Source organism: Macrococcus capreoli (assembly GCF_025628935.1).
In the GTDB taxonomy this organism is placed as follows: Bacteria; Bacillota; Bacilli; order Staphylococcales; family Staphylococcaceae; genus Macrococcoides; species Macrococcoides capreoli.
In genome coordinates, this window is record NZ_JAOTIS010000013.1 from 1 (window position 1) to 57,671 (window position 57,671).

The window sequence follows — 57,671 nt, forward strand, 5'->3', positions numbered from 1 at the left end:
AAATTTATGGAGCGGGTGATCGGAATCGAACCGACAACATCAGCTTGGAAGGCTGAGGTTTTACCACTAAACTACACCCGCATTATTTTATTTAGTATGTGTTAAAAGCATTAAGTGCGACCGAGAGGATTTGAACCTCCACTGGATTGCTCCAACTAGGCCCTCAACCTAGCGCGTCTGCCGTTCCGCCACGATCGCGCGTTGGCATTTTTCACTCGTCATCTCTTTTAACGACAAGATTAAGTATATAACTTTTAGATTAAGAAGTCAACACTTTTTTAAAAGTTTTTTTAATTCCTTAAATCTTTTATTAAGTTTGTAAAATCATTAAAAGTGACCCCTACGGGATTCGAACCCGTGTTACCGCCGTGAAAGGGCGGTGTCTTAACCGCTTGACCAAGGGGCCGTGTTTCAACAACGAAATTAATCTTATAACGATTTGAACATAAAGTCAACACTTTTTCCTAAAAAAATTTACAAAATGTAAATATTCATTAAAAACGCTAAAATCGTATATATAAATGACACGAAAAAACACAAAAGAAAACAGTGCAGCCTAGGCTACACTGTCATTTACCATACTTTCGTAATCGCTATTTCTCCTAAACATTTCGAACATTTGTATTTCAACGTATTCACACGTCGCTTTCTCAAAAAAGTTTGACTGCACTTTTTACATGTATACGTATATTTATAGCCTTGTATTGAAGGTATCATCTCACAAAAACGTGGTGCGCCGACTTTTTCAGATAATAATTTAAAGTCTTTATCTCGATGTTGATAGCCTTTTCCTTCTATATGAAGATGATAGTGCACGAGTTCGTGTTTAATGATATCAACAATCGCTTCGATTCCGAACGTCTCATACTGTTTCGGATTAATTTCAATGTCGTGACTATTTAATAAGTATCTACCACCGGTCGTGCGCAATCGATGATTGAAACGTGCTTCATGTATAAAAGGTTTATCAAAGTACTCTATAGAAATGCTTTCGACCAATCGTTGTAAATCACTATTTTGCATTCGGATCTTTCATCGTCAATGCGACTTTCCCTTTATCTTCAAAAATATCTTCAATCCATACATCTACTATATCCCCTACTGAAACGACATCAGTTGGATGCTTCACAAATTTATTCGATAATTTAGAAACGTGCACAAGCCCGTCCTGTTTCACACCGATATCAACAAATGCACCAAAGTCTACTACATTACGCACTGTACCCGATAACTTCATGCCTTTTCTTAAATCTTCTATAGAAAGGACATCCGACTTCAATAATGGTGTTTCGAAGTCTTCACGTGGATCGCGTCCTGGTGCAATAAGTGCTGCAATAATGTCTTCAAGTGTCGGAATACCAATCGACAGTTCTTCAGAAACTGTTTCTAGTTTCAATGCGTTTAACTTGGCTTTCAATTCATCTGTCCCTAAATCATCAATCGTTAAACCAATCGATTTGATTAAAGCATACGTTGCATCATAACTTTCCGGGTGAATGCCAGTATTATCTAATGGTTCTGTTCCATCTGGTATTCTCATAAATCCTATACTTTGTTCAAATGTTTTCTTACCAAGTCTAGGAATCTTCGCAATTTCTTTATGATGTTTAATCGGGCCATTTTCCTCGCGATGTTTAATAATGTTCTCAGCAACTGTAGACGAAAGCCCCGACACGTATTGTAATAATGGTGCCGATGCAGTATTCACGTTTACACCAATTTTATTTACAGCTGTTTCTACAACGAATGCTAAGGCTTCGTTTAAAGCTTTCTGGTTAACGTCATGCTGGTATTGACCTACACCGATAGATTTCGGATCAATCTTCACAAGTTCTGATAACGGATCTTGCACGCGTCGTCCGATTGAAACGGCACTTCTTTCTTCGACCTGGAAGTCCGGGAACTCTTTACGCGCTAACTCACTTGCTGAGTAAACTGATGCACCGGCTTCATTAACGATAATATATTTCACATCTAACTGATTTTCTTTAATCAGTTCTGCAACAAACTGTTCTGACTCACGACTTGCTGTACCGTTACCGATAGCAATCAATTCGATACCGTTACGCTTGATTAAATCGAGCATCTTCTTCTTCGCTTCGGCCATCTTACTTACTGGTGGATGCGGATAGATTACAGATTTCTCAACAAATGTCCCGAATTTATTAATTACGGCTAACTTACAACCCGTACGATACGCAGGGTCTAACCCAAGAATCATTTTCCCTTTAAGCGGCGCTTGCAATAATAAATTCTCTAAGTTCACAGCAAAAATATCAATTGCTTGCGCTTCAGCTTTTTCCGTTAACTCATTACGAATTTCACGTTCAATAGAAGGTAAGATTAAACGTTTCAATGCTTCTTCAATCGCTAAATCAATATATTGATTTGATTCAACTTCTTTCTTAACGACTTGCTTGCGAATATAAGATTTGATGCGCGTATCATCTACATCGACACTTACTTTAAGAACACCTTCTTTTTCACCACGATTGATGGCAAGTGTTCTATGGGGTACAATCTTTTTCACTTTCTCTGAATAATCATAGTACATTTCAAAGACGCCTTTTTCGTCTTCCGCTTTCTTCTTCTTAGTAGTTACGACTAAACCATTTGCTTCGACAAACTGTAATATGTATTCACGATATTTCGGTTCATCAGAAATTATCTCAGCGATGATATCGATTGCACCACTAATCGCCGCTTCCACATTCTCCACTTCTTCACCGACAAATTGCGCCGCTTCAGCAACAATATCTTTCCCTTCAAATGATAAAATCATCTGTGCTAACGGCTCAAGTCCTTTACGTTTCGCTTCTGTCGCACGCGTCTTTTTCTTTTGTTTAAATGGACGGTACAAGTCTTCAACCCGTTGCAGTTTCACTTGCTCCATAATTTCTTTACGCAATGCTTCTGTTAATAAGCCTTGTGCTTCAATAGTACGAATGACGTCGTCTTTACGCTTTTGTAAAGTTTCCATATAACGATATTCTGTTTCGATATCTTTAATTTCAACTTCATCCAGACCACCTGTTACCTCTTTACGGTAACGTGCGATAAACGGTACTGTATTTTTCTCTTCTAACAGATTGAGCACCGCTTCAATTTGTTGTTTCTTAAATGGTAATTTTTCAATAATTAGTTCGATAATATGTTTTTGCATAGCTGCCTCCTTAAGATACGTATATTTTACCATAACAAAAAAACCGCTGAAAACAATTGCTTGTTCTCAGCAGTTCACGATTAACTCTTCTGTACAGCATCTCTTAATTTCTTGATTGCCGTACGTTGTAATCTTGAAACGTGCATTTGACTTAATCCAATCTTCTCGCCCGTTTCTTTTTGACTTAATCCTTCTATAAACGTACATTGAATAATTTCTTTTTCGCGGTCAGATAAAATCGGTAATACTTTCTCTAAGATCATTCGCTTTTCAGTCAGCTCATAACCTTCTTCTGTATCACCCATGACATCTAATAATGTCACAGTCGAGCCATCTTTATCTGCTTCAATCGAATGGTCCACACTTAAAGCATTATAACTTTGACCCATCTCCATTGCTTCCAGCACTTCTTCTTCAGTTGCGTCGATATGCTTCGCAATTTCGATAATCTTCGGCGAACGTCCAAGTTCATTTGTTAACTCATCTGTTGCTTTCTTAATCTTCGGTCCAATTTCTTTAATTCGTCTCGGAACATGTACGCTCCACGTCTTATCTCTTAAATAACGTTTAATTTCTCCGATAACCGTTGGCACTAAAAACGCTTCAAATTTACGATCAAAACTCACATCAAAACGGTTAATTGCTCCGAGTAGCCCCACCATCCCAACTTGTACTAAGTCTTCATGATGGCTTTGACCTTTTGAATATCGATACGCTAATGATTCGACTAACTTTTGATAGTGCATCACGAGTTCATTTTGCGCCATTTCATCTTTAGTATCCTGATACAGCTTTATCCAGCCATTAATCTCCTCGGGAGTAACGTCATTATAATTAGAACTCGTCATGAAGTTACACCTGCTCCCCCGCAATATACTTAGTCATACTAATCGTTACACCGCTATCCTTCTTCACATTTACTTCATCCATTAATGATTCGATTAAGAATAATCCTAAGCCACCTTCACGAATGAAATCAATATTTTCATTCTCCTGATATGGACCAAGTTCAGATTTCGTACGTTCGTAATCAAAGCTTGTGCCTGAATCAGAAACAATCACTTCAACTTTATCTTCAAAGATAACATATCCTACTAATACATCACCTTTAACGTCATCTTTATACGCGTGTTTCACTGCATTTGTAACAGCTTCACTTACTGCAATCTTCGTATCTTCAATATCATCATAAGAAGCACCAGCACGGTTTAAAATACCTGATAAAGTTAAACGCACTAAACCAACGTATTCTGCAGCAGCTGGAAATCTCATTTCTACGTAATCGTATGCTTTATCCATATTAAACGCCCTCCACTGGTTGGTTCACATGCATTAAATCTTTAAGACCTGTAATGTCAAATAAACGCTCGATTCGGCTATTTACACCTAATACGTATAATTCTTTATTATTTTTGTTTAATTCTTTTAATGTGCCTACGAATAAACCAAGACCTGTACTATCCATATAAGTCACATCATCTATATGTAAATGAATATCATGTGTGCCAAGTTGACGAATTGGAATTAACACTTCCTGTAATTCAGGTACTGTAGCAACATCTAATTCCCCGGCCACTTTAATTGCGTAAAAACCTTCTTTTTCAATCGATTCAATATTTAAGTTCATGTATATTCTCCTTAAAATCATAAATAAATTTATGCTCATTTATACTTATTATTGACTAAAATACCCTATAACCGCATCATTAAACGTATTATTTAATTCTTTTTATAATTAATATCGTTAAATCGTCTCTTTTCTTCGGATCACCAATTGTAATCAGTTGCTCATATACGACCTGCACGATATCTTGCGGATGTAAATCTTTATACTGATAAATATAACTCAGCAACTCTTTCGTACTAATAAAATCACCATTTAAATGACGTAATTCAGAAACACCATCTGTATAAACGATAATCATATCACCGATTTCAAGCTCTAATTCTTCCTGATCATAACGCGTCGCTGGATGGATACCTAATACTAAACCTCGCGCATTAAGCTCTTCAAACGTATCACTATTTTTGCGATAAATATAACCAGGTTCGTGACCTGCTGATGCAAAATAAAACTTATTATTAATTTCCTCATATAAACCATAAAACATTGTCACAAACATGTTCTGATTGATATTCTTCTCCACAACACGATTTAAACGCTTTAATCCGTCGCTTGGCAACTGACTATGACCATATGAATCCATTCCGAATTTAATCATGCTCATAGCAAGTGCTGCAGGTATCCCTTTTCCAATAACATCGGCGACCGCAAAGCTCATCGTTCCATCTTTATGATCAATCAAGTTAAAGTAATCACCATTTACGCGATGTGCCGGTACACTAATAGCTCCGATTTGAACGTTATTCAAATGAGGAATTTGTGTCTTTAACATCGTCGTTTGCAGACTCGCGGCAACATCCATTTCTTTATCGTGTGCTTCCATCACACGCACGAGTGCCTTATAATCTCGGTATGTAAACCCAAACCCGATGATCATCTCAGTTAAGACATCCATCGCATAATGTTGTTCAATCGCATTATATCCGGCTTCAATCACGATATCTTTATGCAAAATAACGATTTCTTCAGGAGAAATATCGAGTTCAATCGCTTCAAAGCTCAACGCCTGAACATCTTCCAGCGCTGATTCATCTTTTTGTTCTATGTATTGTTTGAGGATATCTGTATACCTCGTCACAATCTTATCAATTTGGCGCATCATACTTTCCTCCTAATAAACCTTAAAAGAGACTTTAAGGTAACTTGCGTTATCCTAAAGTCTCCGAGTCATCAATAGATAAGTTAAGACTAATTGCAAGTGCTGAATCTACCTCTTCCATCTTATCTTTCGGAAGGTAAGTTAGTTTTTCAATAAGTCGGTTTTTATCAATTGTTCTTATTTGCTCTAATAAAATCACAGAATCTTTATCTAGATGATGATTAGTTTTACCAATCTCTACGTGGGTTGGGATTTTCGATTTATTAATTTTAGCAGTTATAGCTGCTACAATAACTGTCGGACTATATTTATTTCCAATATCATTTTGAATAATGACTACAGGTCGTTTACCGCCTTGCTCTGACCCTTTAACAGGTGACAAATCAGCTAAATAAACATCGCCGCGCTTCATTTATTCACCTTCCACCAATGCGCCAGTATAATCCATTGTGTCATATACTTCACACTCTAGTAAGTAATGTTCTGAAGCAATTAATAAATTAATTTCAGCCATAGATTGATAGCCCTCAATTAATTGTTGTTCATGCAGTTTACTCATATTTTTTCCTCCAGTTACACGATTACTATAATTTTATCAAAAAAATTCATGTGACACCAATTTTATTTTAATAATTCGTTATATTTTTCAATCGAATCTTGCGTCACATAATGTTTCGGCAATCTTCTGCCGAGGCTAGTTAACACTTCATAATTAATTGTGTTTAACTTATCAGCAACTTCTTCAATTGACTGATTACTGTCATCATGGTGGTCAATAATAATGGCTTGCGCTCCTTCAACAGTCCCTTTCGGCACACGTGCTAAAAACTGATCCATACATATACGACCTACGATGGGTACTTCATGACCTTCAAGATTAATATGATAACCTTGTAACTGACGACTAAATCCATCCGCATAACCGAGCGGGAATGTTGCAATTGTTTCATCTTGTTCAGCAACATAAGTAGCACCGTAACTCACTGTATCGCCTGCATGGATTTCTTTCACGAAGTTCACCGTTGAAACGAGCTGCATCGCAGGCTTTAATTTCACTTGCGTAATATCACGAATAAACGTTGAAGGGTAATACCCATATAAGCTAATACCGAGTCGGAGTGCCGTACATTCAGATGCATCAAATCGCAGTGCTGCAGCGCTGTTCTGACAATGTACAAACGATGGTACTTCACATGTATTGACAGTGTTGATGAACTGATCGTATGCAATTTGTGCGCTGTCATTGTCTTCATCTGCACAACTGAAATGCGTATAGACACCTTCGAATACCGTCTTATCATGTTGTTTAACAAGCGATACAACCGCTTTATATTCTTCAACGTCGCGCATTCCGATACGTCCCATACCTGTATCTAACTTTAAGTGCGCCCAAAATGGCTTGTCATCAGCTTCTACAAATTGTAACGCTTCATGTAACCACTTTAAACCTGGTACAGTCAGCGCAAGACGATGCTGACATGCCTTATGTATATCTTTCGGTTCGATAATACCTAACACTAATATCTTCGCTTTAATGCCGTGCATTCTGAGTTCAATCGCTTCATCTAATGTTGCTACAGCGAAAAATTCAGCACCATGCTGCACTAAATGTTTCGCAATTTGTACTGCACCTAATCCATATCCATTCGCTTTAACGACAGCGATTACTGTCTTATTGGGATGTAATTTGCCGAAAGCTTTAAAGTTCTCACTGATTGCATCCAAATTGATATTGACGTAACTTGGTCGATAAATCCTGTCACTCATTGTTATTCACCTCTTCAATTAATACTCAAATTTTATCACATTTTAACGTATCGTCCATTATTCTTCTATTATGACGTAGGCAGTTGCCACCGTGTCTGAATGTGCAATGCTGACGTGCGCATTCACACCTTCAATATACGGTTTACCTGCAGCATCATTTAAACAACAAATATCATTAAAGTTCAACTGTCCGATGCCCGTTCCGAGCGCTTTGCTATAAGCTTCCTTCACACAAAAACGCCCCGCAAAATATTCAGCACGACGTTTCTCACTCGTAAATGATTCAAAGCGTTCTATCTCTTTCGGATGTAATATGCGCGTGATCAGTTTTGGATTCTCCAAAGATTTTTGTATACGTGCAATTTCAATAATATCAGTTCCAATGCCTTTAATCATGTATTCTCCTCTGTTCTGCTGCTCTCATTTTTTGATTGATAAATGCCTTTAACTGCTCCGCTTCCGTTTCATGTACGAAAGGAATGCTTATTGCATTTTCTGCAGTTTTGACTTGTAATGATTTAATATTAAATCGCTTCATTATCGGTCCTTGTTCGGTTTCAACGTTTTGAACCGTAGCGTAAGGCACGATATTTTTCTGCTTATTCAATATGCCGTTTTCAGTGATGATTTCATCTTCTAACAAACCAAATAAAGAGTATTGATATTTCAATTTCGTGAAATAAAAAAAGTCTAATATAAAATTTAGTAATCCTAATATAATAAAACCATAATAAATATAGGGGTGTACAGGAATCCAGTCCATATAATCAATAACTATGATGATGATTAATATAATGAGTGCTACTAATAGATCAATACACGCGCCTATCTTCATTAGCTTCATACTATCTTTATGCATTTTTTTCATATTGATATCGCTCCTTTAGCAAGAACCAATCATAAATTTGCGCGGCATCTTCGAGCTCAATATAATCTAACCGGCAACTCGCATTACTACTTCCAGATGATATGTCTAACACAGCATTACGTAAATTAGCTTTATTCATAAACGGCGTACTTGAAACATTCAATCCGATAATATTACGCTCTTTCACAAAAGATGTTTCCATAACAAATGCCCCGCCATTGCGAATATTCACTTGATCGTCGACGATAATATAGCCAGAATTTCTATATTTAATATATGCTGTAATAAACGTTAAGATCATTAGAATAATTACGAACAGCCACGCTTTATCAAACCAGAAATACTGTATAATACCGCCAGCAATAATAAATATCACCCAGGAAATTTGAAAATAACGGCGAATACTACGTTTCGGAATGACATGGTTCACATCCGTAAAATTATAATCGGGCACAAGCCTTTGAATCACACGATACGCTTCATCACGTGAAATGAACGGCAATACTTCTTCATCACCTAAAATGCTATCTTCAGATGCTTTCATTTCACTCGTTGTTGTCACCGCAAATGATGTTTTATACAATAACTTACGTAAATAACTTTGTCTTTCAGTAACACGTTGTATATTTTTGATTGCAATAAATTTATTTTTTCGTTCAAAAAGGCCGTATTTAATATTTAATAGTTCTCCATTAAAGTACACGGTATACTGATAATATTTTATTGCTGTTACAAAGATGCCGATAATATAACTCATGAATAGTGCACTTGCAATAACGAACGCAATTAATATATAACTTTGTCCCACTGTTTGCTCTAGAGGACCCATGTATCGATCAAGATGAAAAATGTCATCTACTTGACTGTAAATTGCATAAACGATAGCAAACACGGTAAACATTGATGCACTTGTCGCACTCATCATCAGTAAATCTTTAGTTGACAGTTGGTATATTGTTTCATATGGTGTAGATACTTGGTTAGGCAATTGATCAACATCCGATGTTTCAACATCTTCAACAATCTGTTGACCATTCAATTCGTACTTACGTTGATTGATATATTCGGTTAATCGCGCTGCATCATGCTTACTGATACTATTCAGTTCAATACCATCACCTGCAGTTTTAACATGCATGATGACGCCCCCGAGCAACTGATTCGCAATACCCGCAGATGTATCCATCGTTTGAATTTTACCGATATAAATTTCTTTTATTGTTCGGTTAATCAAACCTTTTTGAAGCATTAACTTATCTTCTTCAATCCAGTACTTCGTAATTTTCGCTTCAATCATACTGAATAACGCACTCAATATCGTAAATAATAATATAAGTAATGCAAATCCGTTATCGAGCAAAGCCTGTTTCGTAAATCCATCTTTAATAATGAAAAATAAGCCTAATCCTATCGGGAAGATATTACTCTTTAAAGATTTTAGTACGTTAGATAAATACGTAGAATAATGTAACGACTTTTTAGTTGCGTCCATAATGCATCTCCTTAATGGTTGCAATAATGCTCGTGGCAATACGTTCTGCTTCATCTGTTGTCATATATGGTAATACGACAGTATCGCCGCGCGTATACACTGTCACAACCGCAAGATTAAATCGCTTCATAATACAGCCTTGTTCAATACGTACAGACTGCATTAAATCAATGGGCACAACTTTACGTTCCATAAAATATGCGCCGCTACTCATTTCAAGTGTCGACTGGTTGAGCGTATAACGTGTGTACTTGTAACTTAAGAAAATACCAAGTATAAGTTGGTAAAGTGGGATAAGCAGTAGTAAGAATACAGCGTAAGCATATTCCCATTCGAACAACCAGTTAATCCCGTAGTATAGTCCGACCGATATCGTAAGCGTTATTAATGTGTAGATGAACCATTTCAACCGTCTGTAGATGGGCGTATTTTCCGGTTGAGCATACATGAGTGTATCGTTGTACAAATTGATCGCCTCCATTTATGTAAATTATAACAAAAACACCCTGTCATTATCACTTAGAATAATAACAGGGTGTTTCTAATAAAATTTATTTTTTATGGTCTGCAAATGTTCTCGCTTTAAAAGGTTTCTTTCCACCTTTTGCAGGTGCACCTGATTTAGCGCCACGGTCGTATGATTTACGACGGCCATCTTTACCGCCATCTTTAGAACGGCTACGAGATCCACCTGGGCGGCCTCCACCATTTCCACCACGTCCGCGTCCATAAGATTTACCCCCACTACCTTTACGGCCAAGTGGCTTTTCAAATGTTAATTGAACGTCTACATCGTTGTTTGATTTAATTAATTCTTGTAATAATGATGCGACTAATTTCACATCACCATGTTCATTAATTAATTCTTGTGCGATAGATTCGATACGAGCTTCAGTTGGTTTTTCAATCCAACCGTTCACTTTCGTCTTCACGTCTAATTCACGCGCTTTCATTACTTCACCTGGTGTTGGTGGGCGTAAAGCTGTCATTGTACGGTTTTTAGACTTTTCGATTTGACGGATATAATCCATTTCAACCGGGTTAACGAATGAAATCGCCATACCATGTTTACCTGCACGACCTGTACGACCGATACGGTGCGTATAACTTTCAACATCTTGAGGGATATCGAAGTTATAAACGTGAGATACGCCAGAAATATCTAATCCACGTGCAGCAACGTCTGTTGCAACTAAGATGTCAATTTGGTCATTCTTAAACTTCTTAAGCACTTCTAAACGTTTCGCTTGAGTAATGTCTCCGTGTAATCCTTCTGCACGGTATCCTTTAGAAATTAACGCACTTGTTAACTCATCAACACGACGTTTCGTACGTCCGAATACGATAGCTAATTCTGGTTGGTGAACATCTAAGAAATTAGTGAAAGTGTCGAACTTCTCTAATTCTTTAACGATTGTGTAATGCTCGTCGATATCAGGGTTTGAATCAACATTTGTCATCGTCTTAACAATGATAGGATCTTTCATAAATTTTTGAACTAACTCCTGAATGGCTCTCGGCATTGTCGCTGAGAATAACATCGTTTGACGTTGTTCTTTCGGTAATTTATCCATGATGAAACGCATATCATCGATGAATCCCATGTTCATCATCTCATCCGCTTCATCTAAGATTAACGTATTGATGTCTTCAGTTTTTAACGTACGACGGTTTAAATGATCGATAACACGACCAGGTGTTCCAACGACGATTTGGGGTTTCTTTTTTAATTCTCTAATTTGACGGTCAATCGGCATACCACCGAATACAGTCGCAACTTGAATCCCTTGTCCACGACTAAATGCTTTTAATTGTTCAGCAACTTGGACCGCTAATTCACGGGTAGGAGCAAGAATTAAACTTTTGATCCCCTCTTGGCCTCTAACTTTTTCAATTAAAGGTATTCCAAAAGCACCAGTTTTACCAGTACCAGTTTGCGCTTGGCCTAATACGTCACGGCCTGCCATCGTATGAGGGATACTATCCGTTTGAATCGGTGTAGGTTCTGTAAATCCCATTTTCTCCAGCGCATTTATGGTAGGTTCGCTGATACCTAGGTCTCTAAATTTTTGCAATATTATTTCTCCTTTTATCTTTCATAAATTACGCCTCTATAGTGTGCGCATTCAACTTGTGCTCGAGCACAGAGTAATTTTCCACTCACATGCCTATTCAACTTCTCTATCTTAGCACCTATCGTATATTTTTACAATCAATACAATTGTAAATACAAGTTATTACGACATAAAAAAATGACTGTAAGCTATACAGTCATTCACTTTATATGAAAAATAAATATTTTTTATTTAACTTAAATTCTACTTAAAAAAACATTAAATACATTGATTAATGATCGTTTCTAATGCCATCCCTCGGCTTGCTTTAAATAAGACGACAGTATCGGCATTTAAATAGTTCAACAATGCTGCCTCTAACGCTTCTTTTGAATCAAAGTGTTGTGCTTCTGTAAAAGGCTTTGCTGCCGCATGAATATGTGCAGCTTCAGTACCAACCGTCAGTAAACGATCAATACCTTTCCCTTCAAAATACGCACCGACAGATTCATGGTACTGTTGTGAGTCTGGACCGAGTTCAAGCACGTCACTCAACACGATAATTTTATTCGGTACATCCATAATCGCAATCGTGTCAATAGCTGCACGCATACTTGTCGGACTTGCATTATACGCATCATTTATAAGACGTGCTTTATTAATACCAATAATTTGTTCCATACGCATATTTGTTAAATGTAAATGTGTTAAATTCTCGTTGATGACTGCATCGCTCAATCCTAAAAGGCGACCAATCGCAATTGCAATCGTTGCATTTCGCGCATTATGTGCACCAAGTGTCGGGACGCTAAACTGCGCATCTCCGACTTTAAAGGCAATACTTTTCTCTAACGCTTGCAGGTCATGAATATAGAAATCATTATCCGAATTGAAGCCAATCTTCTTAAATTCACCTTTAGCTTGTGCAACTAAATCGTTAAGTAATGGCTCATCTCCATCGTAAAATAATGGACCATTCAATCCTTCAATAATCTCAAACTTTGCTTTTGCTATGCCTTCACGTGATCCTAAATCACGCATATGACTTTCACCAATATTCGTAATCGCAGCAATATCCGGAGTTGCAAGTTCAGATAGAAATGCGATTTCACCGAATCCTGACATACCCATTTCTAAAATTGAGATTTCAGTATCCTCATCCAGCTGACAAAGCGTAATAGGTAAGCCAATTTCGTTATTATAATTACCTTGCGTCTTCTTCACTTTAAAGTTCGGCGCTAGTACCGCTTCAACCATATCTTTTGTCGACGTCTTACCGTTACTTCCAGTAATCGCGATAACTTTCGGGTTCACTTCTTCAAGATATGCTTTCCCTATCGCTTGTAATGCCTTTAACGTATCGTCAACAACGATGATCGGAAGACCTTCCGGCATATCAAGCGCATCACTTTGCCATAAAGATGCATGTGCGCCGCGCTCTAATGACTGAGCTACATATTGATGACCATCTACATTTTCACCTTTAAACGGAATAAATAGTACACCCTCATTTAATTGTCGTGAATCAATCGACACACCATCAATCATTACATCTTCAAACTGTTGTGCTACTTTACCACCCGTTTGTTCTGCTATCCAGCGTAAACTTCTTTTTATCATATTAATCAGTCCATTTTATATTTGATTTTTTTCTTGTCTGCATGACGTTCTTTAGCTAAGTCAATTAACTCAGTAATTAATTCACTATAGCTCATGCCCATGTTCTCCCATAATAATGGGTACATACTGAATTGTGTAAATCCAGGCATAGCATTTGTTTCGTTAATATAGATTGTATTGTCTTCTGTTAAGAAGAAATCGGCACGCACTAAACCAGAACAATCCGTTGCTTTAAATGCTTCAACGGCCATATTGCGCATTGTTTCCTGAATTTCTGATGGGATATCTGCAGGAATTTCTAACTGTACTTTACCATCTTTATATTTCGATTTGTAATCATAGAAATCAACGTCTTTCACCACTTCACCTGGTAACGTCGTCTTTGGATTATCGTTACCTAATACTGCAACTTCAATTTCACGAGCTACTACGCCTTGTTCAACAACAAGTTTGCGGTCAAATTGTAATGCTTCTTCAATACCAGCAATTAATTCTTCACGGTTTGTACATTTCGAAATACCTACAGAAGAACCTAAGTTTGCTGGTTTAACGAATACCGGGTATTGTAATTTATTGTTCACTAATTCTAAAATGTTATGTTTATATGTTTCATATTCACTGCGTAAGAAACTTACATATGGCAACTGTGGTAATCCACGATTTGCAAATAATTGCTTCATCACAAGTTTATCCATTGAGCTTGCAGCTGCTAATACACCGTTTCCAACGTATGGTAAATCAAGCACTTCAAACAAGCCTTGAATTGTACCATCTTCTCCGTTTGGTCCATGTAGTAACGGGAAGATCGCATCATACTGATGACCTTCTGTTGAAGAAGTTAATAAATGCATAATTGTATCGTTATTTGATGGCGTTAGTCTTAAAGATTCGCTCTCTTCAATACGTTCTGTAATTGCAGGTCCTTTAATCCATTCACCTTCATTTGTAATATAAATTGTATCGACTGCGTATTTTTCTTTATCCATCGCATTGATTACTGATTGTGCTGTTAAGATTGAAACCTCATGCTCAGCACTTTTTCCGCCATAGACGATACATATATTTTGTTTAGTCATTTCAATTCCTCCAGATTATTAATATAATTATACTATCATGATATAAGATGAGATGCACATTTTTATTAGGCATAAAGTTACCATTCGCAAAATAAAGATTTATTCCTATAATGTTTGACCATATTTATGTATAATAATGACTATAATTTATTTAAGATTAGGAGTTTGACCATGGCTCAATCAAGCAACACATCACGTATAAAATTCAAACGCTCATGGATTGAAAAAATCGATTGGTGGTTGATTATACTTATTATCGGATTTTTTGCAATTAGTTTAACGATTATTACGTCAGCAATGGATGGACAACAGTATGGTACAAACTTTGCTGAACGACAAATATTGTACTATATATTCGGATTTATTCTCGCATTTAGTATTATGCATATCTCACCGAAGTTTATGAAGAAATGGGTCTTTGCTTTATATACGATTGGAAACGTAGCATTATTAGGATTACTCATATTACCTGAGTCATCATTTACACCTACAATTAATGGTGCAAAAAGCTGGTACGTCTTCTTTGGCCGACTAAGTTTGCAACCATCAGAATTTATGAAGATTATATTAATGCTGACATTAAGTAAAGTTGTGTATGATCATAACCGCTTTACATATTATAAATCTTTTCAGACTGACATCATTTTATTAATGAAGATTGGATTAACATCTATTATTCCAATGATATTAATCTTATTACAGAACGACTTAGGGACAACGCTCGTGTTGCTTGCTATTATATTAGGGATTACCGTTGTTTCTGGTGTAACCTGGAGAATTCTCGCGCCATTTTTAATTGCCTTATCAACAATCGGAGCGACATTAATTCTTGCTATTATTTATAAACCTGAATTAATCGATAAATTGTTAGGGATAAAGACATATCAATTAGGCCGTATTAATTCGTGGTTAAATCCAGCACAATACAGTGATGGCGAAGGATTTCACTTGATGGAATCGTTAAAAGCAATCGGATCTGGCGGACTATTCGGTAAAGGATTTAAAGGTGGAGAAGTTTATATTCCGGAGAACCATACCGACTTTATCTTCTCTGTTATCGGTGAAGAATTTGGCTTTATCGGTACAGTTGTGGTACTCGTATTATTTTTAGCGTTGTTTACACATTTAATTCGTATGGCTCAAGTAACGACTAATCCATTCTCATCGTACTTTTTAATCGGATTGGTAAGCATGATTATATTCCATGTATTCCAGAACGTCGGAATGACGATTCAAGTCGTGCCGATTACAGGAATTCCTTTACCGTTTATTAGTTACGGCGGAAGTTCGTTATGGGCATTAATGTGTGGCATCGGTATCGCACTTTCAATATTCTATCATTCGGATGCCGAGCTGATTAAAAAATATAAATCCGTGAAATAGTTAAAGTTTGAGAGCGCCACCTAACAAGTGGCGCTCTTTTTATCAGCCATAAATTGATGCATAGGCATCGACATTCCAAACGATGACGATAAACATTACAAAAAAAGAACATTCCCCTTTGAATGTCCTTTCTTTATGTATATTATTTTAATTTTGCGGGTGCTACATGTGGTAACGTACGCATAACTTCAAGTCGTGATTTAGTTTTTGAAATATTAACACCAAGTGAAGAAAGCAGAGTGACTACATTTTTAATTTTCTCTTGTGATTGTTTCATTTTGATCACTCCTAATCAATTTGTTAATACTAGTGTACCCGATATTTGCCAATATAGCTATAGGTCCCGGGACTTATTTCTGTAAAGTTTTTGTGAACATTGAAAGTTGAATGTAAATTTTTTTGACTGCATGAAAATTCAGCAACACAGAAAGTAATTCTATCCTTTTTCATGTATAATAAAGCTAATCTTAAAGGGGGGCTGCTTTTTGCCATTTTTTTCGCATATCGATTATTCCCAACTATTTTCTATTCTATTTTTTGTAGGATTTGTGTTTAATATATTTTTAGCTTTCGTTGTTATCTTTCTGGAACGTAGACAAGCGGGGTCTACGTGGGCATGGTTACTCGTGCTATTTTTCTTACCTATCATTGGGTTTATGCTTTACTTATTGTTTGGGCGACAGATTAAGCAGTCCAGCATCTTCAAACTTGATGAAGAAGATAAATTAGGTTTACAACAAATTGTTCAGGAACAAATCCATGCAATCGATGAAGATGATTTAATGGTGCGTTCTAAAGAAATAATGAAACATAAAGATATTATCCGTATGAATTTAAACAACTATTCTTCATTTTTAACAACTGATAATGCTGTTGATATTCTTACAGATGGTCGTAAGAAATTTGATCGATTACTGGAAGACATCAATAACGCACAAGATCATATTCACATTCAATATTACATCTTTAAGCGTGACGGCATTGGCAATGAAATTTTAGATGCGTTAATGAGAAAGCTTAAAGAGGGTGTTGAAGTGAAGATGTTATATGATGATATCGGTTCGCGCACGTTAACATTATCTCGCTTTAAAACGTTTCGAAAGTTAGGCGGTCAAGTTGAAGCATTCTTTCCATCCAACTTTCCGCTAATTAACTTTAGAATGAATAACCGTAACCATAGAAAGATTGTCGTGATTGACGGTAAGATCGGTTATATTGGTGGTTTCAATGTTGGTGATGAATATTTAGGCTTAGACAAACGCTTTGGTTATTGGCGCGATACACATTTACGTGTTGAAGGCGATGCTGTGAATGCATTACAACTTCGCTTCATGATGGACTGGAACTCACAATCAACACGTAACTTTATGCATTATGATAAGAAATATTTCCCGGATGTTGATAGTAAAGGTGAAATTGGCATTCAAATTTCATCAAGTGGTCCCGATTCTAGTGAACAACATATTAAATTCGGTTATTTGAAGATGATAACGTCAGCAAAAGAATCTATCTTTATTCAGTCACCCTATTTCATTCCCGACACCTCTTTACTCGATGCATTGAAGATCGCAGCATCGACAGGTGTCGAGGTGAACATCATGATTCCGAATAAACCTGATCATCCATTCGTTTATTGGGCAACCTATTCAAATGTCGGTGAGCTGATTGCAGCTGGTTGTAATATCTTTATTTATGAGAACGGCTTTATTCATACGAAAATGATGGTCATTGATGATGAAGTCGCAAGTGTTGGTACGGCCAATATGGACTTTAGAAGTTTCGAATTAAACTTTGAAGTGAATGCATTTATTTATGATCATGATATTGCATTAAAATTACGCAAAACATTTGAAGAAGATGTTAAAGTATCCAGTCAGTTAACCCAGGAAATATATGATCAACGCGTGCTATTGATACGTATTAAAGAGGCGATTGCACGATTGCTATCGCCTATATTATAAGAAAGGTAATCGTTACCTCCCTAAAAAATAATATCTATAAAAATTAATTTATAACAATAAAAATCTATAAAAATAAAAAGTCTGCTGCTAAATTTAAGAAAAATACACTGTGGACTAATAAATAAGTATAACCTAATTTCTTTTGTTGTTTTGTTAATTCAAAATAGTATGTGTTGTTCATTATAGTCATCCCCTTTGTTAAAAATAAGAATTTTCAGATAATTGGTAATATTATTATACCAATTATCACTTAAATGTAAACATAATTAAGGAGTTTTTTTCACATGGATTATAAAAAAGTCATACAAACCACGGAAAAGTTTGTGAAAGAAATACATAAAAAAGAATTTAGCGGGCATGATTTCGCGCATATTGAACGTGTAAGGAAGATGGCGCTTGAGATTGGTGCGCAGGAACAAGCAGATTTATTTATCGTAGAAATGGCAGCGTTACTGCATGACACTGTAGATGAGAAATTGTTCGATAAAGAAATGGCGTGGTCGCGTTTGAATGATTTCTATTTGACGATACAATTGCCTGTTGCTCAGCAGGATGCGATTAATCATATATTGCAATATATGAGCTTTAATGGTGGAAAGAATGCCGGAAAACTGAAGTCGCTGGAAGGTAAAGTCGTTCAGGATGCAGATCGTTTAGATGCATTAGGTGCCATTGGTATTGCGCGTACATTTATGTTTGCTGGAAAATTTGGTGAAGCGATGTATGACCCGAACATACCAGTACGTACAGATTTAAGCGATTATCGAACGCCGAGCACGGCGATTAATCATTTCTATGAGAAGTTATTTAAACTGATCGATTTGATGAATACGGAAACTGGTCGTGCAATGGCACAGCAGCGTAATATTTATATGAAAGCCTTTATTGCGCAGTTTATGGCGGAATGGGGATAATCCGCTAAAACAATAAAAGCCGGATGAATGATATAAATCAATGATTTATTATCTTTCATCCGGCTTTTAAATTTTATATTTATTTACGTTTCTTCTTCTTACTTGATACAACTTGTACATTCTTACCTTTAGCTTCAGCCTGATTCTTCTCATGCGCTTCAACTAATGGTGCAATTTCTTCATGTACTTTCTTCTTATAGAACTTATTACCTAACCACGTTTGCATTACTAAGAACGTACCACCAACAGCCCAATATAAAGGTAATGCTGCAGGTGAAATTGAAGACATCCAAACGATCATAATCGGTGAAATGAACATCATCATACGCATTTGTGCTTTCTGTTCATCAGGAATGTTCTGCATAGACACATATGCTTGTAATGCATACACAAGACCCGCAATAATCGTCATCGCAATATCCGTCTTCGTCAATTCAAACCATAAGAAATCAGGATACTTTGTAATCCCACCTTCAGTAGGATATTTCAATACATAGAATAACCCTGTAACGATCGGTAATTGAATTAATAACGGCAAACAGCCCATATTCAACGGATTAATACCATTCTCTTTGTATAGCGTCATCATTTCCTGATTGGCAGCCATCTTCTCTTCTTGTGTACGTGCACGTTTCACACGCTCTTGAATCTCAGTCATTTGTGGTTTAATTAACGCCATTTTCTCTTTCATTACATATTGATTCTTATATGTACGCATCATAAATGGGAATAACGCTAAACGTACGATTAAAGTAATCGCAATAATTGCAAGTCCGTAATTGTGTCCCATGTGTGACCCTAACCAGTGGATTAACTGATCTAACGGATGTACAAATGTATCATAGAAAAATCCAGTACGATTTGATTCTTTCGAATAATCACAGCCCGCTAAAAATAGTGCGATTGCTATCACTAACGGCCATATTGCCTTTTTATTCATTCTTTCACCTCATATTATTATTCACATAGAGGTTATTTTATCACAAAAAGTGATAATCATAAACTAAAACCGTTCTTTTTTATTTATCTGTATAATATTTTAAGTAATCTGTCACAACTTGTTGTATATTATCGCTTTGTGTAATAGATGAAATCGTAGAAATACCATCTGCGCCCGCATCAATAATCATTTCACAATTCGTGCTTGTAATCCCACCAATCGCTACAATCGGAATCTCTTCATCGTACAAACGCATTTTACGAATCAACTCAATACCACCGGGTTTCTTCGCATCACTTTTACTACTTGTTTCATATACCGGACCAACACCAATATAATCGACATGTGTTAAATCAGATTGATCATATTCCGCGAAATTACTCACAGATAAGCCAATAATCTTATCATTAAAATCTTCAATAATATGTTCAATCTTCTCATCATCTTGTCCTAAATGAATACCATCCGCATCGATCTTCTTTGCAAGCGCAACGTCATCGTTTACGATAAATGGCACATTGCTCGCTTTACATAATGCAAACAGTTCACGTGCTAACGCTTCTTTCGCTTCACCTGTCAGTGCGCGTGCTCCCTTCTCTCTAAACTGGAACATTGTAATCCCTGCTTCAAGCGCCTCTTGTAATACTCGCTTTAAATCGCCATCTGTCGTGTCCTGGCTACCCGCGATAAAATAAACACGTAATAATTTCCTATCAAACATTCGCTACACTTCTTTCACAAGTCTATTCTTTGCCACATCACTTTCCTGTATTAAATATAACTGATCGATTAAATGCACAGCAAAATGTCCCGGCAAAGTACCGTTAGGAGACTTCTCAGCTAGCTCTGACGCAACTGTATATGTCGTGACTGCTTCGGTTAATACTTCTAACGTAGGTTTAGTTTCATTATATATGAAACTTGCAACGACTGCTCCTAATAAACATCCTCCTCCAGTTACTTTCGTAAGTAAAGGCGTACCGTTCTCTAATAAGTTTACTTTTCCATCTACACAAATGGCGTCAATCGCACCTGTCACGACAATCGCACACTTAAATTGTTCATATGCTGCTTGCGCTACCGCTTCAGTAGATAAACTTGTATCTGCATCTGTCCCTTTCATACTCGCTTCTCCAACGAGCGCTTGTAGTTCAGAAGCATTACCACGGATGACTGCAATTTCATGTTCGTGTAATAACTTTAAGCAGAAATCTTTACGAAATTTAGATGCACCGCATGCCACAGGATCTAGTACGACAGGTACACGGTGTTGATTCGCATACTGTGCAGCAGCCAGCATATTATCAACATCACCTACTTCAATCGAACCAATATTAATGAGCAGCGCACCTGCATGCGCTAAAAATTCATCCATTTCTCGTTGTTCAGTCGCCATCGCCGGACTTGCACCTAATGCAAGTAAGCCATTCGCTGTAAAGTTCTTAACGACGTCATTCGTAATACAAATAATTAACGGATTATCTTGTCTTAATTGTGTAAGCATGGATTGACCTCCTGGTATTTAAAGTGATTAACGGGCCCTTGACCATTCCCGAGTTCTGGTGTGTATTTAATGGCTAAATCCATATATTGTTTAGCAAGATTAACGGCGTCAACAATCGATTTACCTTTCGCTAGCTCTGAAGTAATGACAGCAGAATACGTACAACCCGTACCATGTGTATGTTTCGTGTCATAACGCTCACCTTTTAACACAACAAATTCGTCTCGCGTAAATAAATAATCTGTGGCATCACCTTTTAAATGACCCCCTTTAATTAACACACTCTTAGAGCCAATTTCATTAATAAATATTTTACCTGCACGTTTAATATCATCCATCGTTTCTACTTTCATTTGAACGATTTCTTCAAGTTCAGGGATATTCGGTGTAACGACTGTTGCAACGTCTAACAATTTCGTACGAACCGCACTTTTACCGTTCTCATCAAGCAATGCGTCCCCACTTTTAGCGACCATGACCGGATCTATAACATACGGAATATCATGTTGAACGATATATGGACGCACGACATCCATTACTTCACTCGTTGCAAGCATCCCTGTCTTCACCGCATCAGGTACGATATCGCTATACACGCTTTCAAGTTGTGCTGCAATCACATCGGCTGGTTGATTGAACACTTGTTGTACGCCTAACGTATTTTGTGCAACGATACTTGTTACAACACTCATCCCATACACACCACGTGATTGAAATACTTTCAAATCTACAGTTGTTCCGGCACCACCTGTTGGATCTGTACCGGCAATCGATAAAGCTGTCTTCAACTTAATCCACCACGCTTTCCCATGTTTGTTGCGTATACGCCATATCAAAGAAACGTTTCTCATGAATACAACTTTCTTTGAAGTTATTCGATAACACTTTGCGTTCTGCTTCGCTTGCTGTCGCTGCAAATATATCAACCCAACCATCTAAATGATCCATTAATGGTTTCATTTCTACCGCATAGAAATCAACCCAGTCTTTAAACGGATTGTCTGTGAAATCATGACGTTCTTTCATTTTTAAAGCTAATTGCTGATACACATACGGACAAGGGGCCATCGCACAAATCGTGAACGCTGCGTCACTAAAGCGATACGCATTAAAGTACATATGTTTAATGTAATGGTCACTTGCTGGATACCATTCTCCACCTTGAATAATTTCTTTATAATCACGTTGAACGTAATTGGCTAACGTATAATGTGCTTTAACTTCGCCATTCATCACAAAATCAATTTGCTCAAGTAAAAATTTTATACCTTCTTCATCGTTAAGTTTCGGAATGAGTAAGCTGTAAATTTTCGCGAATTCGTTTAAATACAGATAATCCGCCTTTAAATAATGAACGACCGCTTCTTTGCTTAAATCACCATTAATCATTCCTTGAATAAATCCATCCTGATAAATTGATTCAATAATGGGTTCTACTTGCTGCTTAAGTTGCGCTGTAAACATTGCTTTACCTCCTAAAAATGATTATTAAAAAAGCCTACTTCCTGCTCGGAAATAGGCTAAATACCAATATTAAATAGAAACGAATTAAACTGGTCTTAACTACTTTCCTACGCTAGCATTATCTAGATCAGGTCAGAAGAGTTTGACAAAGTCATCTCAGCCACAAGGCACCTCTAGTAGTGTGAATATGTAATTAATTTTAGTGTAGCGTAAATAAAATGTGAAATCAAGACGATGCAATAAACATTCCTTCTTCAACAAGACAGAAAAAAGCAGAACATTATATTCTGCTTAAATCATTAATATGCTGTTGACCAATGTTGTGCACCATATTGTGTATATAAGATACGTGCGCGTTTCCATTGTTCTTCTGCTGAAGCTTGTGCCGGATTACCTGTTCCACCAACTGCTGCCCATGTTTGAGGTGAGAACTGGAATAATCCGTAATATCCTGCTGGATTTACAGCTGCTGGGTTACCCCCCGATTCACGTTGCATAATCATACGTAAATGCGCGTCAACAGATGAATTACCACCTGTTTGTGCTGCTGTTTGTTGTGTTGCTGGTTGTTGTACAGGTGCTGATTGTTGTACGGGTTGAGATGCTGCTTGAGTTTGTACAGCTTGCGTTTGTTGTACAGCTTTAGGCGCTGATTGTGTTTGTGCTGCATGTGCTGATTGCTGTGGTACCGCTTGTTGTGGTACTGTCGCAGCTTTCGGTGCTGATGTCTGAACAGCTTGAGCTACTGGAGTAGTCACAGGCGCCACTTTAACATTTTTCTTTTTCACTGGACTTTCAATGATCAATAATTGTCCTGCTTTTAAATCATGTGATGATTTAATATGATTCCATTGCTTTAATGCTGATACACGGACACCAAATTTCTTAGCGATTTTCGTTAAATCGTCGCCAGCTTTCACTTCATATTTCCCATTCACTAATACTTCTAATTTTTGATTAGGAACGATTAAATTAGATTCTAATTTATTGATTTTTTTAATCTTTTCAATAGTCGTATCATATTTATCAGCAATTACCCATAAAGATTCACCTTTATCAACTGTATGTACTTTTGCGTTTGCTTGTGTAGAAACGATGCCTGTTGCTAATATTGCAATTGTAGTAATTGCTGCTAATTTTTTCATTATATATATTTCCTCCGATTATCTCTTTGTCAGTAATAATACTTTATCACGATTCAACATTTCTATGGTTACAGTGGTGTGATAAGTGCCTCCGTAAAATTACAAATATATTACAGACGTATCTCAATTTAATACAAAATAACCGTTCATCACTCCGGCACGAGTGATGAACGGCTACTGGGAGGTGTAATCGTTGTGAGGTGTGTGAGTAATGAAATGCTATTATCGTTAAAACGGTAAACTTTTATCCATTATGTCATGATCAGTTTGTTCTGATGTTTCTTCTGTACTTGCATCATTTATTTCTGAATCTTCTGCTGCTTCACTTGTTTCTTGTTCCGAATCCGTTGGCACTGAGATCTTTTGAGAAGATGACCCGCCACTGAATTCCTGTACAATTTCTTCAGCCTGTTCTTTCACTTCTTTCGGAATGTTTTCTTCATCCTTATTTAATTCTGTTGACCAGCGTTGCGTATAGTGAACTGAATTATGAGATTCTGTTTGTGATTGTGGCTGTGGCTGAGCATTTGTTTCGAGCGTACGTGACTGTTCAACTACATTTTCTGCAACTTGTTCATTTTCATTTTGTTCTTTAGATTTTAAACGTGCTCGATAGTCGTTAATCACAAGACACTTTTCATCAAATGAAAGTTCATCCCACGTTTCATCCGGCGTCTTTTCGCGGTTACCTGAACTTAATTGTGGCAGAAACTTGATGCTCTCAGTAATGATTTCCACTGAATACTTCATCTCTCCGTTTTTTTCGTAACGGTTGTTGTGCACTTGGCCAGTAATACAAATTAATGAGCCCTTTTTACAAAATGAATGCACATTCGTCGCAGTGCGGTTAAACGCTTTACATCTTAGAAAGTCGACGGTACTTTCTTTAGCACCTTTTTTCTTTCCGCGATCTACTGCAAGAACAAATGAAGCGATTTGTAGTTTTTCTGATAGTACTTTCAAATCGATATCATTAGCAATGCGGCCTGCTAAAATGACTTTGTTTATCAATGTGTCACCTCCTTTCAATAGGACTATATAATAAAAATAAATTGTTGCATAAATGCAGCAATTCAATTTTGGCAGCAAATCGATGTTAAAAATTGAATTCTTGAACAAATCACAGCAATTTTCGCATGAATTTAATAAAAATTTTGCTTATTTAATATTTTGAAAAAAAAGAGGCGTATTTTATAATAGATAATGGAGGGATATACATGAAAACGTTCAAAGCTGTTAGATTTCAGATTGTCGAGAATGAATCGGTCACAGAATATGCACTACATGATGGTGTAATTATCAATAAAGAAAATAGTGGTACAGGTTGGTTACTGGAAATTGTAATTGATAATATCCATATCGAAAAAATGGAGTATTATCTGGCGCATGAAACGATTTTAGACACGCGTGTCGTCATCACACGTGCTTCAAATGATCCCGCCCTTTTTGAATCAACGATTAAAAAAATTATCCTATTACAAGATAAAATTTCTGTGTTGCTTGAATGTCATATATACACGTTAAGACAAGTATATGCTGAAAAATTACTGGAGCAGCTTGTCACAGATGGGTTAAGCGGCCAGGAACTCATTATTGCGTTTAATCGTATGATGAAATCTAAACCGAAGTTAAAAGATGAGTTAGATGAGGAATAGTTTGATCAATATTGTAGTCTCTATAAGTGTGACATGTCCATTAAATGATATTTTTTGGACATGTTGCACTTATTTTTATATTTTTTCGAACTCACATGTCCAATAATCCATTGTTATTGGACAAGTGAATCGGAAAAAATAGAACAAAAAAAGAATACTAATCTTCATCGATTAGTATTCCTAAAAATAAATAGATTATTTCTCTAAAATTGCAAAGCTAATTTCACAGCTACATGCGATTTCACCATTCACTGTTGCTTTTGCAATACCTTTTCCAATCGGACCTTTTACACGTGTCATTTCGACTTCCAGTAATAAAGTATCCCCAGGTGTGACTTGTTTCTTAAATCTACATTTATCAATCCCGGTAAACATCGCAAGCTTCCCTTGATTCTCTTCAAGTTTAAGCATCGCAACTGCACCGACTTGTGCTAAAGCTTCAACAATTAATACGCCTGGCATGACAGCATATTCCGGAAAATGGCCCTGGAAGAATGGTTCGTTACCACTCACTTGTTTAAGCCCCGTACATTTTTTACCGTCTTCAAGTTCCACAATACGATCAATTAATAAAAATGGATAACGATGCGGAATAATCTTCTTAATTTCATCAAACGTTAATAATGTGTCCATCAAACTCCACTCCCAGTAAATTTAAATAAATGTGTCCATGTTGATGGCTTGAATATATCTAACGGCGAATGTAATATGCCGTAGCCTATCATCATACCAACGACAAAGAGAAGTAGCATTAATATAAATACGACACAAACTGTAAATAATATAGGAATACGTCTATGTATTACTTCAGTCCCATTAATGACGCTTACTTTCTCTTCAAACTTCAATTGCTTCATATCTATCACCTCTTCGGCTAGAATGAATTACGTTTACGCTTGTACTGTTGCTTTACGATCACCTGTACGTTCGATTTCCGCACCTAAACTACGCAATTTCTGATGGAATTCAACATAACCGCGATCTAAATGATAAAGTTCTGTTACTTTCGTATAACCTTCAGCGACAAGACCCGCTAAAACAAGTGCAGCCGCCGAACGTAAATCAGTTGCCTTTACATCTGCACCTTGTAATTTACTTTCTGTTACGCGTGCAATACGTTTATCAACCGTAATACGCGCATTCATCTTATTAAATTCAGCAACGTGCATAAAGCGATTCTCAAAGACAGTTTCATGCATTGTGCTTTCTTTCGGCAATACTAACATTAACGCCATCATCTGTGCCTGCATATCTGTCGGGAAACCTGGATGTGGTAATGTCTTCACATTGACTTCTTTCAATGGTTGTTCAACACGTAAACGAATACCTGCTTCATCAACGTCAATTTTGCAGCCAGCTTCTTCAAGTTTCGCGATTAACGCTTGCATATGCTCATAAATTGCACCTTCAACATACACGTCACCTTGTGTAATCGCGGCAGCAACTAAAAATGTACCTGCAACAATTCTATCTGGCACAATTTCATGAGATGCACCCTTTAACTGTGTAACACCATGAATGACGATGCGATCTGTTCCGGCACCTTGTACATCAGCGCCCATTTTATTTAAATAATTTGCTAAATCTACAATTTCAGGTTCTCTTGCAACGTTATCAATTACTGTTTTACCGTCTGCCAGTGCTGCAGCCATCATAATATTTTGTGTGGCGCCAACACTCGGGAAATCAAAATAAATATTTGCACCTTTCAAACGACCGTTAACTTTACCGATTAAATAGCCATTTGTTTGTGTAATTTCAACACCTAATGCACGTAAACCTTTTAAATGTTGTTCAATAGGACGAGAACCGATTGCACATCCACCTGGCATTGCCACTTCTGCATTGCCAAAGCGTGCTAATAATGGACCTAAAACTAACACACTTGCTCTCATCTTACTTACATATTCATATGCTGCATGTGTTAATAATTCGCCACTTGCATCTACTTCAACTGTATTTACATCTAATTTCTTATATACTTTCGCATTTAAGCCTTCTAAAACGGCTGAAATTGTATCAACGTCAGATAAATTTGGTACGTTTGTAAATACACTTTTACCCGTCCCAGCTAAAATTGATGCTGTAAGAATCGGTAATACTGCATTTTTTGCACCTTCAACTTTTACGTGGCCGTTTAATTTAGCGCCACCTTTTACGATAATTGTATCCATTTCTACCTCCAAGTTTCACATAGCTATACATCTATTCTATACTAAACGTGATGAAAGTAGTTAATGAAAACTTTCAAAAGTGCTGATATTATTTTCATTTCAAGCGTTTCGTAATTTTTAATAATATATACTTAAAATAGTACCATGATTAAATTGGTCTGTTTAATAAGATCTACGATAAAATTTGTAACTAAATAGCTTAATGCCATACTAAAAAACATAAGCAAAATCTGTATGTCTGTTGTACGATTTGCTTTAAACCATTGGTCAAGACGAAGGGCTTGTAAGCTTTTAAAGCTGATTGCCGTTATTGAAAGATATAAGAATAAATACGTAAATGCAAATATATTCATGTTTCACCTCTATAAAAAAAGTACACAGTTAAACTGTGTACTTTATGTTGAATAGCCTAAACGGCGCTTTCAATGCAGGACCTCGTCAAATTTCACCAACACTTTCGAAATCAAAGAGTGATTTCTTAGTGTTGCTTCCAATTTGTTCGGTCCTCAACGCATTGAAAACAGCCTCTAACGATATTTAGCAACTTCTATTCGGTTCAGTGCACGGTGTAACGCACGTTCTGCACGATGGAAATCAACATGTTCAAGCTTGTCTTCTTTTAATCGCTCTTCTGCACGCATTAACGAAGCTTTCGCTCTTTCAATATCAATAGCATCTGCTTTTTCAGCTGCCTGAACTAATACCGTAATTTTCTCAGGACGAATTTCAGCAAATCCTTCCGTCACGGCAACATAGTCTTTATCAGTGTTTGAACGTGTAACACGTACTGCCCCAATTTTAAGTGGTGCAACAGTAGGAATATGACCTGCCATCACACCCATTTCACCTGATTCAGTTTGTAATACAACAAGTTCTGCTTCATGCTCTGAGTAAACTGAACCGTTAGGAGTGACGATATCTAATGCGATTTTCTTCATAGTTCCATCCTCCTAAATATTATACTTCAACACCCATTGCTTTCGCTTGTTCTAATACTGCTTCGATGCCACCAACTAAACGGAATGCATCTTCAGGAATATGGTCATACTTACCATCTAAAATTGCTTTAAAGTCTTGTACAGTTTGTTTAACTGGTACGTAAGAACCTTTTTGTCCTGTAAACTGTTCAGCAACGTGGAAGTTTTGAGATAAGAAGAACTGAATACGACGAGCGCGGTTTACAGTCTTTTTATCGTCATCAGATAACTCATCCATACCTAAGATGGCGATGATATCTTGTAACTCACGATACTTTTGTAATGTTGCCTGAACGCGACGTGCTACTTCATAGTGCTCTTCTCCAACTACTGCTGGCGTTAATGCACGTGATGTAGACGCTAACGGGTCAACGGCTGGGTAAATACCCATCTCAGTTAATTTACGCTCTAAGTTTGTTGTTGCATCTAAGTGAGCGAATGCAGTCGCTGGCGCAGGGTCAGTATAGTCATCGGCTGGTACGAATACCGCTTGGATAGATGTAACTGATCCAACATTCGTTGAAGTGATACGCTCTTGTAATTGACCCATCTCAGTAGCAAGTGTTGGTTGGTAACCAACCGCTGATGGCATACGTCCTAATAACGCTGATACCTCTGAACCTGCTTGTGTGAAACGGAAGATGTTATCGATGAATAAAAGTACGTCCTGACCTTGTTCATCACGGAAGTATTCCGCCATTGTTAAACCAGATAATGCTACACGCATACGTGCACCAGGTGGCTCGTTCATTTGTCCGAATACCATCGCTGTTTTCTTAATAACGCCTGAGTCACTCATTTCGTGGAATAAGTCATTACCTTCACGTGTTCTTTCACCAACACCGGCAAATACTGAAATACCACCGTGCTCTTGTGCGATATTGTTGATTAATTCTTGAATTAATACTGTTTTACCTACACCGGCACCACCGAATAGACCGATCTTACCACCTTTAATGTATGGTGCTAATAAGTCTACTACTTTAATACCTGTTTCTAAAATTTCAACTTTAGTTGATAATTCTTCAAACTTAGGTGCTTGTCTATGAATTGGATCACGACGTACAGATGCATCTAATTCTTCACCTAAATCAATTTTTTCTCCTAATACGTTAAATACGCGACCTAAAGTAACGTCACCAACAGGTACTGAAATAGACGAACCTGTATCTGTAACTTCCGCTCCACGTTGAACGCCATCAGTAGAACTCATAGCGATCGTACGTACAGCATCGTCACCTAAATGAAGGGCAACTTCTAACGTTAACTTCGTCGTTTTGCCTTCTTCACGTTTAATATCTAAAGTTAAGGCATTGTTTAATGCTGGTAATTGACCGTTTTCGAACTTAACGTCGATAACAGGACCCATAACTTGGATTACGTGACCTACTGCCATGTTTATTCCTCCTAAGTGTTATTCTAATGCGGCTGCTCCACCAACAATTTCGGTAATTTGTTGCGTGATTGCTGCTTGTCTCGCACGGTTATATTGTAATGATAAGTCATCAATTAATTCTTTTGCGTTGTCAGTTGCATTTTTCATTGCAGTCATACGTGAAGCATGTTCACTTGCTTTACCATCTAAAATGGCACCATAAATTAAACTTTCCGCGTATTGTGGAAGAATAACTTCTAAAATGGCATCTTGATCAGGTTCAAATTCATAGTTAGATAATGAAGATTCACCTGATACGTCTTCTTTAGAAATTGGTAAAATTTTGCGTTCTTGTACTTCTTGTTCAAGGACACTAATAAAATGACTAAAATGCATATAAAGTTCATCATATTCACCTGTTTCAAAACGAGAAACAGCCTTCTGGCTAATATCTTTAATTGATTTGAATGATGGTTGTTCAGAAAGGCCGATAATTTCACCTTCAACGTTATAGCCACGTGAACGTAAGAAATCACGTCCTACACGACCGATGACTAAAATACCATATTCAGCAGGATTATTATTATGACGTTCTTTAATTTTCGCTGTTACACTTTTTAAAATGTTTGCATTGTAAGGACCCGCAAGACCTTTATCACAAGTAATTACTAAGTAACCCGTCTTCTTTACCGGACGTGTTTGTAACATTGGATGGTTCGATTCTGAACTATTACCACCAATCGCTGTAACTGCTTCCTGCATTTTATTCATATACGGATAGAATGCTTTAGCGTTCTCTTCAGCACGACGTAGTTTAGAGTTCGATACCATGTGCATCGCTTTCGTAATTTGACTTGTCTTTTTAGTCGAATTAATGCGGCCTTTTATGTCTCTAAGTGAAGCCATTTTGTCACCACCTTCTGATTAATTTCCTTTAAAGATTATACTTCCGATTTTTTGAAGACTTTCTTGAATGCAGTAAATGCTTCAACAAATGTTTCGTCAGCTGGTAATCCTTTAGTTTCACGGATTTCCTGATAGATGTGTGGTGCATTTGAACCCACCCAGTCTAATAACTCGTCTTCAAAACGTGTAATATCTTCAACAGGAATATCATCTAAGTGACCTTTTGTTAATGCATAAAGAATTGTAACCTGTTTATCAACTGTTAAAGGTTTGTTTTGATCTTGTTTTAATACTTCAACCGTACGTTTACCACGCTCTAATTTCGCTTTCGTTTGTGGATCTAAATCTGAACCAAATTGTGCGAATGACTCTAATTCACGGTATGACGCTAAGTCAAGACGTAACGTACCCGCAACTTTCTTCATCGCTTTAATTTGTGCAGAACCACCTACACGAGAAACTGAAAGTCCTGCGTTAATCGCTGGACGTACACCAGAGAAGAATAAATCTGATTGTAAGAAGATTTGTCCGTCAGTGATAGAGATAACGTTTGTTGGTACGTAAGCTGAGATATCCCCTGCTTGCGTTTCAACGAATGGTAATGCTGTAATCGAACCGCCACCTAAATCATCATTTAATTTAGCTGCACGTTCTAATAAACGACTGTGTAAGTAGAATACATCCCCAGGATAAGCTTCACGACCTGGCGGACGACGTAATAATAATGATAACTCACGGTATGCTGCTGCTTGTTTCGTTAAATCATCATATACGATTAATACGTGTTTACCATTGAACATGAATTCTTCTGCCATTGCTACACCCGCGTATGGTGCGATGTATAATAATGGAGCAGGTTGAGATGCAGACGCTGATACAACGATTGTGTAATCTAACGCACCATGTTGACGTAAAGTTTCTACTGCAGTACGTACAGTTGATTCTTTTTGTCCGATTGCTACGTATACACAAATCATGTCTTCATCTTTTTGGTTTAAGATTGTATCAATTGCTACAGTTGTTTTACCTGTTTGACGGTCACCGATGATTAACTCACGTTGTCCACGTCCGATAGGTACTAATGCATCAATTGCTTTGATACCTGTTTGTAATGGCTCATCAACTGATTTACGATCCATAACACCAGTCGCTGGTGATTCGATAGGACGCGTTTTCGTTGTGTTAAGCGGTCCACGTCCATCAATTGGTTGCCCTAATGGGTTAACAACACGTCCAATTAATTCTTCACCAACTGGAACTTCCATGATACGACCCGTACGTTTAACTTCGTCGCCTTCTTTAATATCTAAGTAAGGGCCTAAGATTACGACACCTACGTTATTTTCTTCTAAATTTTGTGCTAGACCTAATACACCGTTATGAAACTCAACAAGTTCCCCTGCCATAACGTTGTTTAAGCCATGTACTAATGCGATACCGTCACCGACTTGGATTACAGTACCTACATCCGTTACTGTCATACCAGACTCATAGTTTGCAATCTGTGATTTTAGTAACGCACTGATTTCTTCAGCTTTGATGGCCATTGATGTCACTCCTTATTAAGAAATTATTGTTTTTGAAACGACTTGCTTAATTGATTTAATTCATTACTTACTGAACCATCGTAAACTGTCGTTCCGATCGTAGCGCGAATACCGCCGATTAATGATGCATTGATTACATTTTCAATTAATAACTTTTTATATCCTGTTTTTTCGATGAACACTTTACCAAGTGTATCTAATTCTTCAGAAGATAATGGATAAACTGATTCTACTTTCATCTTTGCTTGTTCGTTGTCGATGTTATAATATTCAACAAATGCATCAACAATACCAGGAATGAATCCTAATTGTTTACGATCCGCTAAGATGTAAAGTAAGTTCATAAGCGGTTTATCTACACCTTTAAACGTTTCTGCAACGAATGCTTTACGCGATTCATTTGATACTTTTGGGTTTTCTGCAAATGCAGCAAACGCTGTATCATTTGATAAAGCTTGCTTAATTTCTAACAAGTCCGCATACACACTATGTGCAACACCTTGTGTTTTCGCTACTTCTAATAAACTCTCTGCATATTTATTTAAGACATTGGCCATTATTTATCGCCTGCCTCTTGAATAAATTGTTGAACAAGTTGCTTTTGATCTTGCTCATTGATTTCTTTATTGATTACTTTTTGTGCAATTAATACAGATAATTCAGCAACGCGATCGTTGATGTCTGCAATGGCACGTTGTTTTTCATTTTCAATTTCAACTTGTGCATCGCTAACGATTTTGTTTGCACGCGTATTTGCTTCGTGAATAATTTGTTCTTGTTGCGCTTTAGCTTGCGCTTTAGCGTCTTCCATTATGATAGATACTTCATTTTGTGTTTTTGCAAGTAATGCTTTATTTTCATCTGCGTAACGCTTTGCTTCTTCGTTCTGCTTGCGGGCATTGTCAAGGTCAGCATTAATGCCTTGTTGACGTTCATCCATAATACTCTTTAATGGACCCCAAGCGAATTTACTAAGTAAAGCTAATAATACTATGAATGCGAAAAGAGTAAATAGTGCTGTACCCCATTCAACGCCATGAACGGCGTTTGCAGTTTCGCCTAAAATTAAGAAATTCAAGATTAACGCTCCTTTCATCGCAGTTATGTTCATAAATGAATGGCGAAATCATAGTGACTTCGCCTTAACGAGTTATATTTAAAATTAACGGTTCATTACCATGAATGCTACTACTACCGCGATGATAGGAAGGGCCTCAACTAAACCTACACCGATGAACATGATAGTCATTAATGGACCACGTGCTTCTGGTTGACGTGCTACACCTTCAACTGTACGAGATACGATTAAACCGTTACCAATACCTGCTCCTAATGCTGCTAAACCGATTGCGATTGCTGCTGCTAATAAATTCATTAATAATTTCCTCCTAAAGAAATATGATAGTTTTTTTTAATTTTTTATATTAATGGTCATCTGACACTTTATGTGACATATAAACCATTGATAACATTACGAAAATGTAGGCTTGAATTGACCCTACAAAAATTGAGAAACCTTGCCAGATCACTAATGGAATAAATCCACCGATTGCACCAAGTGCACCAAATGCTGTTAAAAGTCCTGCAAGTAAACCAAGTAATACTTCACCTGCAAAGATGTTACCGTAAAGACGCAGACCTAGCGTTAAAGTAGAAGAGAACTCTTCAATAATCTTAAACGGCACCATAAACCAAACGGGTTGTGCAAAGCTCTTGAAGTAGTTACCTGCATCACGCATTTTGATACCATAGAAATGCGTTAATAGCACCATCAGCGTAGAAAGTGTTAATGTGACTGTCGGATCAGCAGTCGGTGATTTCCACCATAAAGTGTGACCACTTACGATTGCAAATGGTAATCCTAGCATATTCGCAACAAAAATGAATAATAACAATGTTACTGCCAGGAAATGAAAACGCCCACCTTTGTTCCAAGCCATGTTACTGTTAATAATGCCTCTAGTAAAATCGAAAACCCATTCAATGAAGTTTTGTTTACCATGTGGACGAACGCTTAAATTGCGCGTAAATAATATCGCAATGAGAAATACGATAACCGCCGTTACAGTAATCATCAACATTGAAGACAGATTGAAAATAATATCATGTCCTGCGATTTTCAATGTATAGAGGGGTGATTCGTGTCCCATTTCTTCACCTCTTCCTATATGTATTATTTTTTCAAACTGTTTACACCATGAACGATAATCATTACATAGGTCAACATTAAACCAAGTGCGATGCCTAATAAATCAAATATATCAGGATATCTCACCCAGAAGAGGCATGCCATGACCGCTATTAAAAAGCGAATCCCCATACCACTTGAAACGTATAGCCCTTCACTGTTCACCGCACGCGATAAATAGTGATACCATACAAAAGTACTAATTGCAGACGCAATCGTACCGATAACTAATCCTAACACGAAACTGCTCTTTGTGAACACGCCGATTATGACGAAAATTAGAATTAGATATATGAAATATTGCAAATAACGCCTGAAAAAAAAATGAAATTCTGACATTGCAGAAACTCCTTAGAAATAGTTTTCACATGAATGAAAACCGTTTCATTCCCCATTTATGATAATATAGTGAAAATTACGTGTCAATGCTATGTGAAAACTTTAGAAACATAAACTTCACGAAATGTTCACAAAAATGCCATATAATTATGTTTAATTCAAATTATTTAAATTAAATTATTATTTCGCAGTCTCCACTTTAAATGGCGCCGGCTTTTCAGCTGTCAAGCCAAAATAATGTTTAATGTGGCCACAAATTCGCTTAGATGTTTCACCATCACCATATGGATTGCTTGCTTGTGACATACTTTCGTATGTTGCCTGATCTGTTAAAAGCGTCTTAGTCAATTGATAAATCGCTTCTTCTTCGATACCTGCTAACTTTAATGTACCGGCTTTCACACCTTCTGGACGTTCAGTTGTATCACGCAATACTAATACAGGCTTTCCTAAAGAAGGCGCTTCTTCCTGAACACCACCAGAATCCGTTAATATAAAGTGACTGCGTGATGCAAAGTTATGGAAATCAATCACATCTAACGGCTCAATTAATTGCACGCGATCATGGTTTGATAAATGTTGTGCTGCAATTTCTCGTACTTTAGGATTTTTGTGCATTGGGTAAACAACTTCGACATCTTCAAATTCATCAACGATGCGACGAATTGCACTGAAAATATTGTGCATTGGCTGACCAATATTCTCACGACGATGCGCTGTCAATAAAATTACTTTACGCCCTTCAGCGTTATTTAATATTTCAGAAGTGTAATCTGACTTCACTGTCGTCTTCAATGCGTCAATTGCAGTGTTACCTGTCACAACAATTTTATCCGCTGGTTTATTCTCATTTAGTAAGTTCTGTGCTGCTTCATCTGTCGGAGCGAAATGTAAGTCAGCTAACACACCTGTCATTTGACGGTTCATTTCTTCCGGGAATGGAGAGTACTTCTGGAATGTACGTAGTCCCGCTTCAACGTGTCCAATTGCGACTTCATTATAGAATGCTGCTAAACTGCCAGCAAACGTTGTCGTCGTATCACCATGAATTAAAATCATATCCGGTTTCGCTTCTTTAATGACTGCTTCTAATCCCATTACAACACGACTTGTTACTTCAGATAACGTTTGTCCTGCTTTCATAATGTTTAAATCATAATCCGGTGTAATATTGAAAATTGTTAATACTTGATCTAACATCTCTCTATGCTGTGCTGTTACAACTACGATCGGTTCTAATTCTGGATCTTCTTTTAAAGCCAGTACAAGCGGTGCCATTTTAATTGCTTCCGGTCTTGTACCAAAAATCGTCATAATTTTTTTCATGATAATCTCCTAATCCCTTTATTTTGTACCAAATAATCTATCGCCAGCATCACCTAAGCCAGGTACGATGTAGCCATGATCATTAAGCTTTTCATCTAAAGCTGCAATATAAATATCAACATCTGGATGTGCTTCCTGTAATAACTTAACGCCTTCAGGTGCAGCAATTAAGCACATGAAACGAATTTTTACAGCGCCACGCTTCTTTAATGAATTGATTGCTTCGATGGCACTTCCCCCCGTTGCAAGCATAGGATCTACAACGATAAAGTCACGCTCTTCAATGTCTTGTGGTAACTTTGCAAAATATTCAACCGGTTGTAATGTTTCCGGGTCACGGTATAAACCGATATGACCAACACGTGCTGCTGGAATCATTTTTAATACGCCGTCTGTCATACCTAATCCCGCACGTAAAATCGGTACTACAGCAATCTTCTTCCCAGATAATCGTTTCGCTGTCATTTCAGTAACAGGTGTCTTAACGATAACATCATCTAATTCTAAATCTCGCGTTACTTCATAAGCCATTAACATACCGACTTCATCCACAAGTTCACGGAATTCTTTCGTACCTGTCTTCTCATCTCGAATGTAACTTAATTTGTGTTGAATTAATGGGTGATCAAAAACATGGACTTTCGCCATAATATACCTCTCCAAACTATAATTTATTTATATAAAGGAAATTTATCAGTGATAGATTTCACTTTTTCTCTCGCTTCTCGTAATACGGCTTCATCATCATGATGACTTAATACATCTGCAATAATATTGCCGATGTATTGCATTTCTGATTCTTTTAACCCGCGTGTCGTTACTGCAGGCGTTCCAATACGGATACCACTCGTCACGAAAGGACTCGCTGTATCAAACGGAATTGTATTTTTATTTGTTGTAATACCTACTGTATCAAGTGCATGCTCAGCTACTTTCCCGGTTAAGTTCATCGGCGTAACATCTACACTGAACAGATGATTATCTGTTCCACCACTTACGATACGCAGACCACGTTCTGATAATGTATCGGCTAGCGCCTGTGCATTCTTAATCACTTGCACCTGATACTCTTTAAACTCTGGTTGTAACGCTTCGCCAAACGCAACGGCTTTCGCTGCAATAACATGCATTAACGGACCACCTTGTATTCCTGGGAATATCGCTTTATCAATAGCTTTCGCATAATCCGATTTACATAAGATCATGCCACCTCTAGGTCCACGTAATGTCTTATGTGTTGTAGTCGTTACGAAGTCCGCATATGGTACTGGATTCTCATGTAATCCTGTAGCGACAAGCCCAGCGATATGCGCCATATCTACCATCAATAAAGCACCAATCTCATCAGCAATTGCTTTGAACTGTTTAAAATCAATCTCACGCGAGTAGGCTGAAGCGCCTGCTACAATCAGTTTTGGTTGATATTCATGCGCCAGCTTACGCACATTGTCATAATCAATCTTCTCTGTTTCCTTATCCACTTCGTATGCGACAAAGTTATAATCAATACCACTGAAGTTAACGTGTGAACCATGTGTTAAATGTCCACCGTGACTTAAATCCATACCTAAAACGGTATCCCCCGGCTGAAGCGCCACGCGGTATACTGCCATATTCGCTTGTGAGCCAGAATGAGGCTGGACATTGACGTGCTCTGCACCAAACAATGCTTTCGCACGGTCTCTCGCTAAATCTTCAACAATATCAACAAATTCACAACCACCGTAATAACGTTTATGCGGGTATCCTTCTGCATATTTATTCGTTAAAACAGAACCTTGAGCCTCCATCACAGCTTGAGATACAAAGTTTTCTGATGCGATCAATTCAATATTATTGTTTTGTCGCTCTAATTCTTTACGCATCGCTTCGAATAGCATGCTATCTTGTGATTTGATTTCGTTCATTATATTGCCCCCTTGATTATCAATTAATAATGACTTCTAGGACCACCGATTAGCTTTGGTCGGTGCGTTGCAATCGTTACCGTTGCTTCGCCTACCTTTTTCGTTGCAACACGTACTGGAATTTGCACATGTTTAATATGCATTCCGATTAGCGTTTGACCGATATCTATGCCACAATCACATGTAACATGCTCGACGACAACTGGATTGTCAAAGTTCTGATAAGCAACGCTGCTCATGCTGCCACCTGCCCCTTTTACAGGCACAACACTTACAACTTCAAATCCGTATCGTTCTTGTACGCTTTTCTCCATCGTAATTGCGCGATTAATGTGCTCGCACCCTTGAAAGCAGAAATCCACACCTATTTGTTTATGTATGCGTTTGAATGCTTCAAAGAACGTGTGCGCGACTTCATCAGAACTATGCGTACCGATACGTTCACCAATCACTTCTGACGTTGAACAACCAATCACACATAACGTGTTCGGTTTAAAGAAATCAATTGCGACAAGTTCATCTAACAATTGATTGATGTTATCCATTGCAAGACTCCAGTTGGGCAATCTTATCGACACGTGTTTGATGACGCCCACCTTCAAATTCGGCATTTAACCATGTCTTAACGATAAGTAACATCAACCCTTCGCCTATGACACGTTGCCCCATGGCAAGAACATTTGAATTGTTATGTTCACGTGTTACTTGCGCTGTAAACGCATCATGCACTAACGCGCAACGGATGCCAGGTACTTTATTCGCTGCAATACTCATACCAATACCAGTACCACAAATTAATATACCACGGTCAAACTCACCTGCAGCGACTGATTGTGCGACTGGTCCTGCATAATCAGGATAATCAACAGACGCAGTTGATACTGGTCCAAAATCTTTGAATTCAATACCTTCTGCCGTTAAATACTCAATAATTTTCGCTTTGTATTCAAAACCACCATGGTCACTTGCAATAGCAATCTTCACAATACCCCTCCTCTTGTACATACTCTTTTATTATATCTTATTTGAAAAGTGAGACAAAATATTTCTGGGATTTGTACGCGTTTTTTTAATATTGTTTAATTTCCATCAATTTTTGTTAATAATTTCGTGATATTTTCTTTTAATTCCATAAATGTGCTGTGATAAATATCATAATCACCACCATAAGGATCCTGAATATCACGCGAAATTCCTGAAACATATTCTATCAGTGTAAACACATTGCTCGATGGATACATCGCGCGTATCGTATCACGATGACCCGCTGTCATCGTTAAAATTAAATCTTTCTCGCTATCAACGGGTTGAAATGCAGCACTCATCGTTGCACTCGGCAACTGATAATCAGCGATAATTTGCTGCGTATGATGAGAGGCAGGCATGCCATCCATAGCAAATACACCTCTCGACGTAAAGACATGGTTATCCGTTAGCGACTTCGCAATCGATTCAGCTAACGGGCTGCGGCACGTATTTCCTGTACACACAAATACAATCTCCATTTCATCTCCTACTTTCCTGATGTCGCTTTATGAATACGATTCATCAATGCTTCACTCTCTTTAACATGCGAATAATCAGCAATGTAAATCTTCTTTATGGATGGCATTGTGTCCATCGCTCGTAATGCGCTATACAATTGATGCATCGCACCTGTTATATCATCAAATGTTTCTCCTAATGCAAACGTCACACTCGTATCAAAACGTGACAACTCACTTTGAGGCGCAATGACCGCTTCTCCTTCACATAATTGCAACTTAGAAATATCCTTTACAAGTTCCATCGGACTGTCCGGTGCGTAATGGCGATATTTCATACCCGGCGCTATCGGCTTTTCAATTTCGAAGTTAGCTTCTGTAATGCAGCCCGGTACAACGCGTTCTAAATCTTGCGCACTAATCGCACCAGGTCGTGCAATACGAAATGGATAAGACGTGCAGTCCACCACTGTGCTTTCAATACCAACTTCAACTTGAAAGCCGCGCACGACTCCGTAAATCTTATTGGTCATATCCATCAGAACATGGTCTGCATTCGTTGGAGACGGTTTACCACTCGTATTCGCAGAGGGTGCTGCTAGCGGTAAATACGATAACTTCAGCAGCTGTCTAGCAATCGCATCACTTGGCATGCGCACTGCGACCGAATCCAGTCCCGCAGTAACACTCGATGCTAACACATGCTGTTTCAATGGCAGTATAAATGAAATAGGTCCTGGCCAGAAAGCATTCATAAGCGCACGTACCGCGTCGTTTGGAATACTTGCAAACTGATCAATTTGTTTGATTTCATAAATATGAACGATTAACGGATTATCTTGCGGGCGACCTTTCGCAACAAATATTTTATCTACAGCCGCCTTGCTCAGTGCATTTGCCGCTAGTCCGTAAACTGTTTCTGTAGGAATCGCAATAATTTCATCCGCTTTAAAGCCTGTTATTATTTCCTGTACTTGTGGATATGTCGATAAGTCATCCACATAGTTACGCACATCCCATATTTTCGTTTCCATCGCACAAACCCCTTTCTTAACTCATATTTTAACGCAAAATAAAAAGTTATGCACAAATTGTGGATAACCATTGTAATTTGTGCATAACTTATTCACACCACTCAAACCAGACAATACGATCTAAACCATTAATATCCTGAACGATTGTTGGCACATTGTGTGGATAAAGTTGCTGGACATACTCAGAAATTGCTTTTCCTTGCGCATGACCGATTTCAAAAGCAACAAGTGCGCCCGGATTTAATATTTGATGCATCGTATTTAACATACGTTTATACAGCGCTAGTCCACCATCGTCAGCAAACAAAGCGATATACGGATCATGTAACGCACTATCGTTCATGAGATCCCGTTCACTTTCTGCAATATATGGCGGATTACTCACGAGACAATCCACTTTAATATCGCGTTCAATTAACGGCTGAAGTAAATCTCCTTGCATAAATGTAACATCAGCTGCTAGTGCCTTTGCATTACTACGCGCAACTTCAAGCGCATCATGCGAGATATCCACAGCATAACTAGTTACACGTGGCAGTTCTAAAGCAAGCGTTACGGCAATCGCACCACTTCCTGTACCGATATCAACAAATGACGAGCGTTGTTGCCACTTTTGAATCACGAGTTGAACCAGTTCTTCTGTTTCATTACGTGGGACAAGTACATCTTTTGTGACATTAAACTTACGGTCATAGAACATTTGAAAACCTGTAATATGAGCCAGCGGGATATGTTGCGCTAACTGCTGTATCGCATTGAAATAAATAGCATACTCTTCATCAGTTAGCACTTTATCTCCCATTAGAATATCCATCTGTGATAGATTAAATAAATCCATCATTAAATATTTCGCACCGACTACAGGTTCATCGTGCTGTGCTAATATGGCTTCTCCACGCTTTATTAAATCGCGACTATTATAGTGCGCCATCGTTTAACGCTTCTAGTTTAGAAGTTTGTTCAGCAATTGTTAATGCATCGATAATTTCGCTTAATTTACCTTCCACAATTTGATCTAACTTTTGAATTGTTAAGCCGATACGGTGATCTGTTACACGGTTTTGTGGATAGTTATACGTTCTAATACGTTCTGAGCGGTCACCCGTACCTACTGCTGATTTACGTTGTTCAGAGTATTTCGCCTGTTCTTCTTGTAATTTCGCATCAAAGACACGTGTTTTAAGTAATTTTAATGCTTTTTCACGGTTCTTAATCTGAGATTTCTCAGAAGATGTTGCAACGATACCTGTCGGAATGTGCGTAATACGTACGGCTGAATCCGTCGTGTTAACGTGCTGACCACCAGAACCTGATGAACGGTATGTTTCGATACGTAAGTCTTCCTGACGAATTTCAATCTCTACGTCTTCTACTTCAGGTAATACAGCAACTGTTGCTGTAGACGTGTGAATACGGCCACCACTTTCCGTAGTTGGAATACGTTGAACACGGTGCGCACCATTTTCAAATTTCAATTTACTATATGCACCTTTACCGATAATCGTGAAACTGATCTCTTTAAATCCACCATGGTCTGCTTCATTCGTTTCCATTACTTCAATCTTCCAGCCTTGCTCTTCAGAGAATCTTGAATACATACGGAATAAATCGCCCGCGAAAATATTTGCTTCGTCTCCACCTGCAGCACCACGAATCTCCATCACTACGTTCTTATCGTCCATTGGATCTTTCGGGATTAATAAGAACTTCATCTTTTCCTCTAATTCAGGAATTTGAGGCTTCAATGTATTGATTTCTTCTTTAATCATTTCCTGTTCGTCTGCATCACTTGCGTCACTCATCATTTCTAACGCTTCTTCAAGCTGTTGCTTAACATCTTTATATTCTCTAAACACAGCTACCGTTTCCTGCAAGTCAGCCTGTTCTTTCGAGTATTCTCTTAATTTATCCGTATCGCTGACGATATCCGGGTCACTTAATAATTCATTTAACTGTTCATAACGTTGTTCTACGATTTCTAACTGATCAAACATTTGATTGACTCCTTTTCATTTTTTATTTAGGTACGATATGATGCTCACGACATCTCGGTTCGTAACTCTCTTTAGCACCAACTAATATAATCGGATCATCGAAACGTGCAGGTTCTCCATTAATTAACCGCTGCGTTCTTGAACTTGGTGCGCCACATACAGAACACACTGCTTGTAATTTCGTTACATGTTCAGCGACTGCCATAATTTCCGGAACCGGTTCAAACGGTACGCCACGGAAATCCATATCAAGTCCCGCTGTAATGACACGATATCCTTCTTCAGCAAGCTGTGTTGCAACACCTACAATATCATGATCAAAAAACTGTATTTCATCAATTGCAACGATATCATGTTCTTCTTTTACGTGTTCCATAATTTCAGATGAATGTGTTACATTGACCGCTTCAACTTTATTCCCATTATGAGATACAACCTCTAAATCACTATAACGATTGTCAATCGATGGTTTAAAGACGATGACTTGCTGTTTCGCAAATAGTCCTCGACGTACACGACGAATCAGCTCTTCACTTTTCCCACTAAACATACTACCCGTAATACATTCTATCCAACCTGAATGATAATGCTCATACATGTCATACTGCCACCTTTTTAAGTCATAATCGCTTTATTATATCATAATAATTATGATATGACATTGCGATTCATGCTTCAAATATATAAAAAACTCTTACACCAAAAGGTATAAGAGTTCATTGCTTCAGTATTAGTTGTTTGACTTAAGACCGAATTTTTTGTTGAAACGTTCAACACGTCCATCCGCAGATGCGAATTTTTGACGGCCTGTGTAGAATGGGTGAGAGTCAGAAGAGATATCCAAACGGATAACTGGGTACTCGTTACCATCTTCCCAAGTCATAGTTTCATTTGATGTACGTGTAGATCCACTTAAGAATTTGAATTCTGTTGTAGAATCTAAAAAGATTACTTTGTGGTAATCTGGGTGAATTCCTGGTTTCATAATTGTTTTCAGCTCCTTTGCCCTGAACCATCCGGAACAGAGTTTATTCGTGAAATATTTTCACGTCAATACTTACATATTATATACGTCTCATTGTAAAAATGCAACATTAATTTTTAAATGATTGGTTTTCCTGTCTTGGCGCTCTCGACCATACGTTCACCAAGTTGCTCAAAGAAGTCTTCATTCGACTCACTTTGTTTCAAGCGACGCAAAAAACGTTCTGTGAAATCATTGCTATCCGTAAATAAATTACGCAGTTGCCAAACCATTTCTAATTCTTTCTTATCCAGTAACAACTCTTCCTTACGTGTCGAGCTACGACGAATATCAATCGCAGGGTACACACGCTTTTCAGCTAACTTTCTATCAAGCGTAAGCTCCATGTTACCCGTACCTTTGAATTCTTCATAAATCATGTCATCCATACGTGAGCCCGTTTCAACTAATGCAGTCGATAAAATCGTTAAACTACCACCTGCTTCAATGTTACGTGCAGCACCGAAGAATGCTTTCGGACGATGTAAACTTGCTGGATCTAAACCACCTGATAACGTACGGCCACTTGGCGGAATGACTAAGTTATACGCACGTGCAAGACGTGTAATAGAATCCATTAAGATAATAACATCTTCACCAAGCTCGACTAAACGCTTCGCACGTTCTAACAATAACTCAGCCACTTTCACGTGGTGTTCTGGTGGCTCATCAAATGTTGAATGCACAACTTCAGCTGCTTCAACTGAACGTTCTAAATCCGTTACCTCTTCAGGACGTTCGCCGACGAGTAAGATGAACAACTTCGCTTCTGGATGATTAACACAAATTGCGTTGGCAATTTCTTTTAATAATGATGTCTTACCGGCTTTCGGTGGCGCGACAATCATACCACGCTGGCCGAAACCAATCGGCGACACTAAATCCATAATACGCGTTGAATAATTCGTCTTTGTTGTTTCAAGGCGTATACGTTTATCCGGATATAACGGTGTTAATGCCTGGAAGTGAGGACGTTTCTTTACTTCTTCTGCATTTTGGTCGTTAACAAAGTCAACTTGTAGTAAACCATAATATTTTTCATTTTCTTTCGGTTTACGTACTTTTCCAGTTACTTTATCACCTTTTTTAATTTCGAAACGGCGAATTTGACTTGCAGAGATATAAATATCCTTCTCACCTTTAGAATAGTTAACTGTTCTTAAGAATCCGTAACCATCTGGTTGAATATCATCTAATATCCCTTCCATGTAATAATTGCCATCTTTCTCCATTTGCTTCTCCATAATGGCAAGGACAAGCTCTTTTTTATTTAATTTACTGTAATTAACTAAACCAAGCTCTTTTGCTCTTGTCGTTAATGCTTTTGTCGTGTGATTTTTATATAATTCGTGAAAAGACTCATACTGAGGGCTTGTTCTCACTTTTTCTACCATTTCAACACCCATTTCTAATTTATTTAAATGATTAAACTGCATGTATTCGTTTTGGAAAATTCAAAAAGAAAAGACAGAAGAATATAAGAGGATTATCAATTGATAGTTTAGCACGTTTTTAACAAAAGAAAAAGCTTGAGTATTTACCCAAGCTTAAAAGACATTATATTGTTGCTTCTTTATTGATTACTAAACCTGGTTTCTTATCAAGGCTATGACGTCCTTGAATGAAACGTACAGTTCCTGATTTCGCACGCATTACTAATGAGTGTGTTTCAGCATATCCACCTTTAAATTGCACACCCTTCATTAACTCACCATCTGTTACCGCAGTTGCAGCAAAGATTGCATCGTCACCTTTTACCATATCATCTAATTGCAATACTGTATTCGGCTCAATTCCCATCTTACGACAACGTTCTTCCTGTTCAGCGTCTTCTGGTAATAAAATACCTTGGAAGTCTCCACCTAACGCTTTAATACCTACTGCTGCAATCACACCTTCAGGCGCACCACCTGATCCAAATAATATATCAACCCCAGTGAAGTCAAATGCTGTATTAATCGCACCAGCTACGTCACCATGTTCGATTAATTTAATACGCGCACCCGCTTCACGGATTTCTTTAATAATGCCTGCATGACGTTCACGATTTAATAACGTTGCAGTCACGTCTGAAATATCTTTACCTTTCGCTTTCGCTACTGCGTGTAAGTTTTCAGTGACTGATTTAGAAATATCAACGACACCGACACAATCAGGCCCGACAGCAATCTTCTCCATATACATATCTGGTGCATGTAACAACGTCCCTCTGTCACCAACTGCAAGTACAGTCATCGCATTCCACGAACCTTCTGCAACTAATGTTGTTCCTTCTAATGGGTCTACCGCGATATCAATTTGAGGACCTTCCTTCGTCCCTAATTCTTCGCCAATATATAACATTGGTGCTTCGTCCATTTCACCTTCACCAATGACAACGACACCGTCCATAGGAATAGTGTCAAATACTTCACGCATTGCAGTCGTCGCCGCGCCATCCGCTTCATTCTTTAACCCTTTACCTACCCAACGTGCACTTTTAAGCGCTGCCGCTTCAGTCACTCTGACTAATTCCATCGATAAACTACGTTCCATAAACATTCTCCTCTTTGCATTAGATATGTAACATCGTTATTAGTATAACACATTAAAGCATTATGAGTACCATTAGTTGTCATATGTTCTTATATTTCAGCATATAAAAAAAGAAGGCATCATAAATTGCCTTCCTTTAAGCTTTCTTCTCATCTAATTCCAAATGTTGTTGCGCCCATTCTTCGATTGGGTGCATCGCTTCAGATAATGCATAACCTTTATCTGTCAAAACATACTTAATAGATAACGGCGTCGTTGATACGACTTTCTTTTCAACTAATCCCCATTCAGCCAATTCGCTGAGCTTCAAACTTAACGCACGTGGCGTAATTGATTTCAAGTCACGTTTCATATCAGAAAAATGCGCAGAACGATCTTCAGAACGTGATAAATAGTTTATAAGTAAGCCATTCCAGCTGCGACCAAGTATCTTAAATGTTTCTTCTAAATACGGACAAATTTCCATATTGCTCACCTCTTTTATATTCATAGTGTACAACGATATAAAAAATATATCAACTATAAAATTTATATAATAGAAAAAAACGGCCTGCGCCGTTTTTCATATTTATTCGATTGTCTCACGCCAAATATCTGCACCAAGTGCTTTTAACTTCTCAACGATACCGCTATAACCACGGTCGATATGTCTTACATTGTATACTGTTGTCACGCCTTCAGCTGCAAGTCCAGCAATCACTAAACAAGCGCCTGCTCTCAAGTCGCTCGCTGCAACTTCAGCACCTGACAATTTAGACGGTTTAATCACTGCAGTACCACCAGATTCAGTTATATCACCACTCATACGTGATAATTCATCAACATGTTTAAATCGCGCTGGATAAATTGTATCTGTAATCGTACTTTGTCCATTTGCCATAAATAAAAGTGGCGTAAATGGTTGTTGTAAATCCGTCGCAAATCCAGGATACACATTTGTCGTAATCGTCACCGGATTATACTTTGCAGGTTTAGAGATTAGCGCTTTGTCTTCTCCAATTTGTACATTAACGCCCATTTCTTTTAACTTCGCAGTTAAAGGTTCCATATGTAATGGGATAATATTCTCGATTAATACTTCCTCACCCATCATTGCAGCAGCACACATATATGTTCCTGCTTCAATGCGGTCCGGGATAATTGTGTGTGTTGTGCCATGAAGTGATTCAACACCTTCAATTTTTAAAGTATCTGTACCAGCGCCACGAATTTTAGCACCCATATTATTTAATAATGTAGCAACATCAACGATTTCAGGCTCTTTCGCTGCATTCTCAATCACAGTCTTGCCTTTCGCCATTGAAGCTGCAAGCATAATATTAATGGTTGCACCAACAGAAACTACATCTAAGAATATTTTTGCACCTTTAAGTTCTTGTGCTTCTAAGTACATACCACCCGCTTCATTCGTAACGGTTGCACCTAACGCTTCAAATCCTTTAATATGCTGATCAATTGGACGTGGTCCTAATGGGCATCCACCAGGTAATCCAATCACACATTTCTTAAACTTACCTAACATTGCACCCATCATATAATATGATGCGCGTAATGATTGTACTTTATGATTAGGAAGTGGCATATTCACAGCATTCGAAGGATCGACTGTTAATTTATCGCCATCTAAAGTTGTCGTTATATTTAAATCTTCTAATAAGCTCATTAAAGTTACAACATCTGAAATTTCTGGTAAACCTTCTAATGTAACTGGACTATTTGCCATTAAAGTTGCCGGAATTAAAGCAACAGCACTATTTTTAGCTCCACTGATTTGAACTGATCCTTTAAGAGGATGACCACCTCTTATTTTAATTACTTCTTCTGACATAGTTGTACTCCTTTAACTTTTATCACACACGTTTATCTTACAAATGTCTATTATTTTCTATTATAAACTAATTCATTTTATTATTGCAAAAAATAAAAAGCATGAAGTCAAATATAAAGGACAGGGTAAAATTAGTCAAGAAAAAAAGACCAATGCACTAAGTGCATCAGTCTTTCGTTGTTGCGTGAATTACGCTTTATTTGAAGTACCGAATTCTCTAATTTTACCGATAACAGTCGCTTTAATTGCTTCACGTGCTGGTCCTAAGTATTTACGTGGATCGTAAACTTCAGCATCATTGTTTAATGTTTCACGAACTGCTTTAGCAGAAGCGATTTGGTTTTCAGTATTTACGTTGATTTTAGCTGTTCCTAAAGAAATTGATTTCACGATATCTTTCGTTGGGATACCAGTACCACCGTGTAATACTAATGGTAAACCAGTTTCTTTACCGATTTCTTCCATTTCTTTGAATCCTAAGTTTGGTTCACCTTTGTAAGGACCATGAACTGAACCTAATGCTGGCGCTAAGCAGTCGATACCAGTTTTCTCAACTAATTCCTTACACTCAGCTGCATCTGCGTATACTACACCGTCAGATACTACGTCGTCTTCTTGTCCACCAACACGACCTAATTCTGCTTCAACAGAAACACCTTTAGAATGTGCGTATTCAACAACTTTGCTAGTAATTTCAACGTTCTCTTCAAATGAATGATGTGAAGCATCGATCATAACAGAAGTAAATCCAGCGTCAATCGCAGCTTTACAGTTTTCGAAGCTTGAACCGTGATCTAAATGAATAGCTACAGGAACAGTGATGTTCATGTCTTTCATTAAACCTTCAACCATCTTCACTACTGTGTAGAAGCCACCCATATATTTAGCAGCACCTTCAGAAACACCTAAAATAACTGGAGCGTTCTCTTCTTGTGATGCACCTAAGATTGCTTGAGTGTACTCAAGGTTGTTAAGGTTGTATTGACCAACAGCATAACCACCTTCTTTTGCTTTGATTAACATTTCTTTCATAGAAACTAATGGCATGGATAAAATCCTCCTTGTTTGTGCTTAAGCACTATTTTTATAACGTTAGTATAGCATTTCGCATAATGAAATGCATGCTTTTAGGCCTCAATTATGCGTACTTTTGTGCAATGTTCAAAACTTCGTCAATTGTAAACGGCTTCATTAAAACACCCGTCGCACCTTTTGACTTGATTGTCTGAACTTCTTCGTCTGTCTGAAATGCTGAGATGAGATAAACGGGAATATCTGAGAATGTTCGAATTTGATTTAGCGTTGCTTCACCAGACAACACCGGCATTTTTCTGTCCAGAAATACAATGTCATATTGTTGATTGCGTATCATCGATAACGCTTGTTCCCCGTTTTCAGCAAGAGTTGTATCGTAACCTTTTAAATTAAATATTTCCTGTAATAATAAGCGAATATTAAGTTCATCGTCTACTACTAATATTTTCATATAATACTTTCCCTTCGTATATGATATGATATGTTGTAACGATTTTAGAAAGAAGGATGGCTATGCTTAAAATATTAAGTACACAACTCAATGGTATCTTTAAAAAAATAGATAATCAAGAGATGGAATTAGATATTGCCGGTCGATTGTTGGCACAAGCTGTTGTTGGTGAAGGTTGTATTTATGTGAAAGGTTTCGGCGATTTAAAATGTTTCGAAGACTTTGTTGTCAATAGTAAAGAAAGCTTATTCGATGCGCAAGTGTATATTTCAGATGCTATCGTTGACTCAACTGATCGTGTCCTTGTTATGAGTGATACATATGATGAAAGTACAGCTGAATTTGTCGATAGTTTAGAAACGCGCAATATTGATTACGTATTAGTTTGCAATAAACACGACGATATTACTGCGATGAATTATATCGACTTAAGCACTCCACGCGCAATTGTACCAACAGAAGACTTCAGCCGTATCATTACACCACATGTTATGGCAATGAACTATATTTATTATGCGATTTATAGTGTGATGCACGAGATGCTGGTTGAGGAGTAGGGTTTAATATAACTGCAACGATTTTAAAAAGCGACGTGTCCATTAACTACACGATAATGGACATGTCATACATTATTTCTTCGTTTTTCTTGGCCACTTGTCCATTAACTACACGATAATGGACATGTCGCACATTATTTCCTCGTTTTTCTTGGCCACTTGTCCATTAACTACACGATAATGGACATGTCATCTAAGCGTAGCCATACCCAAGTACTAAAACCAATACATTCTAGCACGTTTATCACCACTGTAATGACAATACTTCTTCAGCGCACGCTGAACTGTCTTCTTGTCACACCCGCTCCACGCCGCTATTTCCTGGATTTTGAATGGTGCATTCTTTAATATCCACATCTGTCTTGCACATTCGGTAATATAATCTGATTTCGCCATCTTTCTCTCACACACACAAACGACAGTTTTCCGATTTGGTAAGACTGTTACTCTCCCGTATCGTTTACATTTAGGACACTTATAACCCTTACGTAACGATTCAAAATTGTAATATGCGAAACGGCGGACATCTGGATCATTTGCTTCAATTAAAGCACGAGCTAATCGATAATCCTCTTGTGTCGGTGGCCCGAGTTGTTTCAAATGATTAATAATATCATGTACTTGATTAGGAAATTTGATGCAACTATCGCCATTGAAATTCTTTAATCTGAAGGATTCGTTCACAAATACAATTCGACTCTCATGATGATATCGATAGCCATTTCGCATCAAAAATTGAGATAAAATAATATCAGCACGTTTCAGCTGCGTCATGATTGTTTGATCCACACTACCGTTCTCTTTCTTAAATAGTCCATCAATATATGTATAAATACCCGAATAATTCTTTACATCAAAATGATAAACAGTTCCTTCTCCTATCACCACAAAATCAAATTGAGCCTTACTCGATTCTTTTAATGTAATATCCCAAAGCTTCAATCCACCTGTCACTTCATTTAACAATTGATAAAAGTAATGCTCACCTTCATAACCAAGTTGATAACCAAACAAAGTACGACCATCATCTTCACTTAATTTACACCTTCCATCAATATTCATTAAATAGCTGATCTTCCTATCTGGTTCGTGAAGTTTAAGAAACATATTACACCTCCTATAATCAAATTTACAACAACGATAAACTAAAATCAATAGTTAACAAAAGTTAACTATAATCCTACAAAAAAAGACCACCTTAAAGGCGGTCTCGATAATATTATTATTTCTTGATAGCTGCTTCCACGAATCCACGGAATAAGCTTTGTGGTTTCATCGGGCGTGATAAGAATTCTGGGTGGAATTGACATGCCACGAACCATTTATGGTCTGGAATCTCTACGATTTCAACTAAACGACCGTCTGGTGAAAGTCCTGAGAATACTAAACCTTTCTCTTCTAAACGCGCGCGGTATTCATTGTTGAACTCGTAGCGGTGACGGTGTCGCTCGTCAACATGGCTAACACCATATGCTTCAAATGCTTTCGTTCCTTCTTGTACTTCACATGGATATAACCCTAAACGTAAAGTACCGCCTAAGTCAACAACATCTTTTTGATCTGGTAATAATGCGATCACTGGGTATGGTGTGTTTGGATCAAGTTCTGCTGAATGTGCACCTTTAAGTCCGACAACATTACGTGCAAATTCAACTGTTGCAAGTTGCATACCTAAACAAATACCGAAGAACGGAATGTTATTTTCACGTGCGTATTGCGTTGCTAAAATTTTACCTTCAATACCACGTTCACCGAATCCACCCGGTACTAAAATACCGTCGGCATCTTTAAGGCGTTCTTTATAGTTAGTAACGTCTAGTTCTTCTGAGTTAATCCAGTCGATCTCGATATCTTTACCGAATGCATATCCAGCATGTTTCAATGCTTCAGCAACTGACAGATACGCATCTTGTAATGCGACATATTTACCTACTAAAGCAATACGTACTGATCCTTCTAAATTACGTACCGTATCTAATAATTGGTTCCATTCTGTTAAATCCGCTTCACCGCTTGCTTCTAAGCCTAAACGTTCGATAACTAAATCGTCCATATGTTGTGCTTGTAATGCGACTGGAATTTGATATAACGTGTCCGCATCGCGACATTCAATTACTGATTTCTTATCAATATCACAGAATAACGCAATCTTATCACGTAAATCTTCAGTCATTTCATACTCAGTACGCACAACGATCATATCTGGTTGAATACCTAATCCACGTAACTCTTTTACTGAGTGTTGTGTCGGTTTCGTCTTCATTTCGCCGGCCGCTTTAATATAAGGTAATAACGTACAGTGGATGTACATTACGTTCTCACGTCCTAAATCACTCTTAATTTGACGAATTGATTCAATGAACGGTAACGATTCGATATCACCTGTTGTACCACCAATCTCAGTAATAACAACATCCGCTTTCGTTGATTCACCTGCTAATAATAAACGTGATTTAATTTCATTTGTGATATGGGGTATAACTTGTACTGTTCCACCTAAATAATCTCCACGACGTTCTTTCTTTAATACGTGAGAATAAACACGCCCTGCAGTCACGTTAGAATATTGATTTAAATTAATATCAATGAAACGCTCATAGTGACCTAAGTCTAAGTCAGTTTCTGCACCATCATCCGTTACAAATACTTCACCATGTTGATATGGGCTCATCGTACCTGGATCCACGTTTAAATATGGATCGAACTTTTGAATCGTTACATTTAATCCACGGTTTTTAAGTAATCTTCCTAAACTCGCTGCAGTAATCCCTTTACCTAAAGAAGAAACTACGCCACCTGTTACAAATATAAATTTTGTCATGACTTACCTCCTAGAAAAAATAAAAAAGCACTCCGTTTGCCAAAAGCAAAGGGAGCGCATAAGTTTATACGTTCGTCCTAATTAAAGGAGCCCAAGTAAAATAATAATCATTTTTTGCTCGAATGTCAACTGAGATTATAATTCTTCCTCTTCTTCTTCATCTTCGAAATCATCGTCTTCTTCGTCAAATTCATCCGCTTCAACGACTAATCCAGCTTCTTCTAGTTCGTCTTCAACGTCTTCGTCTTCAGCATCTACATTTTCTTCGTCTTCACTGTCGATGACTAAGTCTAACTCATCTTCAACTTCATCTTCACCAAGTAATGCAATCTTCGGTGCATCTTCATCATCTTCATCAAGTACGTCAAATTTCTGTACAGTTGGCGCGATCTTCTCTTCAATATCATCTACTGAATACCAGTCGCGAAGCCCCCACATATATTCGCCAGTTGATAAGAAACGACCATCTGTGTTTAAATCTGTGTAGAACTGAACAACGCGTGTTTCGATTTCTTCACTAGAATATTCACCAATGGCCTGGAATTCGTCGATAAGATCATAAAGGTTTACTTCTTTACCTTTTTCAGTTAAGTACATATAAGCTAAGTCGATAAAAGAATTTTCGTCTATCATTTCTTTTGTATATTCAGAGATTTTCATTTTCTTCGTCCTTTCAAACTATGCTAGTTTAAGTTCACACTACATCATATCAAGAAAATGACCTCCAAAGCAAGGTTAATAACGAATTAATTTCGTTAAATAATTTGGACGGTCTGAATCCATCGCCACAAAATTATTATTTAAATACACATCAATCAATGCATCAGGTACATCCGCTTCAATTTGCACAACTGCTTCATAATGTTTACGTACAAACGTTGCAATTTGACGCAATACGTTCTCTCGAATCGTCTCCACATCTTCCTTAATATTCATCGCCTTTAAGACAGCCACTTTACCGTCTACAGTCAATTCCAACGTACCCACTTCATCTTCATCTTTTAACAGACGAACAATAGCATCATCTCGCACTAAACGTAATTTCGATACATATTTCGCATCTAAATCTAAGTAATACAAACGCTCTTTACCGATTGGTCCATTCGGATTTGTCGCTAAATGCATAAATCCGGCACGCTCATATAAGTTCCATGCCCCTTGATTCTCTGCATCAACAACTAAAAATAAATGTTCGAAATCCGGAAATACGCTTTGCGCGAATTCAGGAATATTCATCATGATTTCAGTTCCATACCCTTGACCTTGTAATTTATTATTAATTGATAAACTACGGACGTACACAGCATTTACTGGCGTATCGTATCCTTCATGTTGATAATGTTGGTGTAATACGAAAAAGCCTACCACCTGATCATCGTGATTTAACACGATACACGGTCTACGGTTTGGATCATATAATCCTTCATCTAATACTTCTACCGGCAATGAAGAATAAATCATTTGTCTTTCTGTTAATTCGAACGCTTCCAGCTGTTCACGATATTCCTCTTTATATTGTACAATCTTAATTTGCGACCCTATGAATTCCATATTGTTGCCTCCATCAAAGTTGAATTTAATAATTTACTCAATATATACCCTGTTTCAAGAAAAATTATCACAAAATTTAAACAAAACTGTGAAACGACACAAACGGTAATGCAATATAGTATAATGACAAAAACAAATTAAATGAGGTAATCATATGAAAATTGGAATCGATGCTGGTGGTACATTAATTAAAATCGCCATCTTAGAAAATGATACATTGACATTCAAAAAGCAACCGAGCACTGAAATTGAACAAGTAGCCGAATGGTTAAAAACTGTACCGGACGCTCAAGTTGCATTAACAGGTGGGAAAGCAACGTATTTACAAAGTTTAATTCCACAAAATGCGTTTCAATCCATTGAGTTTGATGCTACTTTCCGCGGGATTCAATCATTTTTAACAGAAATGAACCTAGATATTTCAAAATTCATCTTCAGCAATGTTGGAACGGGGACTTCTATTCATTTCGTTAATGAAGGAAAACAAATCCGCGCTGGCGGTACAGGTGCTGGCGGTGGTATGATGATGGGATTGTCGTACTTACTAACAGGTCTGGATCAATACGAAGATATCGTAAGCTTAGCGAAAGAAGGTAACCGCGATATTATCGACTTAAAAGTGAAACACATCTATAAAGGCGATAAAACGCCGATACCTGGTGAACTGACTGCTGCGAACTTTGGTAATGTACTCCATAACAAAGACAACGAACACTTTACTGATGCCGATAAGATAGCATCAGTACTCGGAGTTGTCGGTGAAACTGTAACAACTGTATCCATTCATGCAGCACGCGAATTTGGTGCAGAATATGTCGTTTATATCGGTTCAAGTTTCCTGGACAACACATTACTACGTGACATCGTAATGAACTATACAGTATTACGCAACTTCAAACCGTACTTTATCGAGAACGGAGAATATTCAGGGGCAGTCGGTACGTTGAGGTTGATGTCAGAGGCATAAGACAAAGCATTTAGACACCAGACTACTGAAGACAAAAACAAAACTCAACCTAAATCAAAGAGCGATTTAGGTTGAGTTTCTTATTTTGCTTAGGGCTAAACGCAAGTTCGACAGCCTCTCCTGTTTTATTTCTTACCAATAAACTTCACCAAACTATACAAGAACGGGATTAACGTTGCACTAATTACCGTTAACGCAACTGCAATGCCTGTGCCATTACTTTTCTTTGACATACTATAATATCTTCCTTTCAAAGTCCTTCATTCGCTCATTAACGATGTGCTCTTCACCATGCCAAATACATACGAAACGTGACGGGAAGCCATTCTTTTCTTTATAATCTCCATTATAATAAGCTAACGGGAATAAATAACCTGCTTTCACTTCTTCCAGTATTGCGTTATAAAACGCTTCGTTATCCCCTTTGCTATAATACGCTAAAAATTTCTTATACCCGCCATTCAACACACTATCCAGTAAAAGTAATGAACTAGAGCCATTTTGCCTAAAGTTTAAATCAATCGCATAGATCACGCCTTCTTTATCCACAAGCAAATCAAAGCCAGCAATACCAACATATCCAGCCTCAACACCGTTTCGCATAATTTCCAGTCCAGCATCAATCACATCTTGCGGAATATCGTGATCAATAATATTGCCGCGGTATTTGCCGTATTTTTCTGTGATTTGATGACTACAACCGATAAACTGAGGTGTTCCATCTTTCGTGCACGCATATTGCACACAATAGTTCTTCTCCGGTGCTACAAACTGCTCGATAATCATTTGACTTGTCCCTTCAGCTTGACGTACACGTTCAATCGCTTTCGCTACATCTTCTTCCGTGTAACAAATCATAACACCGTACCCTCCGGCTGTTGGATGTTCATCGCCAGGTTTAATAACAAATGGTAACGTCCACTCTTTTACTACTGCCTCAAAATTATCAATCGAAACAACATCACGTTTCGGCAAATATTTACCTTTCGTCCATTGATCTAATATCGATTTATTATTTAATGCGAGAAATTTATCACGTGGTACAACATATTGATTGCCGGGCACTAACGACTCCTCGTGCGCATACTGAAAAAATAGCTTCTCGCCATTATCCACTGCCTCACGTAATATGCGTTCATAATCTTCACGCGTGTCATATGTTCTGTATCCTTCAGGCATCTCAAAACCTACTGCATGAAACAGCGTTTCAGTCTTATCCGTCACAGTCGCTTCATGAACGACAACTGGCATTTGAGCAATCAGCAATTCTCTCGCACTCAGCATATTTGACTGATGCTCCTCTGGTTGCAGCCACGGGTTATATGTATAAGATGGTCTTGATGAATACAGTACGTTGTCCCCGTATAAATCTTTCATTACAAGTGGTAATTTATTTAATTGTTTCGCCATAAATGTTCTCCTTTAATGATTCGTGTAAGTATTTAATACGCGCAAGTTCTTCTGGGCGCTGAATCAACTCAATTGCCATCGTCGCCATAATCTTCGCACCTTGTAATAACGCATGGTCGCCGTGTGCACTTTTCGCTGCTTCACGGAAAGCATCCGTATGTCCAACTAAGCTTGAAGGTCCCATCTTAATATGCGGATGAATCGTAGGGATGATGTGACTCACATTCCCTGTATCCGTTGATCCGAAACCAAAATCATCGTGTAATATCGGTTCATTATGCAGATTTGCATGTTTTTCAAACAAATCATCTAAATACGTATTTCTCACAAATTCATTCACACCATTTTGAATATGATTTAATTTGTATTCAGCACCCGCAGTTAATGCTGCTCCTTGTGCAACACGGTCAACTTTAGCTGTAAGGACATCTAAGTCTTTACGACTGATTGCACGCGTATAGAATCTGGCTTTCGTATAGTCTGGTATAATATTTGCCGATTTCCCACCATCT

Annotated in this window: 66 protein-coding genes, 3 tRNA genes and 1 riboswitch (1 of these 70 running past the window's edge); of the genes, 6 read left to right on the forward strand and 63 right to left on the reverse strand. The window is 37.7% G+C overall.

Annotated features, from left to right (window positions below):
- Positions 1-7: 7 nt before the first annotated feature.
- The 19 genes from OCL94_RS10005 to OCL94_RS10095 all read right to left on the reverse strand — a co-directional run bounded on the left by OCL94_RS10005 (position 8) and on the right by OCL94_RS10095 (position 14,763).
- Positions 8-81 (reverse strand) — tRNA-Gly (locus tag OCL94_RS10005).
- Positions 82-115: 34 nt separating this feature from the next.
- A tRNA-Leu gene (locus OCL94_RS10010) sits at positions 116-198 on the reverse strand.
- Between the two features lie 136 nt (positions 199-334).
- Positions 335-406, reverse strand: a tRNA-Glu gene (locus tag OCL94_RS10015).
- A gap of 167 nt (positions 407-573) precedes the next feature.
- Positions 574-1,023 carry a SprT family protein gene (locus OCL94_RS10020; RefSeq protein ID WP_262996783.1) on the reverse strand — a complete coding sequence of 150 codons (450 nt, stop codon included), beginning with the start codon at positions 1,021-1,023 and terminating at the stop codon, positions 574-576.
- Entirely contained in the window at positions 1,013-3,163 is a 2,151-nt protein-coding gene (locus OCL94_RS10025; RefSeq protein WP_262996784.1) for a Tex family protein, read from the reverse strand. The genes OCL94_RS10020 and OCL94_RS10025 overlap by 11 nt, the downstream gene beginning before the upstream one ends.
- Positions 3,164-3,243: 80 nt before the next feature.
- Positions 3,244-4,011, reverse strand: coding sequence for an RNA polymerase sigma factor SigB (gene sigB / locus OCL94_RS10030; RefSeq protein ID WP_262996785.1), 768 nt, complete (start codon positions 4,009-4,011; stop codon positions 3,244-3,246).
- 4 nt (positions 4,012-4,015) lie between these two features.
- Positions 4,016-4,462, reverse strand: coding sequence for an anti-sigma B factor RsbW (gene rsbW, locus OCL94_RS10035; RefSeq protein ID WP_262996786.1), 447 nt, complete (start codon positions 4,460-4,462; stop codon positions 4,016-4,018).
- 1 nt (position 4,463) lies between these two features.
- Positions 4,464-4,790 carry an anti-sigma factor antagonist gene (locus OCL94_RS10040; RefSeq protein ID WP_262996787.1) on the reverse strand — a complete coding sequence of 109 codons (327 nt, stop codon included), beginning with the start codon at positions 4,788-4,790 and terminating at the stop codon, positions 4,464-4,466.
- 88 nt (positions 4,791-4,878) lie between these two features.
- Positions 4,879-5,886: a SpoIIE family protein phosphatase gene (locus tag OCL94_RS10045; RefSeq protein WP_262996858.1), complete on the reverse strand. Its 1,008-nt coding sequence runs from the start codon at positions 5,884-5,886 to the stop codon at positions 4,879-4,881.
- 49 nt (positions 5,887-5,935) lie between these two features.
- On the reverse strand, positions 5,936-6,298 hold the full coding sequence (locus tag OCL94_RS10050) for a type II toxin-antitoxin system PemK/MazF family toxin (protein WP_233681829.1): 363 nt from the start codon (positions 6,296-6,298) through the stop codon (positions 5,936-5,938).
- Positions 6,299-6,445 (reverse strand): hypothetical protein, encoded by a 147-nt coding sequence (locus OCL94_RS10055; RefSeq protein ID WP_262996788.1) that lies wholly within the window; start codon positions 6,443-6,445, stop codon positions 6,299-6,301. It lies immediately after the preceding gene.
- Positions 6,446-6,507: 62 nt separating this feature from the next.
- The gene (gene alr, locus OCL94_RS10060; RefSeq protein ID WP_262996789.1) at positions 6,508-7,653 is read right to left on the reverse strand and encodes an alanine racemase; all 1,146 of its coding nucleotides are present in this window, start codon (positions 7,651-7,653) and stop codon (positions 6,508-6,510) included.
- Between the two features lie 57 nt (positions 7,654-7,710).
- A complete protein-coding gene (acpS, locus tag OCL94_RS10065) occupies positions 7,711-8,049 on the reverse strand; it encodes a holo-ACP synthase (protein WP_262996790.1) in 339 nt (112 codons plus the stop codon).
- Complete coding sequence (locus tag OCL94_RS10070) at positions 8,042-8,521, reverse strand: PH domain-containing protein (protein WP_262996791.1); 480 nt, start codon at positions 8,519-8,521, stop codon at positions 8,042-8,044. The genes acpS and OCL94_RS10070 overlap by 8 nt, the downstream gene beginning before the upstream one ends.
- Positions 8,505-10,013, reverse strand: coding sequence for a PH domain-containing protein (locus OCL94_RS10075; protein WP_262996792.1), 1,509 nt, complete (start codon positions 10,011-10,013; stop codon positions 8,505-8,507). The genes OCL94_RS10070 and OCL94_RS10075 overlap by 17 nt, the downstream gene beginning before the upstream one ends.
- A complete protein-coding gene (locus tag OCL94_RS10080; protein ID WP_262996793.1) occupies positions 10,000-10,479 on the reverse strand; it encodes a PH domain-containing protein in 480 nt (159 codons plus the stop codon). The genes OCL94_RS10075 and OCL94_RS10080 overlap by 14 nt, the downstream gene beginning before the upstream one ends.
- An 85-nt stretch (positions 10,480-10,564) precedes the next feature.
- Positions 10,565-12,088 carry a DEAD/DEAH box helicase gene (locus OCL94_RS10085; RefSeq protein WP_262996794.1) on the reverse strand — a complete coding sequence of 508 codons (1,524 nt, stop codon included), beginning with the start codon at positions 12,086-12,088 and terminating at the stop codon, positions 10,565-10,567.
- Positions 12,089-12,346: 258 nt separating this feature from the next.
- On the reverse strand, positions 12,347-13,687 hold the full coding sequence (locus tag OCL94_RS10090) for a UDP-N-acetylmuramoyl-tripeptide--D-alanyl-D-alanine ligase (RefSeq protein ID WP_262996795.1): 1,341 nt from the start codon (positions 13,685-13,687) through the stop codon (positions 12,347-12,349).
- 5 nt (positions 13,688-13,692) lie between these two features.
- Positions 13,693-14,763: a D-alanine--D-alanine ligase gene (locus OCL94_RS10095; RefSeq protein WP_262996796.1), complete on the reverse strand. Its 1,071-nt coding sequence runs from the start codon at positions 14,761-14,763 to the stop codon at positions 13,693-13,695.
- 171 nt (positions 14,764-14,934) lie between these two features.
- Here OCL94_RS10095 and OCL94_RS10100 point away from each other — a divergent pair, with 171 nt between their 5' ends.
- On the forward strand, positions 14,935-16,146 hold the full coding sequence (locus OCL94_RS10100) for an FtsW/RodA/SpoVE family cell cycle protein (RefSeq protein WP_262996797.1): 1,212 nt from the start codon (positions 14,935-14,937) through the stop codon (positions 16,144-16,146).
- A gap of 142 nt (positions 16,147-16,288) precedes the next feature.
- Here OCL94_RS10100 and OCL94_RS10105 read toward each other — a convergent pair whose 3' ends face one another.
- Positions 16,289-16,423 (reverse strand): Lmo0850 family protein, encoded by a 135-nt coding sequence (locus tag OCL94_RS10105; RefSeq protein WP_233681818.1) that lies wholly within the window; start codon positions 16,421-16,423, stop codon positions 16,289-16,291.
- A gap of 187 nt (positions 16,424-16,610) precedes the next feature.
- On the opposite strand from OCL94_RS10105, the gene cls reads away from it, so the two are divergent.
- Complete coding sequence (gene cls, locus OCL94_RS10110; RefSeq protein WP_411268501.1) at positions 16,611-18,107, forward strand: cardiolipin synthase; 1,497 nt, start codon at positions 16,611-16,613, stop codon at positions 18,105-18,107.
- 284 nt (positions 18,108-18,391) lie between these two features.
- Positions 18,392-19,021 (forward strand): HD domain-containing protein, encoded by a 630-nt coding sequence (locus OCL94_RS10115; protein ID WP_262996799.1) that lies wholly within the window; start codon positions 18,392-18,394, stop codon positions 19,019-19,021.
- A 79-nt stretch (positions 19,022-19,100) separates the two neighbouring features.
- On the opposite strand, the gene yidC is transcribed toward OCL94_RS10115, so the two are convergent.
- The 7 genes from yidC to OCL94_RS10155 all read right to left on the reverse strand — a co-directional run bounded on the left by yidC (position 19,101) and on the right by OCL94_RS10155 (position 25,085).
- A complete protein-coding gene (yidC, locus tag OCL94_RS10120) occupies positions 19,101-19,961 on the reverse strand; it encodes a membrane protein insertase YidC (RefSeq protein WP_262996800.1) in 861 nt (286 codons plus the stop codon).
- A gap of 79 nt (positions 19,962-20,040) precedes the next feature.
- Positions 20,041-20,682: a thiamine phosphate synthase gene (thiE, locus tag OCL94_RS10125; protein ID WP_262996801.1), complete on the reverse strand. Its 642-nt coding sequence runs from the start codon at positions 20,680-20,682 to the stop codon at positions 20,041-20,043.
- A gap of 3 nt (positions 20,683-20,685) precedes the next feature.
- Entirely contained in the window at positions 20,686-21,465 is a 780-nt protein-coding gene (gene thiM, locus OCL94_RS10130; protein WP_262996802.1) for a hydroxyethylthiazole kinase, read from the reverse strand.
- Positions 21,450-22,316 (reverse strand): bifunctional hydroxymethylpyrimidine kinase/phosphomethylpyrimidine kinase, encoded by an 867-nt coding sequence (thiD, locus tag OCL94_RS10135; protein ID WP_262996803.1) that lies wholly within the window; start codon positions 22,314-22,316, stop codon positions 21,450-21,452. Before thiD ends, thiM begins: the two co-directional genes overlap by 16 nt.
- Complete coding sequence (gene tenA, locus OCL94_RS10140; RefSeq protein WP_262996804.1) at positions 22,255-22,929, reverse strand: thiaminase II; 675 nt, start codon at positions 22,927-22,929, stop codon at positions 22,255-22,257. The genes thiD and tenA overlap by 62 nt, the downstream gene beginning before the upstream one ends.
- 87 nt (positions 22,930-23,016) lie before the next feature.
- Positions 23,017-23,114, reverse strand: a riboswitch (TPP riboswitch).
- A 114-nt stretch (positions 23,115-23,228) separates the two neighbouring features.
- Entirely contained in the window at positions 23,229-24,074 is an 846-nt protein-coding gene (locus OCL94_RS13235; RefSeq protein WP_317618556.1) for a LysM peptidoglycan-binding domain-containing protein, read from the reverse strand.
- A gap of 228 nt (positions 24,075-24,302) precedes the next feature.
- Positions 24,303-25,085, reverse strand: a complete 783-nt coding sequence (locus OCL94_RS10155) for a single-stranded DNA-binding protein (protein ID WP_262996805.1) — start codon at positions 25,083-25,085, stop codon at positions 24,303-24,305.
- Positions 25,086-25,291: 206 nt separating this feature from the next.
- Here OCL94_RS10155 and OCL94_RS10160 point away from each other — a divergent pair, with 206 nt between their 5' ends.
- A complete protein-coding gene (locus OCL94_RS10160; RefSeq protein ID WP_262996806.1) occupies positions 25,292-25,729 on the forward strand; it encodes a YwpF-like family protein in 438 nt (145 codons plus the stop codon).
- 195 nt (positions 25,730-25,924) lie between these two features.
- Here OCL94_RS10160 and fabZ read toward each other — a convergent pair whose 3' ends face one another.
- The 30 genes from fabZ to OCL94_RS10310 all read right to left on the reverse strand — a co-directional run bounded on the left by fabZ (position 25,925) and on the right by OCL94_RS10310 (position 49,853).
- Positions 25,925-26,362: a 3-hydroxyacyl-ACP dehydratase FabZ gene (fabZ, locus tag OCL94_RS10165; protein WP_262996807.1), complete on the reverse strand. Its 438-nt coding sequence runs from the start codon at positions 26,360-26,362 to the stop codon at positions 25,925-25,927.
- Positions 26,362-26,586: a DNA-directed RNA polymerase subunit beta gene (locus OCL94_RS10170; RefSeq protein ID WP_262996808.1), complete on the reverse strand. Its 225-nt coding sequence runs from the start codon at positions 26,584-26,586 to the stop codon at positions 26,362-26,364. Before OCL94_RS10170 ends, fabZ begins: the two co-directional genes overlap by 1 nt.
- A gap of 33 nt (positions 26,587-26,619) precedes the next feature.
- Positions 26,620-27,903, reverse strand: coding sequence for a UDP-N-acetylglucosamine 1-carboxyvinyltransferase (murA, locus tag OCL94_RS10175; protein ID WP_262996809.1), 1,284 nt, complete (start codon positions 27,901-27,903; stop codon positions 26,620-26,622).
- A 131-nt stretch (positions 27,904-28,034) separates the two neighbouring features.
- Complete coding sequence (locus OCL94_RS10180; protein ID WP_262996810.1) at positions 28,035-28,256, reverse strand: DUF1146 domain-containing protein; 222 nt, start codon at positions 28,254-28,256, stop codon at positions 28,035-28,037.
- 174 nt (positions 28,257-28,430) lie between these two features.
- Entirely contained in the window at positions 28,431-28,841 is a 411-nt protein-coding gene (locus OCL94_RS10185) for a F0F1 ATP synthase subunit epsilon (RefSeq protein WP_262996811.1), read from the reverse strand.
- Between the two features lie 19 nt (positions 28,842-28,860).
- Complete coding sequence (gene atpD, locus OCL94_RS10190; RefSeq protein ID WP_262996812.1) at positions 28,861-30,276, reverse strand: F0F1 ATP synthase subunit beta; 1,416 nt, start codon at positions 30,274-30,276, stop codon at positions 28,861-28,863.
- Between the two features lie 18 nt (positions 30,277-30,294).
- Positions 30,295-31,161, reverse strand: coding sequence for an ATP synthase F1 subunit gamma (atpG, locus tag OCL94_RS10195; protein WP_262996813.1), 867 nt, complete (start codon positions 31,159-31,161; stop codon positions 30,295-30,297).
- 35 nt (positions 31,162-31,196) lie between these two features.
- Positions 31,197-32,708, reverse strand: a complete 1,512-nt coding sequence (atpA, locus tag OCL94_RS10200) for a F0F1 ATP synthase subunit alpha (RefSeq protein ID WP_262996814.1) — start codon at positions 32,706-32,708, stop codon at positions 31,197-31,199.
- A gap of 23 nt (positions 32,709-32,731) precedes the next feature.
- Positions 32,732-33,265, reverse strand: coding sequence for an ATP synthase F1 subunit delta (gene atpH / locus OCL94_RS10205; protein ID WP_262996815.1), 534 nt, complete (start codon positions 33,263-33,265; stop codon positions 32,732-32,734).
- The gene (locus OCL94_RS10210) at positions 33,265-33,804 is read right to left on the reverse strand and encodes a F0F1 ATP synthase subunit B (RefSeq protein WP_262996816.1); all 540 of its coding nucleotides are present in this window, start codon (positions 33,802-33,804) and stop codon (positions 33,265-33,267) included. The genes atpH and OCL94_RS10210 overlap by 1 nt, the downstream gene beginning before the upstream one ends.
- Positions 33,805-33,870: 66 nt before the next feature.
- Positions 33,871-34,083 carry a F0F1 ATP synthase subunit C gene (gene atpE, locus OCL94_RS10215; RefSeq protein WP_041636195.1) on the reverse strand — a complete coding sequence of 71 codons (213 nt, stop codon included), beginning with the start codon at positions 34,081-34,083 and terminating at the stop codon, positions 33,871-33,873.
- Between the two features lie 49 nt (positions 34,084-34,132).
- Complete coding sequence (gene atpB / locus OCL94_RS10220) at positions 34,133-34,858, reverse strand: F0F1 ATP synthase subunit A (protein WP_262996817.1); 726 nt, start codon at positions 34,856-34,858, stop codon at positions 34,133-34,135.
- Positions 34,859-34,881: 23 nt separating this feature from the next.
- Entirely contained in the window at positions 34,882-35,136 is a 255-nt protein-coding gene (locus OCL94_RS10225) for a hypothetical protein (RefSeq protein WP_317618557.1), read from the reverse strand.
- 279 nt (positions 35,137-35,415) lie between these two features.
- Positions 35,416-36,561 carry a non-hydrolyzing UDP-N-acetylglucosamine 2-epimerase gene (gene wecB / locus OCL94_RS10230; protein WP_262996819.1) on the reverse strand — a complete coding sequence of 382 codons (1,146 nt, stop codon included), beginning with the start codon at positions 36,559-36,561 and terminating at the stop codon, positions 35,416-35,418.
- A gap of 18 nt (positions 36,562-36,579) precedes the next feature.
- The gene (gene upp / locus OCL94_RS10235; protein WP_262996820.1) at positions 36,580-37,209 is read right to left on the reverse strand and encodes a uracil phosphoribosyltransferase; all 630 of its coding nucleotides are present in this window, start codon (positions 37,207-37,209) and stop codon (positions 36,580-36,582) included.
- Between the two features lie 23 nt (positions 37,210-37,232).
- Positions 37,233-38,468, reverse strand: coding sequence for a serine hydroxymethyltransferase (locus tag OCL94_RS10240; RefSeq protein ID WP_262996821.1), 1,236 nt, complete (start codon positions 38,466-38,468; stop codon positions 37,233-37,235).
- Between the two features lie 23 nt (positions 38,469-38,491).
- Positions 38,492-39,013 (reverse strand): TIGR01440 family protein, encoded by a 522-nt coding sequence (locus OCL94_RS10245; RefSeq protein WP_262996822.1) that lies wholly within the window; start codon positions 39,011-39,013, stop codon positions 38,492-38,494.
- On the reverse strand, positions 39,006-39,452 hold the full coding sequence (gene rpiB / locus OCL94_RS10250; RefSeq protein ID WP_317618558.1) for a ribose 5-phosphate isomerase B: 447 nt from the start codon (positions 39,450-39,452) through the stop codon (positions 39,006-39,008). The genes OCL94_RS10245 and rpiB overlap by 8 nt, the downstream gene beginning before the upstream one ends.
- A gap of 95 nt (positions 39,453-39,547) precedes the next feature.
- Positions 39,548-39,973, reverse strand: coding sequence for a low molecular weight protein arginine phosphatase (locus tag OCL94_RS10255; protein ID WP_262996823.1), 426 nt, complete (start codon positions 39,971-39,973; stop codon positions 39,548-39,550).
- An 8-nt stretch (positions 39,974-39,981) separates the two neighbouring features.
- Positions 39,982-40,986: an L-threonylcarbamoyladenylate synthase gene (locus tag OCL94_RS10260; protein WP_262996824.1), complete on the reverse strand. Its 1,005-nt coding sequence runs from the start codon at positions 40,984-40,986 to the stop codon at positions 39,982-39,984.
- Between the two features lie 88 nt (positions 40,987-41,074).
- Entirely contained in the window at positions 41,075-41,917 is an 843-nt protein-coding gene (gene prmC / locus OCL94_RS10265; protein WP_262996825.1) for a peptide chain release factor N(5)-glutamine methyltransferase, read from the reverse strand.
- Complete coding sequence (prfA, locus tag OCL94_RS10270) at positions 41,904-42,980, reverse strand: peptide chain release factor 1 (RefSeq protein ID WP_262996826.1); 1,077 nt, start codon at positions 42,978-42,980, stop codon at positions 41,904-41,906. The genes prmC and prfA overlap by 14 nt, the downstream gene beginning before the upstream one ends.
- A gap of 22 nt (positions 42,981-43,002) precedes the next feature.
- Positions 43,003-43,578 (reverse strand): thymidine kinase, encoded by a 576-nt coding sequence (locus tag OCL94_RS10275; RefSeq protein ID WP_262996827.1) that lies wholly within the window; start codon positions 43,576-43,578, stop codon positions 43,003-43,005.
- 132 nt (positions 43,579-43,710) lie between these two features.
- Positions 43,711-43,965 (reverse strand): type B 50S ribosomal protein L31, encoded by a 255-nt coding sequence (locus OCL94_RS10280; protein ID WP_262996828.1) that lies wholly within the window; start codon positions 43,963-43,965, stop codon positions 43,711-43,713.
- Positions 43,966-44,081: 116 nt separating this feature from the next.
- A complete protein-coding gene (rho, locus tag OCL94_RS10285; protein WP_262996861.1) occupies positions 44,082-45,398 on the reverse strand; it encodes a transcription termination factor Rho in 1,317 nt (438 codons plus the stop codon).
- Between the two features lie 163 nt (positions 45,399-45,561).
- Positions 45,562-46,539 carry a class II fructose-bisphosphatase gene (glpX, locus tag OCL94_RS10290; RefSeq protein WP_262996829.1) on the reverse strand — a complete coding sequence of 326 codons (978 nt, stop codon included), beginning with the start codon at positions 46,537-46,539 and terminating at the stop codon, positions 45,562-45,564.
- A gap of 136 nt (positions 46,540-46,675) precedes the next feature.
- The gene (locus tag OCL94_RS10295; protein WP_262996830.1) at positions 46,676-47,005 is read right to left on the reverse strand and encodes a winged helix-turn-helix transcriptional regulator; all 330 of its coding nucleotides are present in this window, start codon (positions 47,003-47,005) and stop codon (positions 46,676-46,678) included.
- Between the two features lie 102 nt (positions 47,006-47,107).
- Complete coding sequence (locus OCL94_RS10300) at positions 47,108-48,367, reverse strand: UDP-N-acetylglucosamine 1-carboxyvinyltransferase (protein ID WP_262996831.1); 1,260 nt, start codon at positions 48,365-48,367, stop codon at positions 47,108-47,110.
- Positions 48,368-48,556: 189 nt separating this feature from the next.
- Entirely contained in the window at positions 48,557-49,414 is an 858-nt protein-coding gene (gene fdaB, locus OCL94_RS10305; RefSeq protein ID WP_262996832.1) for a class IIb fructose-bisphosphate aldolase FdaB, read from the reverse strand.
- Between the two features lie 91 nt (positions 49,415-49,505).
- Positions 49,506-49,853 (reverse strand): response regulator, encoded by a 348-nt coding sequence (locus tag OCL94_RS10310; RefSeq protein ID WP_262996833.1) that lies wholly within the window; start codon positions 49,851-49,853, stop codon positions 49,506-49,508.
- Positions 49,854-49,915: 62 nt separating this feature from the next.
- Between OCL94_RS10310 and OCL94_RS10315 the strand changes: the two genes are divergently transcribed.
- A complete protein-coding gene (locus OCL94_RS10315) occupies positions 49,916-50,410 on the forward strand; it encodes a DUF2529 domain-containing protein (RefSeq protein WP_262996834.1) in 495 nt (164 codons plus the stop codon).
- Between the two features lie 216 nt (positions 50,411-50,626).
- Here OCL94_RS10315 and OCL94_RS10320 read toward each other — a convergent pair whose 3' ends face one another.
- The 4 genes from OCL94_RS10320 to OCL94_RS10335 all read right to left on the reverse strand — a co-directional run bounded on the left by OCL94_RS10320 (position 50,627) and on the right by OCL94_RS10335 (position 54,782).
- Complete coding sequence (locus OCL94_RS10320) at positions 50,627-51,517, reverse strand: nuclease-related domain-containing protein (RefSeq protein WP_262996835.1); 891 nt, start codon at positions 51,515-51,517, stop codon at positions 50,627-50,629.
- A 115-nt stretch (positions 51,518-51,632) separates the two neighbouring features.
- Positions 51,633-53,231, reverse strand: a complete 1,599-nt coding sequence (locus OCL94_RS10325) for a CTP synthase (RefSeq protein WP_262996836.1) — start codon at positions 53,229-53,231, stop codon at positions 51,633-51,635.
- A 135-nt stretch (positions 53,232-53,366) separates the two neighbouring features.
- Complete coding sequence (gene rpoE, locus OCL94_RS10330; protein WP_262996837.1) at positions 53,367-53,891, reverse strand: DNA-directed RNA polymerase subunit delta; 525 nt, start codon at positions 53,889-53,891, stop codon at positions 53,367-53,369.
- A 75-nt stretch (positions 53,892-53,966) separates the two neighbouring features.
- A complete protein-coding gene (locus OCL94_RS10335) occupies positions 53,967-54,782 on the reverse strand; it encodes a GNAT family N-acetyltransferase (protein WP_262996838.1) in 816 nt (271 codons plus the stop codon).
- Positions 54,783-54,936: 154 nt separating this feature from the next.
- Here OCL94_RS10335 and coaW point away from each other — a divergent pair, with 154 nt between their 5' ends.
- Positions 54,937-55,749: a type II pantothenate kinase gene (gene coaW, locus OCL94_RS10340; protein ID WP_262996839.1), complete on the forward strand. Its 813-nt coding sequence runs from the start codon at positions 54,937-54,939 to the stop codon at positions 55,747-55,749.
- A 234-nt stretch (positions 55,750-55,983) separates the two neighbouring features.
- On the opposite strand, the gene ldmS is transcribed toward coaW, so the two are convergent.
- Both ldmS and OCL94_RS10350 read right to left on the reverse strand, forming a co-directional pair.
- Positions 55,984-57,159: an L-aspartate--L-methionine ligase LdmS gene (gene ldmS, locus OCL94_RS10345; RefSeq protein WP_262996840.1), complete on the reverse strand. Its 1,176-nt coding sequence runs from the start codon at positions 57,157-57,159 to the stop codon at positions 55,984-55,986.
- Positions 57,140-57,671, reverse strand: the end of a protein-coding gene (locus OCL94_RS10350) for a M20 family metallopeptidase (protein ID WP_262996841.1). 662 nt of this gene lie beyond the right edge of the window; only the last 532 of its 1,194 coding nucleotides appear in the window; its start codon lies off the right edge, out of view — the gene reads right to left on this strand; its stop codon occupies positions 57,140-57,142. Before OCL94_RS10350 ends, ldmS begins: the two co-directional genes overlap by 20 nt.

Bases quoted from the DNA above. Each gene is read 5' to 3' on its own strand.
- atpE (WP_041636195.1), bottom strand. From the start codon at position 34,083: ATGAATTTATTAGCAGCAGCAATCGCAATCGGTTTAGCAGCATTAGGA.
- prfA (WP_262996826.1), bottom strand. From the start codon at position 42,980: ATGTTTGATCAGTTAGAAATCGTAGAACAACGTTATGAACAGTTAAAT.
- ldmS (WP_262996840.1), bottom strand. From the start codon at position 57,159: ATGGCGAAACAATTAAATAAATTACCACTTGTAATGAAAGATTTATAC.
- rsbW (WP_262996786.1), bottom strand. From the start codon at position 4,462: ATGGATAAAGCATACGATTACGTAGAAATGAGATTTCCAGCTGCTGCA.
- coaW (WP_262996839.1), top strand. From the start codon at position 54,937: ATGAAAATTGGAATCGATGCTGGTGGTACATTAATTAAAATCGCCATC.
- yidC (WP_262996800.1), bottom strand. From the start codon at position 19,961: ATGAATAAAAAGGCAATATGGCCGTTAGTGATAGCAATCGCACTATTT.
- OCL94_RS10025 (WP_262996784.1), bottom strand. From the start codon at position 3,163: ATGCAAAAACATATTATCGAACTAATTATTGAAAAATTACCATTTAAG.
- atpD (WP_262996812.1), bottom strand. From the start codon at position 30,276: ATGGCAGTAGGTCACGTAATCCAAGTTATGGGTCCTGTTATCGACGTT.
- rpoE (WP_262996837.1), bottom strand. From the start codon at position 53,891: ATGAAAATCTCTGAATATACAAAAGAAATGATAGACGAAAATTCTTTT.
- thiM (WP_262996802.1), bottom strand. From the start codon at position 21,465: ATGCTTACACAATTAAGACAAGATAATCCGTTAATTATTTGTATTACG.
- OCL94_RS10105 (WP_233681818.1), bottom strand. From the start codon at position 16,423: ATGAAACAATCACAAGAGAAAATTAAAAATGTAGTCACTCTGCTTTCT.
- prmC (WP_262996825.1), bottom strand. From the start codon at position 41,917: ATGGCGCACTATAATAGTCGCGATTTAATAAAGCGTGGAGAAGCCATA.
- OCL94_RS10075 (WP_262996792.1), bottom strand. From the start codon at position 10,013: ATGGACGCAACTAAAAAGTCGTTACATTATTCTACGTATTTATCTAAC.
- OCL94_RS10050 (WP_233681829.1), bottom strand. From the start codon at position 6,298: ATGAAGCGCGGCGATGTTTATTTAGCTGATTTGTCACCTGTTAAAGGG.
- OCL94_RS10115 (WP_262996799.1), top strand. From the start codon at position 18,392: ATGGATTATAAAAAAGTCATACAAACCACGGAAAAGTTTGTGAAAGAA.
- fabZ (WP_262996807.1), bottom strand. From the start codon at position 26,362: ATGGACACATTATTAACGTTTGATGAAATTAAGAAGATTATTCCGCAT.
- OCL94_RS10055 (WP_262996788.1), bottom strand. From the start codon at position 6,445: ATGAGTAAACTGCATGAACAACAATTAATTGAGGGCTATCAATCTATG.
- OCL94_RS10335 (WP_262996838.1), bottom strand. From the start codon at position 54,782: ATGGAATTCATAGGGTCGCAAATTAAGATTGTACAATATAAAGAGGAA.
- OCL94_RS10095 (WP_262996796.1), bottom strand. From the start codon at position 14,763: ATGACTAAACAAAATATATGTATCGTCTATGGCGGAAAAAGTGCTGAG.
- alr (WP_262996789.1), bottom strand. From the start codon at position 7,653: ATGAGTGACAGGATTTATCGACCAAGTTACGTCAATATCAATTTGGAT.
- tenA (WP_262996804.1), bottom strand. From the start codon at position 22,929: ATGTTTACAGCGCAACTTAAGCAGCAAGTAGAACCCATTATTGAATCA.
- upp (WP_262996820.1), bottom strand. From the start codon at position 37,209: ATGGCGAAAGTCCATGTTTTTGATCACCCATTAATTCAACACAAATTA.
- OCL94_RS10040 (WP_262996787.1), bottom strand. From the start codon at position 4,790: ATGAACTTAAATATTGAATCGATTGAAAAAGAAGGTTTTTACGCAATT.
- thiD (WP_262996803.1), bottom strand. From the start codon at position 22,316: ATGAGAAACGTTTCTTTGATATGGCGTATACGCAACAAACATGGGAAA.
- OCL94_RS10280 (WP_262996828.1), bottom strand. From the start codon at position 43,965: ATGAAACCAGGAATTCACCCAGATTACCACAAAGTAATCTTTTTAGAT.
- OCL94_RS10295 (WP_262996830.1), bottom strand. From the start codon at position 47,005: ATGGAAATTTGTCCGTATTTAGAAGAAACATTTAAGATACTTGGTCGC.
- murA (WP_262996809.1), bottom strand. From the start codon at position 27,903: ATGGATACAATTATCGTAAAAGGTGGCGCTAAATTAAACGGCCACGTA.
- OCL94_RS10020 (WP_262996783.1), bottom strand. From the start codon at position 1,023: ATGCAAAATAGTGATTTACAACGATTGGTCGAAAGCATTTCTATAGAG.
- OCL94_RS13235 (WP_317618556.1), bottom strand. From the start codon at position 24,074: ATGAAAAAATTAGCAGCAATTACTACAATTGCAATATTAGCAACAGGC.
- OCL94_RS10245 (WP_262996822.1), bottom strand. From the start codon at position 39,013: ATGGATAACATCAATCAATTGTTAGATGAACTTGTCGCAATTGATTTC.
- wecB (WP_262996819.1), bottom strand. From the start codon at position 36,561: ATGAAAAAAATTATGACGATTTTTGGTACAAGACCGGAAGCAATTAAA.
- OCL94_RS10100 (WP_262996797.1), top strand. From the start codon at position 14,935: ATGGCTCAATCAAGCAACACATCACGTATAAAATTCAAACGCTCATGG.
- atpA (WP_262996814.1), bottom strand. From the start codon at position 32,708: ATGGCCATCAAAGCTGAAGAAATCAGTGCGTTACTAAAATCACAGATT.
- OCL94_RS10240 (WP_262996821.1), bottom strand. From the start codon at position 38,468: ATGAACGAAATCAAATCACAAGATAGCATGCTATTCGAAGCGATGCGT.
- OCL94_RS10300 (WP_262996831.1), bottom strand. From the start codon at position 48,367: ATGTCAGAAGAAGTAATTAAAATAAGAGGTGGTCATCCTCTTAAAGGA.
- OCL94_RS10255 (WP_262996823.1), bottom strand. From the start codon at position 39,973: ATGGAGATTGTATTTGTGTGTACAGGAAATACGTGCCGCAGCCCGTTA.
- OCL94_RS10325 (WP_262996836.1), bottom strand. From the start codon at position 53,231: ATGACAAAATTTATATTTGTAACAGGTGGCGTAGTTTCTTCTTTAGGT.
- OCL94_RS10275 (WP_262996827.1), bottom strand. From the start codon at position 43,578: ATGTATGAGCATTATCATTCAGGTTGGATAGAATGTATTACGGGTAGT.
- rho (WP_262996861.1), bottom strand. From the start codon at position 45,398: ATGGTAGAAAAAGTGAGAACAAGCCCTCAGTATGAGTCTTTTCACGAA.
- sigB (WP_262996785.1), bottom strand. From the start codon at position 4,011: ATGACGAGTTCTAATTATAATGACGTTACTCCCGAGGAGATTAATGGC.
- OCL94_RS10185 (WP_262996811.1), bottom strand. From the start codon at position 28,841: ATGAAGAAAATCGCATTAGATATCGTCACTCCTAACGGTTCAGTTTAC.
- atpB (WP_262996817.1), bottom strand. From the start codon at position 34,858: ATGGGACACGAATCACCCCTCTATACATTGAAAATCGCAGGACATGAT.
- OCL94_RS10320 (WP_262996835.1), bottom strand. From the start codon at position 51,517: ATGTTTCTTAAACTTCACGAACCAGATAGGAAGATCAGCTATTTAATG.
- glpX (WP_262996829.1), bottom strand. From the start codon at position 46,539: ATGGAACGTAGTTTATCGATGGAATTAGTCAGAGTGACTGAAGCGGCA.
- fdaB (WP_262996832.1), bottom strand. From the start codon at position 49,414: ATGCCATTAGTTTCTATGAAAGAAATGTTAATCAAAGCAAAAGAAGGT.
- acpS (WP_262996790.1), bottom strand. From the start codon at position 8,049: ATGATTAAAGGCATTGGAACTGATATTATTGAAATTGCACGTATACAA.
- OCL94_RS10210 (WP_262996816.1), bottom strand. From the start codon at position 33,804: ATGAAAGGAGCGTTAATCTTGAATTTCTTAATTTTAGGCGAAACTGCA.
- OCL94_RS10170 (WP_262996808.1), bottom strand. From the start codon at position 26,586: ATGAAGCAATTGAAGTTTGAAGAGAAAGTAAGCGTCATTAATGGGACT.
- OCL94_RS10090 (WP_262996795.1), bottom strand. From the start codon at position 13,687: ATGATAAAAAGAAGTTTACGCTGGATAGCAGAACAAACGGGTGGTAAA.
- OCL94_RS10180 (WP_262996810.1), bottom strand. From the start codon at position 28,256: ATGAATATATTTGCATTTACGTATTTATTCTTATATCTTTCAATAACG.
- atpG (WP_262996813.1), bottom strand. From the start codon at position 31,161: ATGGCTTCACTTAGAGACATAAAAGGCCGCATTAATTCGACTAAAAAG.
- OCL94_RS10310 (WP_262996833.1), bottom strand. From the start codon at position 49,853: ATGAAAATATTAGTAGTAGACGATGAACTTAATATTCGCTTATTATTA.
- OCL94_RS10315 (WP_262996834.1), top strand. From the start codon at position 49,916: ATGCTTAAAATATTAAGTACACAACTCAATGGTATCTTTAAAAAAATA.
- OCL94_RS10160 (WP_262996806.1), top strand. From the start codon at position 25,292: ATGAAAACGTTCAAAGCTGTTAGATTTCAGATTGTCGAGAATGAATCG.
- OCL94_RS10260 (WP_262996824.1), bottom strand. From the start codon at position 40,986: ATGGAAACGAAAATATGGGATGTGCGTAACTATGTGGATGACTTATCG.
- OCL94_RS10070 (WP_262996791.1), bottom strand. From the start codon at position 8,521: ATGAAAAAAATGCATAAAGATAGTATGAAGCTAATGAAGATAGGCGCG.
- thiE (WP_262996801.1), bottom strand. From the start codon at position 20,682: ATGTTTGATAGGAAATTATTACGTGTTTATTTTATCGCGGGTAGCCAG.
- OCL94_RS10045 (WP_262996858.1), bottom strand. From the start codon at position 5,886: ATGCGCCAAATTGATAAGATTGTGACGAGGTATACAGATATCCTCAAA.
- atpH (WP_262996815.1), bottom strand. From the start codon at position 33,265: ATGGCCAATGTCTTAAATAAATATGCAGAGAGTTTATTAGAAGTAGCG.